Raw genomic sequence first — 57,671 nt, forward strand, 5'->3', positions numbered from 1 at the left:
CGCCAACCGGCATGGGCCGCCGCGACACGGCTGCCGGCGCGGTCACAGAACAGCGCTGGCAGGCAATCGGCGGTCATCACCGTGCAGGCAATACCTGGCGTGGCCGACCAACTGGCGTCGGCGGTCGCGACCAGGCCCGGTTCGGCATGGGCCACGGCAATCCCGTGAACCTGCTGTAACCAGGCCGGCTGGATGGAGAAGTGATCGGTCAGACGCCGGCGATTCTCGGCCACAGCCTGAGGGCTGTCGTCGACATGGTCGCCCAGGTTGAAGCTGTCGAACGGCGCCAGACTGACGCCGCCCGCACGGGTGGTGACACAGGCTTTCACCCCGGCCGGCGCAGGCCAGTCAGGAATCAGCCAGTCGATCATCCGATGAACGCCTCACGATCCTGCTTGAGCAGCGACAGCAACCAGACGAAATCGTCCGGCAGTGGCGATTCCCAGCTCATGCGCTTACCGGTCGTCGGATGATCCAACTCAAGGAAACGCGCGTGCAGAGCCTGCCGCGGGAAGGTTTTCAGCGATTCGACCATGGTCAGGCTGGCTGCCGGCGGGATACGGAAACGACCGCCGTAGGCAGGATCTCCGACCAACGGGTAGTTGATGTGCGCCATGTGCACGCGAATCTGGTGCGTACGACCGGTTTCCAGCTTGACCCGCACATGAGTGTGGGAGCGGAAACGTTCGAGCACGCGGTAATGACTGACCGCCTGCTTGCCGCCTTCCATCACTGCCATGCGCTGACGCTGCTGGCCATGACGACCGATCGGCGCATTGATCTTGCCGCCGGCGGTGACCACACCAATCACGATGCATTCGTAGATCCGGCTGACGCTACGGCTCTGCAGCTGGGTGACCAGCTGGGTCTGCGCCTGAATCGTCTTGGCCACTACCATCAAACCGGTGGTGTCCTTGTCGAGACGGTGCACGATACCGGCGCGCGGCACATTGATGATGTCCGGCACATGGTGCAGCAGGGCGTTGAGCAGGGTGCCGTCGGCATGACCGGCAGCCGGATGCACCACCAGGCCTGCGGGCTTGTTGATGACCAGGATGTCATCGTCTTCGTAGACGATATCCAGCTTGATGTCCTGAGCGATCCATTCTCCCTGAGCTTCCTGCTCGGCGGTCAGCTCAAGAATCGCACCGCCATGAACAATGTCTCGCGGGCGGATAACCGCTCCATCCACAGTCAGGCGGCCGTCTTTGATCCAGGCGGAAAGGCGCGAGCGCGAGTGCTCAGCGAATAATTGTGCGGCGACTTGATCGAGGCGTTGGCCGCCCAATTCGGACGGCACCTCTGCGCGAAGTTCAATTTTATCGGACATGCTCAGACTAGGAGTCGGCACAGCTTTTGGTTTCGGCTGCGCGCTTGTGGTTAAATACGGCGTCTTTTGTCCCGAAGCTTTTTCAACGGGGCGTTCATCATAACAGGACGGCCCCGCCCAAGACAGCGGCCGTCATAGGGACGCAAGCCGCCATGCAAGTGAAACACCTGCTGCTGATCGCCATCCTCGCATTGACCGCTGCTTGCTCATCGAAGGAAGTGGTCGACGAAAACCTCAGCGAGGTCGAGCTGTACCAGCAGGCACAGGCCGACCTGGACAACAACAGCTATACCAGCGCCACTGCCAAGCTGAAGGCTCTGGAATCGCGCTATCCGTTCGGTCGCTACGCCGATCAGGCTCAACTCGAGCTGATCTATGCGAACTACAAGAACGCCGAGCCGGAGGCTGCCAAGTCCGCCGCCGAGCGTTTCATTCGCCTGCACCCGCAGCACCCGAACGTGGATTACGCGTACTACCTCAAGGGCCTGACCTCTTTTGACCAGGATGTCGGTCTGTTGGCGCGCTTCCTGCCCCTGGACATGACCAAGCGTGACCCGGGTGCCGCTCGCGACTCCTACAACGAGTTCGCCCAGCTCACCAGCCGTTACCCGAACAGCCGCTACGCGCCGGACGCCAAGCAGCGCATGATTTACCTGCGCAACCTGCTGGCCGCCTACGAAATCCACGTCGCCGACTACTACCTGACCCGTCAGGCCTATGTAGCCGCTGCCAACCGTGGTCGTTATGTGGTGGAAAACTTCCAGGAAACCCCTTCGGTCGGTGACGGCCTGGCGGTGATGGTCGAGTCCTACCAGCGCCTGCACCTGGACGAGCTGGCCAATACCAGCCTGGAAACCCTGAAGCTCAACTACCCGAACCACCCGACCCTGGTGGACGGTCAGTTCGTACCGCGGGTTGCCGAAGCGGACAACCGTTCATGGCTGAGCAAGGCGACCCTGGGCCTGATCGAGTCCAGTCCGCCGCTGCCGCCGGGCGAAACCCGCGCCAACCAGGACGTGCAGAAGCAGTTCCAGGACGCCAAGGACGCGATTCCGTCCGAGCTCAAGCCTAAAGACGGCGACGGCGATGTCATCGAAGAAGAAGAACCCGAAGCTGAAAGCACCAACGAAGACCGTTCGTGGTTCAGCTACATGACCTTTGGCATGTTCGACTGACGCTGGCATGATGGCAAAAAGGGAGACTTTCGAGTCTCCCTTTTTTATTGCAGCGTTTTATTGCGCTGTGCGCAGGGGATGTCCTTGGATAAACTGCCAGTTCACCCGTCGAAAAGCTGCTCATCATGCTTCGTTTACTGTTCTGGATCGCTCTGATTGCTGCTGCGGTATGGCTCTGGCGCAAGTTCAAGCACTCTGCCTCCGTGACCAACACGCCCGGCGAGCAAATCGCCGCGCCCATGGTCCGCTGCGCCCACTGTGGCGTGCATTTGCCGCGAGATCGAGCGCTGAGTCTGCAACAACAGTGGTATTGCAGCCAGGCTCACCTGGAGCAAGGCCCGGGTTCGCGCGACCGTTGAGACCTTAAGCTCTGGGGGCAAGCCTGCGCCCGGCCATCGACCGGCGCCTGCTCGGCGAAGAAGCTGGGGCTGGATTGATTCGGCGCCAACGCGAGAACCTCATCGTCAGTTAAAAGATCGCAGCCTGCGGCAGCTCCTACGCCGGCCGGGTACACCTGCTGATCTGCAGGTGTACATAAGTCTCGTAGGAGGGGCCGCAGGCTGCGATCTTGAAAGGGGGGCTGAGCCGCTAAATCCGGCCTTGCGGTGCATACGGCGCCGGATCAATGACTGGCTCGCGGTCCAGCATCAAGTCGGCGAGCAACTGACAGGAGGCCGGTGCCAGTACCAGGCCATTGCGGTAATGCCCGCAGTTCAACCACAGCCCTTCAATACCCGGCACCTTGCCAATATAGGGAATGCCCTCTGGTGAACTCGGTCGCAAGCCCGCCCAATGCCCCACCACTTCAGCATCCGCCAGCGCAGGAATCAGCTCGATGGCCGTGGCCTTGAGGCTTTCCAGCGCGGATTGGGTGGGCGTCTTGTCGAAACCCTCATGTTCCAGCGTACTGCCGACCAAAATGTGGCCGTCACGGCGTGGAATCGCATAACGCCTTTTGGCCAGGACTATGCTCGAGAGGAAACCCGGCGCACATTTGTACAGGATCATTTGCCCCTTTACCGGCTCGACCGGCAACTCAAGGCCCAGGCTCTGCAACAACTCGCCACTCCAGGCGCCCGCCGACAATACCACTTGGTCAGCCCGAATCGCGCCCGCTGAGGTCTGAACCCCCACGACCCCCTCGCCTTCGCGAATGAACCCGCTGACTTCGCAGTGCTCATGGATAGTCACGTTAGGCAACGCCGACAATGCGGCCTTGAGCGACTTCACCAGTCGCGGATTGCGCACGTTGGCCACATTCGCCATGTAGATCGCCCGCGAGAAACCGGCGCCCAGCACCGGCACCGCATCGTGGGCCGCCGCGATGTCCACCTTGCTCAGGGGGCGGTTTTCCCGCGCCGCCCAGGCCAGCGCCTCGGCTTCGTCATTCAGATCCAGCCAGTACAGACCAGTGGTGTGCACCTCGGGATCCACGCCGGTAGCGGCAAACAGGCGCTCGCCCAGTTGCGGATAATAATCCTGCGACCAATGGGCCAGCGCGGTGACCGCCGGGCTGTAGCGCCATGGATACAGCGGCGAAACAATCCCGCCACCGGCCCAGGACGCCTCCTGCCCCACATTCGAGCGATCCAGCAGGATCACCTGCTGCATTTCGGAAGCCAGATTAAACGCAGTCAGCAGGCCGATAACCCCCCCGCCGACAATCACCACTTGCTGTTGCTTGGCCATCTTCAGATCCAACAATGGAAAAACCAGAGGTGCAAAATGCGCCCGAAAAAGTTACTCAGCGACCCCAGCAGTCTTTAGGTTCCAGACCACTATCCGCATCGGCAATGGTTCTGAGCCCAGTGTTGGTGATGATGAAATCCCCACACTTGTCGCTCGCCATCATCGATTCGCTTTTACGTGTTGCCGTCAGGGAGAAGGTCTGATCGGTCAGCGTCGGGGTGATGCTGTAGTTGTCGTTGCCCTCGCTGAGGACAGGGGGAGTGGCATTGGTATACACACCGTTTTTCGAATAGAACCGTTCCAGGTTTTGCGCCTGTTCGGAGAGCAACCCGGCAATCTCTGTGCGGTGGGCTTTCTTCACGTATTCGGTAAACGCCGGGTAGCCGATGGTCACCAGAATACCGATGATCGCGATCACAATCATGATTTCGATCAAGGTAAAACCTTGGTTGAATCTGCGCATGGTTTAACTCTCACTTACTGTATTTGTCGCCACATGATCCGTCCGTTTCCAACGCCCGGAGGCGGATCGTCCGGGACGCCCTGCTTTTCAATCATTGAGGTAATAGCACCGCTGGAGTCGTTCGCATACTTGCGGGTCGCATTGTTGACCGCAGCAACCAGCGTTGGAATACCGCCGCTGAAAATGACACCGCTGGACTGCCGGTCCGCCCTGTCGATTTCCCCGTTGTTGTTGGTATCGAGTACCGCATAGCTGAGCATCTTACCGCTGAACGCATCCAGCTCGATCAGTTTGCCGGTACCAAAGCTGGAACAGGGATCAGTGGTATCCACGCTGGCACTGGTAAACACAATGCGCTCCGCCACCAGAGCGGCCTGATTGATGACGCGCTCGCCGGTCAGCACATTGTTGTAGACCAGGGGCAGGTACCAGCCCTTGTGTGCCGGATAGGTCACTTCATTCTGACTCGTGGTAATGAATTGCCCCGTACTCCCGGAGAAGACCCCTGTTACCGTTTGGGCCTGCAAATTGCTGACTGTGAACTGGCCGGCACCACCATCCGCATCCCAAATGGCATAGAATCCTTGTGGATCCCTGGTCAATTTATCCGCGATTTCATTGAATTTCCCTGTCCCGAAAAACACCATCTTGCCATTGGTGGGATGGTCTGCGAGTAATGGTTGCGCGGTGATTGGCTGGGTTGCGCCACCGGGAGTGGTAAACAACAGTTTGCCGGAAAAAACTGGCTTCAAGGTGGTTGAAGGATTGCTCAGATCAAACTTCCATAGCCGGCCCTTCAAGTCACCGCCATAGGCAGCCTGCACCACATTTTGCGCGTCGACCTTGAGTTTCACTGAAGAGAGCCCATTGCTCGTTTCAGCCTGGTCGATGATGATTTCCTGAATCAGCGAACCATCGCGGATATCTACCACGTACAACGCGGCCACCCCGGAGTAGCTGCCATAACCGTTGGCAATGAACGCCGCCCAACGACCATCCTTCCAGCGTGCCACTTCCGGACGGGCGTAGGCATAACCCAGATCATTAAATGGATCATTGATGTTGGCCGTCGCCGGAGCACTGATTTCCCACAAGGCCTTGGTCACATTCGTCTCTGATTCGTCAAACAGCTGTACCGCATAGAAGGTCTTGCCGCCCGCCCCCACTCCGCCGACGGCGAGGGTTTTCCAGGCGCTATCGAGCTGGGCATCAAAGACCCCGACTTGACCGTCATTGAGAAACTTGTGCCCAGTGCCATTGATATAGCCGGGATCGGCGATGTAATGCAGGGACGCCAACACACTGGAAGGCATGTAGGCGTAACGCCGGGCGCCATTGCCCGGATCGATGACACTCAGAAAACCATCGTTGGCATTCACCACCAGACTGGCCGACATGCTTTTGGCTTTGGTGACCAGGTATTTGCTGTAAGTCGTACTGCCCACTTGGTCAGAGGCGGTTTTGTCCGTAGGCCCCACATACAGCAACGGTGAATTGATGATGTCCCCGAGCAGGACGGATCGGACCTTCAAACCGGCTTTGTTGGTGCCTTTGCTCCATTCCACCAGGTCAATACCGGTGATACCGGTCGGCAGGCCCTGACTGAGCGCAGTTTGTTGGGCAGTGGAAAAGTTGTTGTAGGCCAGGGGGATGACCTTTTTAGTGGGGTGCCAGGACTGGTAGATCGGTGCCGGGGCGGTGGGCACGATGGCCGTGTCGGTGGTCCATAGCACTGACGCATTATCGACCAAACCGCGTGAGTCAAAGCCATGGGCCTTGATCGTGCCGCGCCAGTCCTTGGGGTCATAGCTGGTCTGGAAAAAACGCGAGCCGGCGGTCAAGGTGGTCCCGTTGGTCGCGCCACTGCCGCCCGAACCGGCCTTGGAAGTGATTTCGCTCAAGGCGGATGACAGCGCACTGCTGAGGCCGGCACTGTTGCTGGCCTGGTAATACTTGCCTTGCCCGTAGGAGGCCGCATCGGACAGCATCTGATTTGCCGCGGTAAATCCCAGGGTGTAGGTGTTCATGTTCTGCTTGAGAAAATCCGGCAACTCCCAGCTTTTACCCACCAGATCGCTCCCGATCGTACGCATGTCGATGTCGAAGGCGAACTTGGCAATGTCGTCCAGATACAGCGTGTCGCCTTCGCCATCGCCGCTCAAATTGGCGCCGTCGCTCACTCTGGGGTCCCAATTGGGCAGTTTGTTGCCACCCAGAGGGTCGTTGTTGGGGAAGGTCCTGTCGAAGGTCGGCAAACCATCGGTGATTACCACACCGTAGTTCTTCTGACAGCGATACTGGATCGGGCTGGTGTAGGTCGAGGATTTCGAGTTGTAGAACGGCGTCATGCCACGGAAGTAACGGGTAATTTCGTAATAGGTTTCGGCCAGCGGCGTATTCGCCACCGCATCCAGCTCACCGATCGCGTCGGTCAGCGCCTTGAAATTGGCATTGGCTTGAGCCTGACTCACCGTGCTACCGACCACTGACAAATCAGTGATCGGAAGGGCGATATAGCCGCCAGGCCCCGGGTTGTTGTTGGCCGGCGGATTGAACGTCGCCAGGCCGATGCGCAACGAGCGATTGCTGGCCACCAATGCGGAGGACACATTGCGCGCCACTTTCATTCGGTAATCAGTGGGGATGGCGTCAGTGCCCTTAGTGAAATCCTTGTTGGATCCACTGGCCCGCTCAAGCAGGTAGGCCAGGTAATTGGCTGTGTAACGAGTTTTCTCGCCTCCCACCGGATCAGGAAGCTTCAGGCAAACGGGGTCCAATCTTGAGCCGCGATAGAAACCATACCACCTGCCATTTGTGGAGTCTGAGGAACATTCTCCGCGATTCAAACTCGACAAAGAGATATTGGCATCTTTCATAGTAAGGTTCTCGCCCCTATTGCACGAGCTATTGGAACTGCAGATGGCTATTTGAGGAAGAATGATTGCCGGGTTGAAACCTGTGGCCCAGATAATATTATTCATACTCCCCGAATCATCGATCAGCAGCATCACATTCGGTGCCACCGCAGCGGCGCTTAACAGCGGCGAATCCGAGGGTGTGAACGCATATGCCGGCGCTGCCAGGTACAGAGTCGATAAGGCACCGCAAAACAGCTGCAACAACCCATGCTGCCAGCCGGCACGGGCCTGATCACTTCGCATAAATACTCTCCAGCACACTGCGCGAATTCCCCACCAGGCCCACTGCCGTAACGCGGTACAGGGTCACAGTGGTGCCGTTCATGCCGATGGCATTTTTTGTCTCGCCGAGGTTCTGCACCCCGTAAAAGCCGTTACCGGTGGCGATCCAGGTCACTCCCGAGCCCGGCCCGGCCGCAACCACTTTCGAGGAATCCGCAGGGGGCATGCATTGAGCACCCGCGCACACCGGCAGGGAGTAGGCCGGCAGTTGCACCGCGCTTTCACCGACCCGCAGCACCGCCTCGGCCAATTGAAAGGACTGATTGCGCAGTGTCACGCTGCCGGCCATTTTTTCCTGCAAGGTCGCGTTCTGCATCGAGGAAACACCAATCAGCGTCAGCAGCAAAAGAAACACCAGGCTGACCAACAGCGCCATGCCGCGCTCGGCTTTTTTTGTCATTCGAGGAATACTCATCGACACGCCACCTACTGGCGCAGGTTGCGTAAAGCGGCAACCACGTTGTAAGTCTGATTCTGCACGCGGTTGTTCGGATCCGTCAGGGTCAAGGTCAAGCGCACACTGCGTATAAGCAACGGATCGGGCGGGTTGAGACTGTATTTGGAAGCATTGCCACTGGCGGTACTGGCAACTCCGAAGGTGACGTCGAACGCGCTGACGTTATTTACCAACACCTGGCCAGCGTCGGCGGCTGTGCCGGTGTTCATCCATAATTGATTGTTGCGCACGGTGTAGGTCAGTCGACGAATCGGGAACGCCACCTGCCCGGTCACCTGGGCTGCACGAACGCCGCTATAGGCCGTTGCGACGCTTCGACAATCGGAAATAACGGTCCAGGTCGGCTGACCGCCGTTGCTGCCGATGTCGGCGGTCACCAGGGTCAGCTTGTGATTGGCATTGTCCCAAAGGATGGGCTTTTGCGAGTTAAGCGCAAAGTCCGAGGCCGTGCTCGAATCGATGATAGTGCCAAGGCATCCGAACATGCCGACCATGCGGATTTCCTGGATCATTTTGCTCAGGACGAAACGCGCATCTTCCTGCATGCTGGCCGATGCGTTCTGGCTGACGTAAGTATTTTTCGCCGAGATGAATACCTGCGCAACGCCCAGCACCACGATCAGACCCAATGCCAGTGCCACCATCAACTCGATCAGGCCAAAACCTCTGGCATGTCTGTTCATGGCGTCACCGGCGGGTCGACAGCAAGGCGGCTGGTCAGGACAAAGGTCCGCTGACCACCGTCCTGTTCCGGGTTGTCGCTTCCCACAGCCCGCGAATCGTCCCAATTGATGGTGATGGTAAACACCCGCTGGTTCGCCACGATGCTGCCGGTCGCCGTTGGACCGCCAAAGGCGACGATATTGGTGGTGAAGTCATAGAGGTCCTGATCCCGGACGTTATTCAGGTTACCCGAAGCAGGTGGCGTGATGGTGTAGTCGGCGCCGGAACTGTTGCTATAGCTGGCCCGGATCCGGTCCATCATGTCGTAGGCGATAAAACTGGCCTGGGTGGTCTTCAGCGAACTGTCGGTGTACTTCAGGGCATTGAGCTGAACCGCCGCTGCGCCCAGCAGCCCCACGGAGAGGATCAGGAGCGCAACCAATACTTCAATCAGTGTCATGCCGTCCTGTGCACGCTTGTCCAATCCCGTCATCCGCAGTTTCCGCCTAAAACAATTCGTCCATTGAGACACACATTGATCGTCCTTGTTTGCGCACCCAACACATAATTAATGGTTACAGCGGCAGCAGAGGCTGACAATCCGCCCAGATTGTTGAATTCGATGTTGGTGACATCTGAGGTTAGCGTCAACGTGGCGTCGCTGCTCATGGCCGGAACAACCCGCAATACATTCACCGGGTTGTCAGCGTCGGTACTTGGACCGGCATAAATCTTCAGTTCCGTGGTCCAGGCGTTGCCATCCTTCGACTTGATATGCGTGGGAATACCCCGATTGATCGCCTCCAACCGCGTGGAATTGAGCCCACGCAGCAAGTCACCGACCTCTGTATCGGCTTTGGAACTCTCTACCGATCGGGTAAAGCTCGGAATGGCCATCGTCAGCAAAATCACAGAAACCGCCAGCGTGACCATCAACTCGATCAGCGTAAAACCCTTTACGCGGTGTTGCATCCCACACTCCTCAACGGCCATCGTCTATAACTAGCGTTGCAACCTGAACCTTCGACCACTGAATGTACGCTTGATTACCAACGCCTGCGCACGGATTGCGCACTCACAGCATCTCCATGGAGGGAGACGTCATGTATCAGAAAGGTTTCAGCCTGTTTGAACTGCTCACATCCATGGCGATTGCTGCGCTCCTGGTGCATTTGGTCAGCCCGTCATTCAAGGAACTGCTCGAGTCGGTGCGTCGAGAGAATGCCGCGCAGACGCTGGCCAGCGGCCTGCGCAACGCCCGCACCGAAGCCATCCTGCGCAACCAGGCCACCGTCATCCATGCCGTGGATGACGACTGGAGCAAGGGCTGGAGAATCATTCTGGACATCAGCGGCAAGGGGCATGAAGACAGCGACAACCCTATATTGCTGGAGCGCCAGGACAGCGGACGGCTGACGATTGTCGGCAATGGACCGGTGAAGACCCATGTCCGTTTCACCGGTCAGGGCGAAGCACTGCTACCTGGCGGTGGCTTTCGCGCGGGGACCGTGCATGTCTGCGCCACGGACCAGAGCATCAGCCACCATCAAATCGTACTGGCCAAATCCGGGCGCATCAGCCTGCGCAACGATAAAACCGAGCAAAAACTGTGCGTGGGTGGCGAAGACTCAGAGCAGGGAGCGAACGCGTAGTTCTTTGGGCATGGAGAAGGTGATGTTCTCCTCACGACCTGCCAGCTCATCGGCACCGGTGGCGCCCCAGGCCTGCAGCTGCTGAATCACCCCACGCACCAGCACTTCCGGCGCCGAAGCGCCGGCGGTGATGCCGATCCGCTCAACGCCCTCGAACCAGCTGCGCTGCAGGTCCTCGGCACCATCGATCAGATAGGCCGGAGTGGACATGCGCTCGGCCAACTCGCGCAGACGGTTGGAGTTGGAACTGTTCGGGCTGCCAACCACCAACACCACATCGCATTCATCCGCCAACTGCTTGACCGCATCCTGGCGGTTTTGCGTGGCGTAGCAGATGTCGTCCTTGCGCGGACCGCCAATCGCCGGGAAGCGGCTGCGCAGCGCATCGATGACCCGGCTGGTGTCGTCCATGGACAAGGTGGTCTGGGTCACGAATGCCAGTTTTTCCGGGTTGTGCACCTGCAATGCAGCGACATCCTTTTCATCTTCGACCAGGTAGATCGCGCCGCCATTGCTGCCGTCGTACTGGCCCATGGTGCCTTCCACTTCCGGGTGACCGGCGTGGCCGATGAGGATGCATTCACGACCGTCACGGCTATAGCGCGCGACTTCGATATGCACCTTGGTCACCAGCGGACAGGTCGCATCGAAGACCTTCAGGCCGCGGCCCGCCGCTTCGGTACGTACCGCCTGGGAAACACCGTGGGCGCTGAAGATCACGATGACGTCGTCCGGCACCTGGTCCAGCTCTTCGACGAAGATCGCCCCGCGAGCGCGCAGGTCTTCGACGACAAATTTGTTGTGGACCACTTCGTGGCGCACATAGATCGGCGGCCCGAAGACTTCCAGGGCGCGATTGACGATTTCGATCGCCCGGTCTACGCCGGCGCAGAAGCCACGGGGATTGGCGAGTTTAATTTGCATACTGTGCCTCGTGGCTTTTGCGCAAAAAATAGCAGTGACTACCTGTTATTCGAACACAAGGTCCGAAAACAGTGAAGATTCCATGTGGGAGCGAGCTTGCTCGCGATAGCGGTGTAACAGTCGACATCAATGTTGAATGTTATTCAGTCATCGCGAGCAAGCTCGCTCCTACAGTGGGCCGGCTTCGTCAGTTACAGCGCTTTAACTTCGATGATCTCGACATCAAAGGTCAAGGTTTTACCGGCCAGCGGGTGGTTGAAGTCGATGGTCACCTGGGTGTCATCGAAGGCTTTGACCACACCCGGCAGCTCGGTATTCGCGGCATCGTTGAAGATCACCAGCAGGCCTTCGGACAGCTCCATGTCCTGGAACTGCGAACGCGGGATGATCTGCACGTTTTGCGGGTTGGGCTGGCCAAATGCGTGTTCCGGCAGGATCTCCAGCTGGCGCTTGTCGCCGGCCTTGAAACCGAACAGGGCCGCTTCGAAACCCGGCAGCAGGTTGCCATCACCGACCTTGAAGGTCGCCGGGGCCTTGTCGAAGGTGCTGTCGACGGTGTCACCGTTTTCCAGGTGCAATGCGAAATGCAAAGTGACTTCCGTGTTCTGGCCAATGCGTTGCTCAGCCAATAACTGCTCAGTCATGAACGGCTTCTCCGGTTTTTTTACTTTTGAACATATCCAGCGCCAACATCACCGCGCCAACGCTGATTGCGCTGTCGGCAAAGTTGAACGCCGGGAAATACCAGCGGTTCTGCCAATGCACCAGAATGAAATCAATCACATGGCCCAGGGCAATGCGGTCGTACAGGTTACCCAAGGCACCACCGAGCACCAGCGCCAGCGCGACTGCCAGCCAGGTTTCGTTGCGCCCCAGACGCTTGAGCCAGACCACCAGCACGGCACTGACCACGACCGCGATCAGGGCAAACAGCCAGCGCTGCCAGCCGGAGCTGTCGGCCAGGAAGCTGAACGCGGCGCCGGTGTTGTAGGCCAGGGTCCAGCTGAAGTAATCCGGGATCACCACGATTTGCTGGTACATCGCCAGCGAGCCTTCGAAGTAGAACTTGCTGGCTTGGTCAATGACCAGTACCAGCATGCTCAACCAGAGCCAGCTCAGCCGTCCGAAACGGCTAGCAGGGTTAGGCATAGTGACGAACCTCGCCGGCACCGCTGATGTTGTCGACACAACGACCGCAGATTTCCGGGTGCTCGGGGTTCACGCCAACGTCTTCACGGCAGTGCCAGCAGCGGGCGCACTTGGCGAACGCGGACTTGACCACTTTGAGCTTGAGGCCCGCCACTTCGGTTTCCACCGCATCAGCCGGCGCCTGCACAAAGGGTGCAACGCTGGCAGTCGAGGTGATCAGCACGAAACGCAGCTCGTTGCTCAGCTTGGCCAGGTCGGCGCTCAGCGCTTCCTCGGCGAACAGCGTCACTTCGGCTTGCAGGTTGCCACCGACGGCCTTGGCCGCACGCTGGATTTCCATTTCCTTGTTGACCGCGACCTTGACCGCCATGATCCGCTCCCAGTAGGCACGGTCCAGTTCGATGCCTTCCGGCAGCTCGCTGAGGCCTTCGTACCAGGTGTTGAGCATGACCGATTCGTTACGCTCGCCTGGCAGGTACTGCCACAGCTCGTCGGCGGTAAAGGCCAGGATCGGGGCGATCCAGCGCACCAGCGCTTCAGAGATGTGGAACAGCGCGGTCTGGCAGGAGCGCCGGGCCTTGCTGTCGGTGCCAGTGGTGTACTGACGGTCCTTGATGATGTCCAGGTAGAACCCGCCCAGCTCCTGCACGCAGAAGTTGTGGATCTTGGAATAGACGTTCCAGAAGCGGTATTCACCGTAGTGCTCTTGCAACTCGCGTTGCAGCAACAGGGTGCGGTCCACGGCCCAACGGTCCAGCGCGAGCATTTCTTCGGCCGGCAGGATGTCGGTGGCCGGGTTGAAACCGCTCAGGTTGGAAAGCAGGAAGCGCGCGGTATTACGGATCCGCCGGTAGGCGTCCGCACTGCGCTGCAGGATCTGTTCGGAAACCGCGATCTCGCCCGAGTAGTCGGTGGACGCCACCCACAGACGCATGATGTCGGCGCCCAGGGTGTCATTGACCTTCTGCGGCGCGATCACGTTGCCCAGGGACTTGGACATCTTGCGACCGCTCTCGTCGACGGTGAAACCGTGGGTCAGCAACTCGCGGTACGGCGCGTGGTTGTCGATGGCGCAACCGGTCAGCAGCGACGAGTGGAACCAGCCGCGGTGCTGGTCGGAACCTTCCAGGTACAAGTCGGCACGCGGGCCGCTCTCGTGGCCAATGGAATGCGAACCGCGCAGTACGTGCCAGTGAGTGGTACCCGAGTCGAACCAGACGTCGAGGGTATCGCTGATCTTGTCGTAGAGCGGCGCTTCGTCACCGAGCAACTCGGCCGCGTCCATCTTGAACCAGGCTTCGATGCCTTCGACTTCGACGCGCTTGGCAACTGCTTCCATCAGCTCGACGGTACGCGGGTGCAGCTCGCCGCTTTCCTTGTTCAGGAAGAACGGGATCGGCACGCCCCAGTTACGCTGACGGGAGATGCACCAGTCCGGACGGTTGGCGATCATCGAATGCAGACGCGCCTGGCCCCAGGCCGGAATGAATGCGGTGTCTTCGATGGCCCTGATCGCACGCTTGCGCAGGGTCTCGCCGGTCGCAGGTTGTTTGTCCATGCCGACGAACCACTGCGCGGTGGCGCGGTAGATCAGCGGGGTCTTGTGGCGCCAGCAGTGCATGTAGCTGTGACTGATGGTTTCGGTGTGCAGCAGCGCACCGACTTCAGCGAGCTTGTCGACGATGGCCGGGTTGGCCTTCCAGATAAACTGGCCGCCGAAGAACTCCAGCGACGTGGCATACACGCCGTTGCTTTGTACTGGCGTGAGGATGTCATCGTTGACCATGCCGTAACGCTTGCAGGTCACGAAGTCGTCTTCACCGTAGGCCGGGGCGGAGTGGACCACCCCGGTGCCGGCACCCAGTTCGACGTAGTCGGCCAGGTAAACCGGCGACAGACGATCGTAGAACGGATGACGGAAATTGATCAGCTCCAGCGCCGCGCCCGGAACAGTGGAAATGACCGAACCTTCCAGGTTGTAGCGAGCCAGGCAGGATTCGACCAACTCTTCAGCCAGCACCAGCAGTTTGTCGCCGACATCGACCAGGGCGTAGTTGAATTCCGGGTGGACGTTCAGCGCCTGGTTGGCCGGAATGGTCCACGGGGTGGTGGTCCAGATCACGATCGAGGCCGGTTTGCTCAACATAGCCAGGCCGAAAGCGGTCGCCAATTGGTCTTCGTCAGCAATCGGGAAGGCGACGTCGATGGTCGAGGATTTTTTATCCTGGTATTCGACTTCCGCTTCAGCCAACGCCGAGCCGCAGTCAAAACACCAGTTCACAGGTTTGAGGCCCTTGAACACGAAACCGCCCTTGACCATTTCCGCCAGGGCACGGATTTCACCGGCCTCGTTGGCAAAGTCCATGGTCTTGTACGGATTGGCGAAGTCGCCCAGCACGCCAAGGCGAATGAACTCGGACTTCTGCCCTTCGATCTGCTCGGTGGCGTAGGCACGGCACAGCTCGCGGGTTTCGTCAGCCGACAGGCCCTTGCCGTGAGTCACTTCGATTTTGTGTTCGATCGGCAGACCGTGGCAGTCCCAGCCCGGAACATACGGCGCGTCGAAACCCGAAAGGGTTTTCGAGCGGATGATCATGTCCTTGAGAATCTTGTTCAGTGCATGACCGATGTGAATAGTGCCGTTGGCGTACGGAGGACCGTCGTGCAGAACGAACTTCGGACGATCCTTACCAATCTCACGCAACTTCTGGTACAGGCCAATGCTGTCCCAGCGCTGCAGAATCTGCGGTTCGCGCTGAGGCAGGCCGGCCTTCATTGGGAAGGCGGTGTCCGGAAGGTTTAGCGTGGCTTTATAGTCGGTCATTTATGGCTCTTCATTAGCGATTTGCGCTAGGTGCGGCATGGGCACGGGCGGCGGCGACATCCGCATTGATCGCCGTCTTCAGCGCCTCCAGAGAGGCGAAACGCTGCTCTTCGCGCAGCTTGTGGTGGAAAACCACCGTCACACGCCGGTCATACAGATCGCCGGCAAAATCTAGAATATGCACTTCCAGGTGGGCCTTGCCATCACCTTGGACCGTTGGCCGAACGCCGATATTGGCGACGCCTGGCCAGGTCTTGCCGTCGATGTCGACACTCACCAGGTAAACCCCGGTCAGCGGCACACGACGGCGCTTGAGTTGTATGTTGGCCGTCGGCGTGCCCAATTGGCGCGCCAGCTTCTGGCCATGCAACACCCGCCCGACAATGCGGAACGGGCGACCGAGCAAACGCTCGGCTAACGCGAAATCAGCAGCGGCCAGGGCATTGCGGACCTGGGTGCTGCTGACGCGGATGCCATCCAGCTCGACGGTCTGCGCCGCTTCGACGGTGAAACCCTGAACGACTCCAGCCTGTTGCAGGAAATCGAAATCACCGATCCGGTCGCACCCGAAACGGAAGTCGTCACCGACCTCCAGATGCTGCACACCCAGGCCATCGACCAGAATGGCATCAACGAATTCAGCGGCACTGAGCTTGCTCAAGCGCTGGTTGAAGGCCAGGCACAAGACCCGGTCAACACCCTCTTCTGCCAGCAACTGCAACTTGTCACGCAAGCGTGCCAGGCGGGCTGGAGCCGTATCCGGGGCGAAGAATTCACGGGGCTGCGGCTCGAAAATCACCACGCAGCTGGGCACGCCCAACTCGAGCGCACGCTCACGCAGCCGGGCCAGGATCGCCTGGTGGCCACGGTGAACACCGTCAAAGTTGCCAATAGTGGCGACGCAGCCCCGATGCTGGGGGCGCAGATTGTGGAGGCCTCGAACCAGCTGCATAACGCGCTTCTTGCTCATAAAGTGGTCGATTATAACCACACCCGGCGCCTGACGACAGGCAACACCGTAACCAAAGTGATCGAACCGACAAAACCGACGCCTTACCCACGACTATCTTCGATCCGTCGTCAGTTCAGCGTCTTGCGATTGAAATCTTTCAAACGGAAACCCATCAGCGCCAGCATGCCGAAATACGCGACAACGCCAGCTGCGACCAAAGCCCCCAGACGCAGGAATCGCTCAAGCATATGCCCCTGGTCCCAGACGGGCATCAGCTGCATCAACCCCAGCAATACCGCGGACATCACCGCCACCGCGACCAGCAGTTTCAGGCCGAATTTACCCCAGCCCGGCTGCGGCTGATACATCTGCTGCTTGCGCAGCTGATAAAACAGCAGGCCCGCGTTGATGCAGGCGCCAATACTGATGGCCAGGGCCAGACCCGCGTGTTGCAGGGGACCGATCAACGCCAGGTTGAACAGTTGCGTGACGACCAGGGTGAAAATCGCGATTTTTACCGGGGTACGGATGTTCTGCTGCGCATAAAAGCCCGGAGCCAGCACCTTGATCACGATGATCCCGAGCAGACCCACTGAATAAGCGATCAACGCCCGCTGGGTCATCGATGCATCAAACGCGCTGAATTGGCCGTACTGGAACAGCGAAACGGTCAGCGGTTCGGCCAGTATCCCCAGTGCCAGCGAGCATGGCAGCACCAGCATGAAGCACAGGCGCAGGCCCCAATCGAGAATTCGCGAATATTCGTGGCGATCGTTGCTCGCGTAGGTCCGGGCCAACGTTGGCAGCAGTATCGTCCCCAGCGCTACGCCGAGCACACCGGACGGCAACTCCATCAATCGGTCCGCGTAATACATCCAGGACACCGAGCCCGCCACCAGAAACGAGGCGAAGATGGTGTTGATAATCAGCGAAATCTGGCTGACCGATACCCCGAGAATCGCTGGCAGCATCTGTTTCATCACCCGCCAGACTCCGCTATCGCGCAGATTCAGGCGTGGCAGCACCAGCATGCCGATTTTCCTCAGATGCGGCAGCTGGTAGAGCAATTGCGCCAGCCCCCCGACCAACACCGCCCAGCCCAGGGCCATGACTGGCGGATCGAAGTAAGGGGTCAGGAATAACGCAAAGATGATCATGCTGACGTTGAGCAGGGTCGGCACGAAGGCTGGGACGGAGAAGCGATTCCAGGTATTGAGGATCGCCCCCGCCAGTGAAGACAGGGAGATCAGTAATATATAAGGGAAGGTTACCCGCAGCAGATCAGCAGTCAGCGCGAATTTTTCCGGCGTATTGGCAAACCCCGGCGCGGTCGCCCAGATCACCCAAGGCGCGGCAAGGATCCCGGCGATCGTCACCAGCGCCAGGACCAGGGTCAGCAACCCAGAGACATAGGCAATAAAGGTTCGCGTCGCTTCTTCGCCCTGCTGGCTTTTGTATTCCGCCAGAATCGGTACGAAGGCCTGGGAAAAAGCCCCCTCGGCGAAGATCCGCCGCAGCAGATTGGGCAATTTAAACGCAATAAAGAACGCATCCGTGGCCATCCCGGCGCCAAATGTGCGCGCGATAATGGTGTCCCGCACAAACCCCAGAACCCGGGAAAGCATCGTGATAGAGCTGACGGCGGCCAACGACTTGAGCAGATTCATTGAAAGAGTTTTAGCCTGTAGATAAAGAGCAGGCGAACAAAGCGCCCACATATGCGATACTCCGCGCCGCAGCAGCACAGAGCCAAAGTTCGCGAGTTTACAGGTCAAGCGCCGGAAATAAATATCCCGCCACTTCAGATCGACCACTTAGCGGAACGCATCATCCGCCCTTGACAAGACTTCATCTCATCGGCATGATTCGCGGCCTATTTTGTTTGCTATTTCCCAAAAAGTCTTTCGAGGAGCTCGACGGTGGCCAACACACCTTCCGCCAAAAAACGTGCAAAACAGGCTGAGAAGCGTCGCAGCCACAACGCCAGCCTGCGTTCCATGGTTCGTACCTACATCAAGAATGTAGTTAAAGCCATCGACGCAAAAGACGCTGAAAAAGCACAAGCTGCTTACGTTCTGGCCGTGCCAGTTATCGACCGTATGGCCGATAAAGGCATCATCCACAAGAACAAAGCCGCTCGCCATAAAGGCCGTTTGAATGGCCACATCAAGGCTCTGAGCCTTGCTGTAGCAGCCTAAGCGACACGCTTTGTTAAAAAACCGACCCTAGGGTCGGTTTTTTATTGCCTGCAAAAAAATATGTGGGAGCGAGCTTGCTCGCGATAGCGGCATAACAGTCGACATGGTTGTTGAATGTTAGCCAGTCATCGCGAGCAAGCTCGCTCCCACATTTCAATCTTCGCTAAAAATTACTGAGCGTGCGCCCACGGCAGGATCGGGATCGCGGTGACGGCATTCTGCGGGCTACCCTCGATCAGGCGGTCGCTGTAGACCAGATACACCAGGGTATTACGCTTCTTGTCGAGGAAGCGCACCACCTGCATGGTCTTGAACACCAGCGAAGTGCGCTCTTTGAATACCTCGTCACCATCCTTGAGCTCACCCTTGAAGCTGATCGGCCCGACTTGACGACAAGCGAGGGAGGCCTCTGCGCGATCCTCAGCCAATCCCAGACCACCCTTCACACCGCCAGTCTTGGCCCGAGACAGATAGCAGGTTACACCCTCGACCTTCGGATCATCAAACGCCTCGACTACGATGCGGTCATTCGGGCCGACGAATTTGAACACCGTAGACACCTGGCCAATCTCCTCGGCCGAGGCCAGCAGTGGCAGCGCCCACAGCAGACCCAACAATCCTTTTGCTACACGCATTCAAACGCCCTCAAACCAGAATCAGGTTATCGCGGTGAACCAGTTCTGGCTCCGCCATATAACCCAACAGACCGATAATCGCTTCTGACGACTGACCGATGATCTTTTGCGCTTCCAAGGCACTGTAGTTCGCCAGGCCACGGGCGATTTCACGCCCATCCGGGGCCACACAGACCACCATTTCGCCACGACGGAAACTGCCCTGGACCAATTTGACACCCACCGGCAGCAAACTTTTGTTGCCCTGGGACAGCGCGGACACCGCGCCAGCATCCAGCACCAGAGTGCCGCGAGTCTGCAAATGCCCGGCCAGCCACTGCTTGCGTGCCGCCAGCATGCCGCGCTCGGGCGACAACAAGGTACCGATGCGCTCGCCAGCCTTCAGCCGATCCAGCACCCGCTCCAGACGCCCGCCGACGATGATCGTGTGCGCACCGGAACGCGCCGCCAGCCGTGCGGCACGCAGCTTGGTCTGCATGCCGCCACGACCGAGCGCACCACCGGTGCCGCCAGCCACGGCATCCAGCGCCGGATCATCGGCTCGAGCTTCGTAAATCAGGTTGGCATCCGGGTTGTTGCGCGGATCAGCGTCGAACATGCCATCGCGATCAGTGAGGATGACCAGCAAATCGGCCTCGACCAGGTTCGCCACCAATGCCGCCAGCGTGTCGTTATCGCCGAAACGGATTTCGTCGGTCACCACGGTGTCGTTTTCGTTGATCACCGGGATCACCTTGAGCTCGACCAGCGCGCGCAAAGTGCTGCGGGCATTGAGGTAGCGCTTGCGATCGGACAGATCGTCATGGGTCAGGAGGATTTGCGCCGTGTGCCGGCCATGCTCGGCAAAGCTCGACTCCCAGGCTTGCACCAGGCCCATCTGACCAATCGCCGCAGCGGCCTGCAACTCGTGCATGGCACTCGGTCGCGTCGTCCAGCCCAGGCGACTCATGCCCGCCGCGACCGCACCGGAGGAAACCAGCACCAGCTCGACGCCCGCCTCATGCAGGGCTACCATCTGCTCGACCCAGACACCCATTGCCGCGCGATCCAGGCCCTTGCCGTCCGCCGTCAGCAACGCACTGCCAATCTTCACGACCCAGCGCCGCGCACCTGCCACCTTGCTCCGCATTTTATTCAACCTATGCCGGCGGGTGGCGCGACCCAGCGCCACCCATGAGATTATTCGTATTCTTGCGTTTTGCAGATACCAAAACGCCGCTCAATGAGCGGCGCCTTGGAAACTGGCGTGCGGACGATGATAACACCGCGCCCGGCCAGATTGATTGCTTCGCGAAGGAGCTTCAGTACGCATCAGCGATCTTCAACACATCAAAAGATCGCAGCCTGCGGCAGCTCCTACACACACAATGAATCAGTCGCGGACGTAAATGATTTCCGGACCATCTTCATCATCCACATCTTCCTCGTCCCAATCATCGTCACCGATGTCATGGACCGACTTGACGCCGCTGCGACGCAGGGCTCGCTGGTCGTCCAGAGCCTGCAACTGGGCACGAGCCTCGTCTTCGATACGCTGATCGAGATCCGCCAACTCTTCCTTGTAGGCCGGGTCGTTAGCCAGGCGATCGGCACGATCTTCCATGTAACGCATGATGTCGTGACACAGACGCTCGGTGCCTTGCTTGGCGATGGCCGAGATCACGTAGACCGGACCGGTCCACTCCAGACGATCAACGATTTCCTTGACCCGGGCGTCGTGCTCTTCCTCAAGGATCTGGTCGCACTTGTTCAACACCAACCAACGATCACGCTCCGCCAGGGACGGGCTGAACTTGGTCAGCTCGCTGACGATCACTTCGGCAGCGTCCGGGGCACTGGCGTCATCCAGCGGCGCCATGTCGACGAGGTGCAGCAGCAGACGGGTACGGGACAAGTGCTTGAGGAAACGAATCCCCAGGCCGGCACCATCGGAAGCGCCCTCGATCAGCCCCGGAATGTCCGCGACCACGAAGCTTTTCCAGCGATCGACGCTGACCACACCCAGGTTCGGCACCAGGGTGGTGAACGGATAATCGGCAACCTTAGGCTTAGCCGCCGAGACCGAACGGATAAAGGTACTTTTGCCGGCATTCGGCAAGCCCAGCAGACCGACGTCGGCCAACACCTTCATTTCCAGCTTGAGGTCACGCGCCTCACCCGGTTTACCCGGTGTGGTCTGGCGTGGCGCACGGTTGGTACTGGACTTGAAGCGAGTGTTGCCCAGACCGTGCCAGCCGCCATGAGCCACCAGCAGACGCTGGCCAGCCTTGGTCAGGTCGCCAATGATTTCCTGGGTCGCAGAATCAATCACGGTCGTGCCGACCGGAACCCGCAACACCAGCTCTTCACCTTTTTTACCGGTGCAGTCGGTGCTGCCGCCGTTGGCGCCGCGCTCGGCATCGAAGTGCCGTGTGTAGCGATAGTCCACCAGAGTGTTGAGGTTTTCGTCGGCGATCATGTAGACCGAGCCGCCGTCACCACCATCACCACCGTTCGGACCACCGTTCTCGATGAATTTTTCCCGACGGAAACTCATGCAGCCATTGCCGCCGTCACCGGCTTTTACTCGAATCGAAACTTCATCAACAAACTTCATTACAAAACGCCTCTCGCCGCACGGGCGAGCTGAAAAGCACTAAGACATAAGACTCTTGCAAAAATGAGCGCAGCGACCTCAATCAACGACCGCAAAATCCAGCGCTGGCAGCCCATACAAACAGCTTTGCAAGAGACTCACCCCACAAACGAAAAAGCCCCGTCGCAAGACAGGGCTTTTCCAGCATTACGCAATTATGCCGCGACGACTTCAGTCTTCGGGACAATGCTTACGTAACGGCGACCGAAGGCGCCTTTAACCTGGAACTTGATCACGCCTTCGATTTTAGCGAAGAGGGTGTGATCCTTGCCCATGCCAACACCGTAACCGGCGTGGAATTGGGTGCCGCGCTGACGCACGATGATGTTGCCCGGAATGATAACCTGGCCGCCATACATCTTCACGCCAAGGCGTTTAGCTTCTGAGTCGCGACCGTTACGGGTACTACCACCAGCTTTTTTGTGTGCCATGAGTTCAATTCTCCTAGTGAGGAATTAGGCTGAAATTAAGCCTGAATACCGGTGATTTTGATCTCGGTGTACCACTGGCGGTGGCCCATACGCTTCATGTGGTGCTTACGGCGACGGAACTTGATGATGCGGATTTTATCGTGACGACCTTGGGAAATCACTTCAGCAACAACGGTAGCGCCAGGAACAACTGGAGCACCGATATTCACGTCGTCGCCATTGGCAACCAACAGAACGCGATCAAAAGTAACGGATTCGCCGGTAGCGATTTCCAGTTTTTCGATCTTCAGGTATTCACCTGGGGCGACCTTGTATTGCTTGCCACCAGTAACGATTACTGCATAAGACATGGTATTTCTCCGATAATCCTGCTCACCCAGCTCTTTATAAGAAGAGGTATTGGCTGGCATGGCTGCATGGGGCTGGAACGGCCCATATGCAATTGCGTAAGGCAGGTGCTGCCCAGGAAGTTCAGGGTGCGCGATTGTACGCAAGCCGCAGTGACGATGCAAGTGCCTGAGCATAGCGCCTTGACACCTGCGGACGCGAGTCCTAGCATGCCGCGCAACCCTTCTGGAGCACCTGTCACTGATGCAACCCCAAGCTTTCTACCGCGCGGTGGCGGACGATTTCAACGCCGTCGACGGCATCATCAAGAAGCAGCTGACTTCCCGAGTGCCGCTGGTATCGAAAATCGGCGACTACATCACCTCGGCCGGGGGCAAACGCCTGCGTCCATTATTGGTGCTGCTGTGTGGCAAGGCCCTGGGTCGCGAAGGCGATGATATGCGCCTGCTCGCCGCCACCATCGAGTTCCTGCACACCGCCACCCTGCTGCACGACGACGTGGTCGACATGTCCGGCATGCGCCGTGGCCGCTCAACCGCCAATGCTATGTGGGGCAACGCCCCAAGCGTGCTGGTCGGCGACTTCCTGTACTCGCGTTCCTTCGAGATGATGGTCGAACTGGGCTCGATGCCCGTCATGAAGATCCTCTCGCAAGCCACACGAATCATCGCCGAAGGCGAAGTGTTGCAGCTGTCCAAGGTGCGTGATGCCAGCACCACGGAAGAGACCTACATGGAAGTCATCCGCGGCAAGACTGCGATGCTTTTCGAGGCTTCAACCCACAGCGCCGCGACCCTGGCCGGTGCCAGCCCGGAACAGAGTGAAGCCCTGCGCACCTTTGGCGATCACTTGGGCGTAGCTTTCCAGCTGGTCGATGATTTGCTGGATTACCGTGGCGATGCAGAAACCCTGGGCAAGAACGTCGGTGACGATCTGGCCGAAGGCAAGCCGACCCTGCCGTTGATCTATACCATGCGCGAAGGGACCCCGGAGCAAGCGGCACTGGTGCGCAAGGCGATCCAGAAAGGCGGCATCGAAGACCTGGAACGCATCCGCGCCGCCGTGGAAGCCTCGGGGGCTCTGGACTACACCGCACAACTGGCCCGCGATTACGTGGCCCGCGCGATATCTTGCCTCGACACCCTGCCTGCCAGCGAATACCGCGATGCGCTGGTGGAGTTGAGTGAGTTTGCGGTCGCACGCACGCATTAATCGCAAAGCAAGATCAACAGATCGCAGCCTGCGGCAGCTCCTACAGGATTTACGTACACCCGATTGTTCGGTGGTGTACGACCCTGGCGTAGGGGCTGCCGCAGGCTGCGATCTTTTTTTGGCCGGCACCACCCAACCCTCCCTCCGCAAAAACCCTATATAATGTGCGCTTTTAGCCATCCTGAATCCAAGGAGCTTTAGTGAGCACGTTGCCACCCTGCCCAAAATGCAATTCCGAATACACCTATGAAGACGGTGCTCAGCTAATCTGCCCGGAATGCGCCCACGAGTGGTCCGCCAGCGGCGAAGCCGAGGTTGTGGCCGATGATTCCGTGAAAAAAGACTCGGTCGGTAACGTCCTGCAAGATGGCGACACCATCACCGTAATCAAGGACCTCAAGGTCAAGGGCACCTCGCTGGTGGTCAAAGTCGGCACCAAGGTCAAGAACATCCGCCTGTGCGATGGCGACCACGACATCGACTGCAAGATCGACGGTATCGGCCCGATGAAGCTCAAATCCGAGTTCGTCAGAAAGGTCGTCTGAACCTGCTGCCTCCATCCCGCGCCCTGTGCGGGATGGCTCTTGCCCCAGTAATGCCCACGCATCAATAGCAAAAGGCCAGCCCTTTTGCCCGCCAACAATACCCACACAAAAAAACAAGAAATAGCCAATAGACGCTTGCTATTATTTGAATAAGAATTATTCTCATTGGATCCTTCAACGGAGATGAGACCATGACTTATTTGATCGATGCCTGGCTGGACCGCCCACAGCCTTACCTACGGATCCTGCATCGGGAAACCGGAGAAGTCTGTGCGGTACTGGAAGAAGAAGCCTTGAATGAGCTGCAGGACCAGGGCGACCTGGACGTCAGCAGCCTGAGTTCCAGCGAGCCGGTGGTGCTCAAGGAACTGGTGCGCAGCCTGTTTCTGTTCTGCTATGCCCGAGCATTGCGCCCGGTGGGGGATCTGAATACCAAGTTCCAGATATGAAGATCACTGCAAAAACTGTAGGAGCGAGCTTGTGTGGGAGCGAGCTTGCTCGCGATGAGGCCGGTACATTCAACAGTGATGTTGACTGACAAACCGCTATCGCGAGCAAGCTCGCTCCTACATGGCCCGCATTCACATTGGAGCGGGTCTTACAGTACTTCGAGCAGTTCGACGTCGAATACCAGTACGCTGTGCGGCGGGATGCTGCCCACGCCTTGCGCGCCGTAAGCCAGTTCGCTCGGCACGTACAGACGCCATTTGCTACCGGCGTTCATCAGTTGCAGGGCTTCGGTCCAGCCAGCGATCACGCCGCCAACCGGGAATTCTGCAGGCTGCCCACGATCGTAGGAGCTGTCGAACACAGTGCCGTCGATCAGCGTGCCGTGGTAGTGAGTACGCACAGTGTCTTCGCGCGATGGCTTGGCGCCTTCGCCTGCGGTCAACACTTCGAACTGCAGGCCGGAAGCCAGAGTGGTGATACCGTCACGCTTGGCGTTTTCGGCCAGGAATTCCAGACCGGCGCCAGCAGCGGCTTCAGCCTTGGCTGCCGCTTCGGCTTGCATGATTTCACGGATTACCTTGAAGCTGGCGGACATTTCGTCCTGACCAACACGGCTTTCCTTACCGGCGAAGGCGTCGGTCAGACCAGCCAGGATCGCGTCCAGGTTAACGCCAGGTGGCGGGTTGTCGCGCAGTTGGTCGCCCAACTGACGGCCAATGCCGTAGCTGACGCGGGTTTCGTCGGTGGACAGATTTACTTCGGACATAACACTGCTCCGCTGTGCGGACGGCTCGGAAAGTTGCCGTGCGTGCACAGCGCCTTCCGGAGCGCCCGGAACCAAAAGGGCGAGCAGACTAGCACACAAGTCGGGCCTGTGATGAGCACCCCGTGTGACCGATCAGGAAGTACCGGAAGCGATCGGCACCCGCAAGGTTTCTTCGGTGCTGGATGACATCCCGCACATTTCATCATGAACCGAGGTATGAATCAGATTGAATGGCAGCTTCGGAAAGGCATGCAGTATTTCACGGGCATGCTCCACCGAGCGTACATGTATCATCTGGCCATGGGAGTCGCTCAGTGGAAAAGCTGCGCCGTGCATCCGCGCCTCGATCAGGTAGATACCGCCTTCGAGGGAGATCAGGTTGATCTCGTCGACCTTCCCGGCGATAGCATAGGCATTCAACTCTTGCAGATTCATAAGCGCACCTCGCGTAATTCAAGCCCAAGACAGTTACAGGCATATGCCTCACCGTGTAAAAGCACAAGCTGGAAAAGCCGCCGCCCGTCAGTTTCACCATGGCCTTGGTGATGACCGAACCTGTGGTGGGGAGCCTGATGTGGCGAGGGGGCTTGCCCCCGCTGGGCTGCGAAGCGGCCCTAAAACCTGCAATCGCGTTTCCTCAGGTAAAACCCATCAGCCAGTTTACGACTGCTACGCAGCCGAACGGGGGCAAGCCCCCTCGCCACATCAAGCCCACTCACCACAGGGGAGCTGCAATCAGTGCTTGGTCAGCTTGTCCAGGTAACCCATGGCAAAGGCCGAGATCACGAAGGTCATGTGAATGATCACGTACCACTTCAGATGCTCGGGATCGACGTTCTTCGCGTCCATGAATATGCGCAGCAGGTGAATGGACGAAATCGCCACGATCGAGGCGGCCACCTTCATTTTCAATGAAGAGGAGTCCATCGTGCCCAGCCAGTTGAGCTTTTCCTTGTCCTCGTCGATGTCGAGCTGGGAAACGAAGTTCTCGTAACCGGAGATCATCACCATCACCAGCAGACCGCCGACCAGTGCCATGTCGATCAGTGACAGCAGTACCAGAATCAGATCCGACTCGGCCATCGAGAATACGTTGGGGATAACGTGAAAGACTTCCTGGAAAAACTTCAGCGCCAGGGCCAGCAAACCCAGGGACAGACCGAAGTAGATCGGCGCCAGCAGCCAGCGCGACGCGTACATTGCATTCTCGATAAAACGTTCCATTGAATCTCACAGGGGGTGGAAATGGCGGCGAGTATAACAGCCGGGCAAACGCCCATAAACCGCTGGAAAATCCATGACCTGCAGCTCTACCAAAGGGTTTTCTGCTAGTGTCCCAGTCAAGCGAGCCGCTCACCGACGTTGAACAGGAAGACTGAAAAATGGATTTGCGATTGCTTTCAACCAGTGCAGGCCTGTGCATCGCGCTGTTGGTCAGCGGCTGCTCACCCAGCGATGAGAAGCAACTGGTCAGCCTCGAAGAGAAGACCGCGCGGTTCGAAAAGTCGCTGGATGCCATTCAGGATCCGCAGCTCAAGGACGCCGTGGCCGATCTCGGCGGCTCTCTGTTGTTGCTCGAACGGGCTCGGCTCAAACTCCAGAGCAAGCCAATCGAAACCGAGTATGGCGAAGATGCCATGGCCCTGCTCAAACACTATCCAAGTCCGCAAGCCTTGGTCGACACCTACGTCAATGGCTTGTTCGTGCTGCGACGATCATCCAGTTCCGACTACTTGACCGACCTGCAGCCGGTGTTCCCGTTCAACTTCAACATACCGGCCGGGTTCCCGTTCCCTCACGGTCTGCAATGGCAATCCGTGACGTTGAGCGACAAGCAGGTGATCGCGTTTCAATCCGAATGGTCGGAAACCGACCCCGGCATTCAGTTGAGTCCTTCAAGCTCCAGCCTGACCAGCCCCGACGACCTGACGGTGGCTTACCCCTACATCGAGGGGCTGGAAGTCGACAACAAGCACCAGCCGCAACCGGTGATGCTGCAAGGCCAGCTGGAAGTTATCGCGCCGCGCAAAGTGTTCACCTTCGATCTGACCAGGCAGAACGTGGGCAAAAAACAGACGGATGAAAACATCAGCGTCACCCTGCTGGCCCTGGAGAAGAATTGCGCAGAAATCGAAATGAGCAATAGCGCACCCATGGCCGCAGATGTCAGCGCAACGGCACTCAATCCGCTGATGGTTCAGGCCAGGGACACCACCGGGCAATTTCTCTCGCGTTCGGGCTCGATCAACGAGAACGCCGAACAAATCGCCTTCTATGAAAAACAATTGGCCGAGATGCACAAGCAGCAGACCTGGAGCGAGACCTTCGAGAAGCAGCTCAAGGACCAGCAACAAGCCTTCGAACGTCTGCAGACCCGTCATTACACCAAGGTCTATTTCGACGGCACCATCGACACCCTGGAAGTCAGCGTCCTCGACTTCTCGGGCGCCACGCTGACGCGCAAGGACCTGAAACTGCCGGTGCAACAGTTCGATCGCAACACGACCGAGAAGACCATTCAAAGCCTGTCATTGCCGGTAGTGGTGTATGACGACCAGGCGCTGACCTGGCTCAAGGACGCCACGCTCGACGAGGACACCCTGAAAAAGCGCGTCACCATCAGCCAATCGATCGAAGACCCCAGTGCTGTACGCATCGAGTTCGATCACCCGAAAACCTTCAATGATGAACTGCTGGGCTCGTCGCTCAGTGCCAGCGACTCTCCGGTAACCTTTTTCACCCAGGGCGATGACGGTAAACGCGGCGACCCCATCGAACTTCCAGCCGAAGCCTACGAGATCGATCCGCTACGTGCGACTATCACCTACGACCTGAATCTGTTTCCGGAAACACCGGCCTATGCCATAGGTTCGATGCCGTTGTTTCTCGCCCAAATCGAAAAAAAGTCCCTCACAGCCAGCCAACTGCCCAAAGGTCTTGAGCTCAAGGGTAATGCCCTGATGGTCGACCAGACGCTGTTCCCGGCGCAGGACTGGCGTTTTTACGCCAAGGACGACAACGGCAATTATTTGAAGGAGATTCTTGCGGTCAGCCATAGCACGGCCCCGGACAAGCCGGCGTATCTGGATGTGCATTATTTCTATGGCCAGCCGAGCCAGCTGGAAACCTACCAGCGCACCGACCTGGACAGGGTCGAATATGGCTTCGAAGTCAAACTCGACAGGGCACACATAGAAAACCCTGTCGAGTAGCGGTCCCCCGGGATCTAACTAAAAATCGCTGGGGCGAGAACGCCCACCGTTGATTTCACGTAGTTGGGCCTGTAGATGCAGGCACCAGATTTGCGGATCGTCGGCCAGCTCGTAGCCATGCAGGGTCAGGCTTTCAACGATGGTTTCAAGGATTGATTCGGCCACGAAAGGTCCATGAAACGGGCCCTGGGCTTTGATCGCGGAAGGTTGTTCACCCGCCATCCCGGCGGCGAAGAGTAGGGTCCACATCCCGGTATCTCCCGCAAGCGGGCGAATACTGCACTCGATACGGGTGACCAGGCCAAGGCATTGGCGTGTAAGGCAGAGGTTGCGCGGCATGGCGGCGACCCTCGGTAGATCCGGTATTCAGCCTTCACATAAAGGCTGGCTCGATCCAGTGATTACTGTCGATATCCCTGCCCTGAGAATAGAGGAAAAGTCCGGACTGCAACGCCTGCAAAGACCAGCGGCGTCAAATGGTCATTTTGTGAACTTGTGGCGAGGGGGCTTGCCCCCGTTCGGCTCGGTCTGCGCTCGGGCGAAGCAGTCGTAAATCCGGCTGATAGGTTTTACCTGACAAAACACGGTTGCAGGTGTTAGGGCCGCTTCGCAGCCCAGCGGGGGCAAGCCCCCTCGCCACAGGAGCAAGCCCCGCTTTCAGGTTGGTCTCAGAGCGGCTTGGTCTCTGCCAACGCCTCTTGAGCCGCCTCCTTTTCCGCCTCCTTGAGATCGTCCTCGCTGATCATTTCTGCGATCACTCGCAGACGTTCCACCACCCGTGCGTTGACACTGCCCTCAGGGAACTGGCCCTCGGCATCCGGCTCGCCGGCAGGTTCGCCAACCAGCAGGCTCAGCGCTTCATCAGCCTGGCGCACCGCGTAGACGTGGAACTGCCCGGCACGCACTGCCGACAGCACACGCTCATCGAGCATCAAGGTCGCGACGTTGGCCTGGGGGATGATGGCGCCCTGCTCGCCGGTCAAACCGCGGGCTTCGCAGAGACGGAAGAAACCTTCGATCTTCTCGTTGACCCCACCGACCGCTTGCACCTCGCCGAACTGATTGATCGAGCCGGTGATCGCAAAGCACTGCTTGAGCGGGGTTTTCGAGAGTGCCGAGATCAAGGTACAGGCTTCTCCCAGAGAGGCGCTGTCGCCATCGACGTAACCATAGGACTGCTCCAGGGCAATGCTCGCGGAGATCGCCAACGGGAACTCCTGGGCATAACGACTGCCCAGATACCCGGTGAGGATCATCACACCCTTGGAGTGGATCGGCTGCCCGAGGTTGACCTCACGCTCGATGTCGACGATGCCGCTGCCGCCCGGGTAGACCGTGGCGGAGATCCGCGCCGGGACACCGAACGCCGAGTCACCGACTTCCAGTACGGTCAGTCCGTTGCACTTGCCCACCGCCGCACCCGTGGTGTCGATCAGGATGATCCCCGCCAGCATGTCATCGAGAATCCGCGCCGACACCCGGCCGGTGCGGGTCGCCTTGGCTTTGAGCGCTCGTTCGATATGCCCGGCGTCGGTCATCTCATCGTTGGCCAGGTGGCGGATGAAATCCGCTTCGCTGACCAGCTGAAACAGATCACCGATACGTGCCGACAACCGCCCCTGATGCTCGGCCAGCCGCGCGCTATAGGTCGCCAGACGCGCCACCGCATCGGCGGTCAACGGCGCCATGCCCTCTTCCGAGGTCCGGGTTTTCAGCAGTTGAGCGAACTGCTCGAGGCTTTCATCGACCATCGGGATGTCTTCGTCGAAGTCCACCAGCACCCGGAACATTTCCTGGAAGTCCGGATCCAGGTCTTGCAGCGTGTAGTACAACTGCCGGGCGCCAATGATGATGACCTTGACCTGCAACGGGATCACCTGAGGCGACAGGGTTACCGTCGCCAGCCGCCCCAGCTCACCCAGCGGCGACTCCATTTTCAGTTTGCGCGATTGCAATGCGCGCTTCAGCGCATCCCAGACGAAGGGCTCACTGAGCATTTTCTCGGCTTCAAGGATCAGGAAGCCGCCGTTGGCCCGATGCAAGGCCCCTGGACGCAGTTGTCGATAAGTGGTGTAGAGGGCGCCCTGATCGGTGCTGTACTCGATGCGACCGAACAGGTTGTCATAGGTCGGGTGCGGTTCGAACACCACTGGCGCACCACCGCTGGCATGGTGTCCGACTACAAGACTGGGAGCGTACTGCTCTTCCAGCAGCTTGCGGGCCACCGCGTCGGGCTTGCTGTCGTCGACCAATTGTTCGACTACAGTTTTCAGCAGGTAAACCTGCATGGCTTGCAGATAACCGCAAACCCCGGCGTTTTCCGCGTACTTCTCCGACAGCGGGGCCAATAGCGGCTGCAAGGCCAGGGTGATGGTTTCTTCGTTGAGCTGGCGCATCTGGTTGCTGGATTCGCGCTTCCACTGCGGCAGGCTTGCCAGCTCTTCGTTGAGGCGTTCTTCCAGCTCGGCGATATCGACGTGAAAACGCTCGCGATCAGCCTCCGGCAACTGCGAAAACTCGGCTTCGTCCAGCGCCTTGCCTTCGCTCATAGGGGTGAAGGCGATGTTGGTGCTGTCGCGGTAAAGGGCGACTTCCTTTTCCAGCGCCAGGCGCTCGATCACGTCCAGCGCGCGGTCGTAGCGCTGGTTGAAGGCGCGGTCGATGGCGCTTTTTTTCTGCTGGTAGGACGGATGCTCGAACACCGCCGGAAAGGTCGCCAGCAGGTTGTCGATCAGGCCATTGATATCGGTAATGAACGCACCGGCCGCCCCAGAAGGCAACTCCAGCGCCCGCGGTTCGCGCGGCTCATCAAAATTGTTGACGTAGACCCAGTCCGCCGGGGTTTGCAGGCGCTTGCCTTCGGCCTTGAGGTAGCGTTTGACGAAAGAAAACCGGCCGGTGCCGGGTTCACCCATGACAAATACGTTGTAACCGGGGCGCGGCATGGCCACGCCGAACTGCAAGGCTTCGACTGCGCGTTCCTGGCCAAGCACACCGCGAAAGGGTTCCAGATCATTGGTGGTAGAGAAGCTGAACTGTTCAGCGGAAAACGGACGGGTCAGCGCTTCGGGCGCTAGACGCAAGCTGGCAGCAACAGGATCAGGCATCGGGCTTCCTTACATCAGGCGGGGCAGATGTCGGCATTCTGGCGCCGGGTACACCCGGCTGGCAAGGCACGCCGTTAGCCAAAGCATAGACAAGCGATAACCTCCCATGCAGGACGGGGAAAAAGAAGCTGTTTCGAGGAATGTTTTGCAAAAAATAACGGAACCCCTGGATCGTGCCTAAACTCCAAACTGCGCGGCTGGACTAATAACCGGCCCAAAGGCGTCAGCTTGGCGCCAGAACCCTTGTCCATTGGTATGCACCTAAAGAGAACAAAGCTATGAAACGGATTCTTCTCGGTACTCTTTTCACCGCTATATCCATCAATGCAATGGCCCAAGCGCCAGGCGGCCCGGATTGCGGCTGGGGCAACATGCTGTTCGAAGGTCAGCGTGGCACCCCGGCTCATTTCCTGGCATCCACCACTAACGGCACCTCCGGTAACGCCACCTTCGGTATGACTTCCGGCACCAACGGTTGCTCTACCAACGCTGCGCTGACTTACGGCGGCAAGTCCTGGATTGCCATGAATGGCATGATGAACGAGCTCTCCGAAGACATGGCCAAGGGTCAGGGCGAAGCGCTGACGACCTACGCCGTTGTGCTGGGCGTAGCCCCTGAAGACCGCGCGCATTTCGCCGCAGTCACTCATCAACACTTCCAGCAAATCTTCAGCAAAGCCGATGTAACAGCGGATGATGTGCACACCAACACCCTGGCCGTGCTCAAAGGCGACGCGCGTCTGGCCAAATACGCTACCCCAGCTTAAGCTCGACCCGCCCGCTCCTTGCCAGGGGCGGGATTTGTTTTTTGGACCTGTCCCGCTTTGGGTCTTTTTTCTCGAACTCTAAGTTGCCCTCCATGCTCAAACGCCTTGCCTTTCTGGCGCTCTGTGTCTGCGCCTCGCTGAACGCCGCGCCTCACATCGACAATCAACGTTTGCAGCAACTGGCCAATGATCCCTTCTGGATTTCCCTGGGTCACTATGAATCCGCCAAGCTCGGCGGCTGGCGCAGCTATGTCAGCGACCCGCAATTTTTCCTCGCGGCCGATGGGGCGCAGCGGCCGGAGCATGAGCTGGAGGCAACGGTGCAGGCGCTGTACGCCCCGGCCAGCGCCGGCGAGAAGCACGCGCAATGCGTCTACCCGGCCCGCACCCGCTGGTTGAAAGCACAGTTGAACCTGACTGACTTGCCCGCTATGGACTGCACTGAATTCAAGCAGTGGTTCAAGGACGTCGCGCCCCACAGCGCGGTGATGATCTTCCCGGCGGCTTATCTGAACAGTCCGTCGTCGATGTTCGGCCACACCTTGCTAAGGATCGACCAGGCCGATGTGCAAAGCAACAATACCGCCCTGCTCAGCTATGCGATCAACTTCGGCGCCTATATCGAAGGCTCGGACAACAGCATTCTCTATGCCTGGAAAGGTTTGATGGGCGGCTATCCCGGGCTCTTCGCCCTGGTGCCCTATCAGGAGAAGCTTTCGGAGTACCGCAGCCTGGAAAACCGTGATCTCTGGGAATACCGGCTGAACCTGACCCAGGCCGAGACCGAGCGCATGGTCGAGCACGTCTGGGAGCTCAAGCAGATCCAGTTCGACTACTTTTTCTTCGATGAAAACTGCTCCTACCGTCTGCTTGAATTGCTGCAAGTGGCGCGGCCGGGCCTGAAGCTGACCGAGCAATTCCCGTTGACCGCCATCCCCACCGACACCGTCAAAGCCGTGAAGAAAGCCGGGCTGGTGGAGAAGATCGACTATCGGCCGTCCCGCGAACGCGAATTGCTGAGCCGTGCCGAGCCATTGACAGACGAGGAACAGGATTGGGTGCTGAAAATCAGTGCCGACCAGAAGCAATTGCAAGATCCGGCCTTCAAAGTCCAGCCAAGGGGCCGTCAGGCACTGATCATCGACGCGGCCTACCGTCTCGAACGCTACCGCGCCAACGGCCAGGAGCGCGATCCACAGCGCGCACAACGCAGCTTCGAGTTGTTGCGGGCGATCAACCAGAACCCGCCACCGGAGCTGTCGATCGAGCGCCCGGGCCTGCCCGAGAACGGTCACGAATCACGTACCTGGCAAGCCGGCATCGGCACCCGGGGCGATCAGGCCTTTGGCGAATATGGCCTGCGCATGGCGTATCACGACCTCAACGACAACGCCGAAAGCTTTCCCCTAGGGGCGCAGATCGAAATCCTGCAGATGAAGCTGCGTCAGTACGAAGGCAATCACTGGCAATTACAGCAACTGGACCTGGCGACCATTCGCTCGCTGACTCCGCGCAACGAGCTGCTGCAACCCCTTTCATGGCAAGTCACCGGCGGCCTGGAGCGAGTGCCGGGCAAACATGACGATGAAACCCTGGTCAGCCACGTCAATGGCGGTGCCGGCGGCACCTGGCAGCTCAGCGAGCAGATGCTCGGCTTTGCCCTGGGCACCGCGCGCGTCGAGCACAATCCCGACTTCGCCGGGTTCATTGCCCCGGCGGCCGGCTTCAACACCGGCCTGCTATGGCATAACCCGCTGGGCAATCTCAGCCTGGAAGCCAAAGGCGATTATTTCACCAACGGCGAAGTGCGCCGCAGCTTGAGTCTCAATCAGCAGTGGGAGTTGTCGCGCAATCTCGGTTTGCGTTTGAGTGCGCAGCGCGAGTTCAGCCAGATGGCCTCGCCGGAGAATGAAGTGATGCTTGAGGTGAAGTGGTATCACTATTGAGCCATACATCTGTAGGAGCCGAGCTTGCTCGCGATGGGCGTCAACGATAACGCGCACTACCTGAATCAACTCGGTGTTCTTGAGTTCATCGCGAGCAAGCTCGGCTCCTACAGATTTGCAGTGTTGCCGGAAAGATCGCAGCCTTCGGCAGCTCCTACGGGATTGCGTACACCCTCGGCACCGCTGAATAAACACCGTCGGCGTAGGAGCTGCCGCAGGCTGCGATCTTTTGATCTTGAAGTTCTCGACCCACAGATTAATCACAACCCTTTCACAACCGCCCGACAAATCCACTCCTAAACTTACCTCATAGGCCGTTCAACGGCGTGGGAGTCTGAGATGTGGCGGTGTTGGGCTGCTGTGGTGTTGCTGGGGTTGCTTGCGGGATGCGAGTCGACCCATGAGCATTTGCTCAACGAAGGTTATCCACCGGCGTTCGCCGATGGTTTCGATGACGGTTGCAGCAGCGGTCGTCAGGCCGCTGGAGTGATCAGCGGTCAATTCAGGAAAAACGTCCCGCGCTATCTCAAGGATGCGCAATACGCCGAAGGGTGGAGCGATGGTTTCCGGCAATGTAAGGCCATGCGTGAAAATCAGGAGCGCAACAATTACCGGGATCGACATTGGGACGACCGCGAACGCGCCTGGCAGCAACAGAAGGATCAGGACAAGGCGCGAGCTTATCGCTCGCAATAAGTCGCTTTCGGACATTCGTCGAAACTAAATGGCTGCGACCATGGCCCAAACTCCATCACGGGAGAAATGCCATGAGCCGCGCCTTCGTCAATGAAGATCAAGCCGCTGCGCAAGCCGACCAACCGGTAGAACGCCAGGTCAGTGCGCAGCCCAACTATGTCACCCCCAGTGGGCTGGCCTTGCTGCAGGCCAAAGTCGCTGAACTGCAGGCGCAACACAGTGCGCAATCGGCGCTGGGGGAACGCGCGGACAAGCAGCGCCTGGCCGATCTCGAGCGCGACCTGCGTTACTTCACTCAGCGCCTGCAAAGCGCGCAAGTGGTCACTCAGGCGTCGTCGACCGAGAAAGTGCAGATCGGCAGTTGGGTCACTTTTGCCGATGAACACAACGTTGAGCAACGCGTGCAGCTGGTCGGAGAAGACCAGGCCGATGCTGCCCATGGCCTGGTCAATTGGGGCTCACCGCTGGGGCGTGCGCTGCTAGGCGCGCACCCTGGCGATGAAGTGCTGTGGAAGCGACCCGCCGGCGATCAGCTGATCGAAGTCCTGCGCATCGAACCGGCTTACACCACGCCTTGAGCCAGCATGGCATCGGCGACTTTGACGAAGCCGGCGATGTTCGCCCCTTTGACATAGTTGATCCGGCCGTTCTCTTCGCCGTAATGCACGCACGCGTGGTGGATCGACTGCATGATGGTGTGCAGCTTGCTGTCGACCTCACCCGCAGTCCACAGCAGACGCATGGCGTTCTGTGACATTTCCAGGCCGCTGACCGCCACACCACCGGCGTTCGACGCTTTGCCCGGTGCAAACAGGATCCCCGCCTCGATAAAGATATCCACCGCTGCCAGGGTCGTTGGCATGTTCGCGCCCTCGGCCACGCAGATACAGCCATTGCGCAGCAAGGTCCGCGCCGCGTCAGCGTCCAGTTCGTTCTGGGTCGCGCACGGCAGCGCGATGTCGCAAGCCAGATTCCAGGGGCATTGACCGGCGAGGAACTCCAGACCGAAACGAGCGGCCAACTCACTGATCCGCCCGCGTTTGACGTTTTTCAGCTCCAGCACCGCCAGCCATTGTTCCTCGCTCAAACCGGCTTCGCAGTACAGTGTGCCTTCGGAGTCGGACAGGGAGATCACCTTGCCGCCCAGGTCCATGACTTTACGTGCAGCGTATTGCGCGACGTTGCCCGAGCCGGAGATCGCCACCCGCTTGCCTTCGACCGTCTCACCGCTGCGCTTGAGCATTTCTTCGGCGAAGTACACGCAACCGAAACCGGTCGCTTCCGGGCGGATCAGACTGCCGCCGTAGCTCATGCCTTTGCCGGTCAGGACGCTGGTGAACTGGTTGCTCAGGCGCTTGTACTGGCCGAACAGGAAGCCGATCTCGCGAGCCCCCACACCGATGTCACCGGCCGGCACGTCCAGATCCGCACCAATATGCCGGTACAGCTCACTCATGAACGCCTGGCAGAAGCGCATGACCTCGGCGTCGCTTTTGCCTTTCGGGTCGAAGTCCGAACCGCCCTTGCCACCGCCCATGGGCAGGGACGTCAGGGAGTTTTTGAAGGTCTGTTCAAAGGCGAGGAATTTCAGCACGCCCATGTTCACCGAGGAATGGAAGCGCAGGCCGCCCTTGTAGGGACCTATTGCGCTGTTCATTTGAATCCGGAAACCGCGGTTGACCTGGACTTTGCCATGATCGTCGACCCAGGAAACCCGGAACACGATGGCCCGCTCCGGCTCGCAGATCCGCTCGAGAATGCCTGAAGTCAGATAGTGCGGATTGGCCTCGAGAAACGGCCACAAGCTCCGCAGGACCTCTTCCACCGCCTGATGGAATTCAGGCTGGTCAGGGTCGCGTTTTTTCAGGCGGGCAAGGAAGTCTTCGACGGATTCGATCATGAAAAGTCTCGGCAAATTTATGTCGTAAGGAAAATTTGCCCGGGACTTTATCAACTCACACCGCACCGCGACAGAGCGATATGTCGCATTTATGAATTTAAATGGTGCGCTTGATATAAATCTTGCGGTATTCACCCGCTCTTTCGCACCGAAAAGGATATCCGCCTGCGGTCGACGCACCAGGTAAGCGCACCCGAAAAGATCGCAGCCTACGGCAGCTCCTACGGTTTTGCGTTCACATCGCATCGGTGTAGGAGCTGCCGCAGGCTGCGATCTTTTAATACCGACGCCACGGTGCAGCTGAAAAAACACGCAAAAAAAAACGGAGCCCCCGAAGGGCTCCGTTTTTCATGCAACCAGCCCGATCAGGCCAGTTTCTTGTGTCGTACCCGGTGCGGCTGGGCAGCGGCTTCGCCGAGACGCTTCTTGCGATCGGCTTCGTACTCGCTGTAGTTGCCTTCGAAGAATACTGCTTGCGAGTCGTCTTCGTACGCCAGTATGTGAGTCGCGACGCGGTCAAGGAACCACCGATCGTGAGAGATCACAATGGCGGCGCCCGGGAAGTCGAGCAAGGCTTCTTCCAGCGAACGCAGGGTTTCGACGTCGAGGTCGTTGGACGGTTCATCGAGCAGCAGGACGTTGCCGCCCTCTTTCAGGGTCAGGGCCAGGTGCAAGCGACCACGCTCACCACCGGACAGGTCCTTGACGAACTTCTGCTGATCGCCGCCCTTGAAGTTGAAGCGACCGACATAGGTCCGCGACGGGATTTCATAGTTACCGATGCGGATCTGGTCGGAACCATCGGAGATCTGCTGGAACACGGTCTTGCTGCCGTCCAGGTCTTCGCGGCTCTGATCCACGCAGGCCAGTTGCACGGTTTCACCGACTTCAATGGTGCCGGAATCCGGCGTTTCCTTGCCCATCAACATGCGGAACAGCGTCGACTTACCGGCGCCGTTACCACCGATGACGCCGACGATCGCGCCTTTAGGCATGGAGAACGACAGGTTGTCGATCAGCACGCGATCGCCGTAACCCTTGGAAACGTTCTTGAATTCGATGACCTTGTCACCCAGGCGCGGACCGGCCGGGATGTAGATCTCGTTGGTTTCGCTGCGCTTCTGGAATTCCTGCGATTGCATTTCTTCGAAGCGTTGCAGACGGGCCTTGGATTTCGACTGACGAGCCTTGGCGCCTTTGCGCACCCATTCCAGTTCGTCTTTCATGGCCTTTTCGTGGGCCGACTGCTGCTTGGATTCCTGGGCCAGACGATCGGACTTGGCTTCCAGCCAACCCGAATAGTTGCCCTCGTAAGGAATACCGGCGCCGCGGTCGAGTTCGAGGATCCAGCCAGCGACGTTGTCCAGGAAGTACCGGTCGTGCGTAATCGCAACCACGGTGCCCGGGAAGTCGTGGAGGAAATGCTCCAGCCAGGCCACGGAGTCGGCGTCCAGGTGGTTGGTCGGTTCGTCGAGCAGCAGCATGTCCGGCGCGGACAGCAGCAGACGGCACAGGGCCACACGACGTTTTTCACCACCGGACAGGAATTCGATCTTCGCGTCCCAGGCCGGCAGACGTAGCGCATCGGCGGCGACTTCCAGTTGACGATCAAGGTTATGACCGTCGCCTGCTTGCAGGATGGCTTCAAGCTTGGCTTGTTCGGCTGCCAGCTTATCGAAGTCGGCATCCGGGTCGGCGTATTCGGCGTAGACCTGATCCAGGCGCGCCTGGGCGTCCTTGATCACGCTGACCGCTTCCTCGACCACTTCACGCACGGTCTTGGTCGGGTCCAGCAGGGGTTCTTGCGGCAGATAGCCGATGTTCAGCTCGGGCATTGGCCGGGCTTCGCCGTCGAACTCGTTGTCGACGCCCGCCATGATTTTCAACAGGGTGGACTTACCCGAACCGTTGAGGCCGAGCACGCCGATCTTGGCGCCGGGGAAGAATGACAGAGAAATGTTTTTCAGGATTTCCCGCTTCGGCGGAACAACTTTGCTCAGCCGATGCATGGTGAAGACGTATTGAGCCATGGAGAACCTAGCGTCAGTGACTGATGAATTAAAGCGCGAGCGAAGCTCGGGCCAGGCCATGCGCGGTGCCGGCGATTGATTGCAATCGATACCTGCGCGCGGAAAAAGCCTGAGTTCAGGAGCTGGAACGCCCCCGCGTAACCGGCAAAGCTACCCTAATGTAAGAAACCAGTCCAGCCAGCCATGGATGGCACTTTGCCATAACTCAAGGCATGCTAGCCGCCCTCCGGGCGTCCGGCTTATAGTGCACGTCGCGTCAATCCAGCCAAACCGCAGGATCTCAGCTTGTCTAATGTCACTACGCCATCTTCCGCGAGCGCGTCGAACCCTGCGCCTGGCTCGCCCCTTCGTGGCACGCTCAAAGGCGGGTTGGCGACGCTGGTCCTGCTGCTGATTGCCCTGCTGTTCTGGCAGTTGCTGGATCAACTGCGAGAAACCCAGCAAAACCAGCGCCAATACACCATCGACTACAGCGCCGACCTGGCCGCGCAGGTCAGCCTGAATATGGCGCTGAACGCGCAAATCGCCCTGAATCTGCTACCGATCGTCGAACAACCGCAAAGTGATGACCAGCAGCAGGCATTGCTGCGCAAGCTCCAACAGTCCTTGCCCGATCTGCGCAGCATCGCGTTGTTGAGCCCCTCCGGAACCCTCCTCAGTGATAGCGCCAACGACAGCCAGGACGCCGACTACCTGAGCGAGCTGGTCCGGCGCAGTCACATCCAGACCTATTATTTCAGCAACGCCGATGATGGCTCAGGGGTGTATTTGTTGCTGCGTCAGACCAGTGGCAGCAGCCGCGGTTACTGGGCATTGCGCCTGGCTCCGAGGTTTTTCGCCTCGTTGACCAAACAGGGCGAAGCCGGCATCCGCCCGCTGTGGGTGGTGGAAAACCGCCTCATTCACCAGATCATCAGCCGTGACGATGCCCTGCCATTGCCCACACCCGAGATGCTGACGGGCGAAGACGAAGCCAATAGCGTGCTGGTGGTGCCCCTCAGTAACAGCGACTGGCAGCTGCGCGGACTGTTCGATCGGCAACGGGTGATTGAACAGCTGCTACCGGCGTTTATCGCTAAATGCCTGCTGGGCCTGGCATTCTCATTGGTGCCGGGGATTGCCCTGCTGAACATGCGCCGGCGCCAGCGCCAGTTGCACGAAGGCCGCCGCCGTTACCAGGATATTTTCGAGGGCACTGGCGTGGCCTTGTGCGTGCTCGACCTGTCAGGGTTGCAAGCGCTCTTCGACAAAGCGCAACTGCATGACAGCCAACAGCTGCGGCACTGGCTGGAGAACCGCGAGCAGCGCCAGCAATTGCTGCAGGCGCTGCGCATCACCGAGGTCAATCAGGTCGCTTTGCATCTGCTCAATGTTGAATCCTGCGAGCAGGCCTGGCGGCGGCTGATTGAAGGCCGACCACTGGACAACAGTGCCATCGGCGACCCATTGCTCGATGCCGTGCTCAATCAACAGAAGCAGCTTGAGCTGGAAATCAGGCTCAAGGACGCTCAAGACAACGATCAGCACCTGTGGCTGATCCTGCGCCTGCCGGAAGATCCGCACGACTATCAGGCGGTCATCCTCAGCATCAGCGACATCACCAGTCGCAAACTCATCGAATTGTCCCTGCTGGAGCGCGAAGGTTTTTGGTCGGATGTGGTGCGCACCGTACCCGATCATCTGTATGTGCAGGATGTAATCAGCCAGCGGATGATCTACAGCAACCACCACCTGGGCCAGACACTCGGTTACAACAAGACCGAGCTGCAGCAGATGGGCGAGTACTTCTGGGAGATCCTGCTGCACCCGGAAGACTCCGATCACTATCACCGTTTGCGTCAGGAGCAGCGCCAGTCCGGCTACGCGCAATTAATGCAATGCCAGCTGCGCTTCCGGCATCGCAACAATCAATGGCGGCGCTTCGATATCCGCGAACAGGCGCTGGCTCGCGACAAGCATGATCAGGTCACGCGCATCATCGGCGTGGCCAAGGACATTACCGACCAGATCGAAGCCAGCGAGTCCCTGCGCGACAGCGAGCAGCGCTACCGCATGCTCGCCGAAAGCATCAGCGACGTGATTTTCTCCACCGACAGCCAGCTGGCGCTCAATTACGTCAGCCCCTCGGTGCAAGCGGTACTCGGTTATGACGCCGAGTGGTTTTTTTCCAACGGCTGGCAGTCGATCATCGCCAACCCGCAACAGCTGACCGGCATCTACACCCTGATGGAGCGCGTCAGCAAAGCCCTGGACCAACCCGAACAGCTGGCCCAATTGCGCAGCCAGGTGCAGACCCAACTGTTCCTGTTCGACTGCCTGCGGGCCGACGGACGCAAGATTCCGATCGAACTGCGCCTGGTGCTGGTATGGGGCGAACACGGCGGCTTCGAAGGCGTACTCGGGGTCGGGCGCGACATCAGCCAGCAACGCCGCGCGGAAAAAGACTTGCGCATGGCGGCCACGGTATTCGAGCACTCGACCTCGGCGATTCTGATCACCGACCCAGCCGGTTACATCGTCCAGGCCAACGAGGCGTTCAGCCGCGTCAGCGGTTATGCGGTGGCGCAGGTGCTCGATCAGCTACCAAACATGCTCACCGTCGATGAACAGCAAGAAGCCCATCTGCGTTACGTGCTCAAACAGCTGCACCAGAACAGCACCTGGGAAGGCGAAGTCTGGCTCAAGCGGCGCAATGGCGAACATTATCCGGCCTGGGTCGGTATCACCGCGGTGCTCGACGACGAAGGCGACCTGGCCAGCTACGTCTGCTTCTTTAGCGACATCAGCGAGCGCAAGGCCAGTGAACAACGCATTCACCGCCTGGCCTATTACGACGCCCTGACCCATCTGCCCAACCGCACGCTGTTCCAGGACCGTCTGCACACCGCGCTGCAATCAGCCGAACGGCAGAAGTCCTGGGTGGTGCTGATGTTCCTCGACCTCGACCGCTTCAAACCGATCAACGACTCCCTCGGCCATGCCGCCGGCGACCGCATGCTCAAGGAAATGGCCACCCGCCTGCTCGGCTGCGTCGACGATGACGACACCGTGGCACGCATGGGCGGCGATGAGTTCACCTTGCTCCTGCAACCGCGGGTCAGCCGCGAACTGGCACTGAATCGGGCGATTCACGTCGCCGAACAGATCCTCGCCAGCCTGGTCAAGCCGTTCGTCCTCGAAGGCCGGGAATTCTTTGTCACCGCCAGTATCGGCATTGCCTTGAGTCCGCAGGACGGCAATGAACTGAGCCAACTGATGAAGAACGCCGACACTGCGATGTACCACGCCAAGGAGCGTGGCAAGAATAACTTCCAGTTCTACCAGGCCGACATGAATGCCAGCGCCCTGGAGCGCCTGGAGCTGGAAAGCGATCTGCGCCATGCCCTTGAGCAAGATGAATTCGTTCTCTACTACCAGCCGCAATTCAGTGGCGACGGTAAACGCCTGACCGGCGCCGAAGCCCTGCTGCGCTGGCGTCATCCGCGGCGCGGGCTGGTGCCACCAGGAGACTTCATTCCGGTGCTCGAAGAGCTCGGGCTGGTGGTGGATGTCGGCGACTGGGTAATCAGCGAAGCCTGTCGTCAACTCAAGATCTGGCACCAGGCCAAGGTCCGGGTGCCGAAAGTCTCGGTGAACATCTCGGCCCGACAGTTCTCCGATGGCCAACTCGGTACGCGGATCGCCACCATCCTCAAGGAAACCGGCTTGCCACCGGCCTGTCTGGAGCTGGAGCTGACCGAAAGCATTCTGATGCGCGAAGTCAATGAGGCCCTGCAGATCCTCGCCAGCCTGAAAAACCTCGGCCTGAGTATCGCGGTCGACGACTTCGGCACCGGCTATTCATCGCTGAACTACCTCAAGCAGTTTCCGATCGATGTGCTGAAAATCGACCGGACCTTCGTTGACGGCTTGCCATCCGGTGAACAGGACGCACAGATCGCCCGGGCCATTATCGCCATGGCCCACAGCCTGAACCTGGCAGTGATCGCCGAGGGCGTGGAAACCCATGAGCAGCTCGACTTCCTGCGCGAACATGGCTGCGATGAGGTTCAGGGCTACCTGTTCGGCCGCCCGATGCCGGCCAACCGCTTCGAAGCGCAGTTCAGCAATGATGCGTTGTTCATGTTTGATTGAAGAACCGAGATTTGTGGTGTCCCGAAAAAGATCGCAGCCTGCGGCAGCTCCTACGGATTGCGTTCACACATTGATAGCGGATGTACCCGGTCTGTGTAGGAGCTGCCGCAGGCTGCGATCTTTTCGGCCATCTCCCAATCGCGCCCCTCATGAACACCACTTGTCTGCGACATGACGTCCTTTCATATGCCATCTAAAACCCATTGGGTTAGAATGCCCTCCTTTTCTGCCCCCGATCCTTGAGGACCGCCATGTTCAGCCGTGATTTGACTATTGCCAAGTACGACGCCGATCTCTTTGCCGCCATGGAGCAAGAAGCTCAGCGCCAGGAAGAGCACATTGAGCTGATCGCTTCGGAAAACTACACCAGCCCTGCGGTGATGGAAGCTCAAGGCTCGGTATTGACCAACAAGTACGCCGAAGGTTACCCAGGCAAGCGCTACTACGGTGGTTGCGAGTTCGTCGACGTGGTCGAGCAGCTGGCAATCGATCGCGCCAAAGAGCTGTTCGGCGCCGATTACGCCAACGTTCAACCACACGCCGGCTCCCAGGCCAACAGCGCGGTTTACCTGGCACTGCTACAAGCCGGTGACACCATCCTGGGCATGAGCCTGGCCCACGGCGGTCACCTGACCCACGGTGCCAGCGTTTCCTCCTCCGGCAAGCTGTATCACGCTGTGCAGTACGGCATCGACGGCAACGGCCTGATCGACTACGACGAAGTCGAGCGTCTGGCGGTTGAGCACAAACCGAAAATGATCATCGCCGGCTTCTCGGCTTATTCGCAGATCCTGGATTTCCCGCGCTTTCGCGAGATCGCTGACAAGGTCGGTGCTTACCTGTTCGTCGACATGGCTCACGTTGCGGGTCTGGTCGCCGCTGGCGTCTACCCGAACCCGGTACCTTTCGCTGACGTCGTGACCACCACCACGCACAAGACCCTGCGCGGTCCACGTGGCGGCCTGATCCTGGCCCGTGCCAACGCCGACATCGAGAAGAAGCTGAACTCCGCGGTATTCCCGGGCGCCCAGGGTGGTCCGCTGGAACACGTGATCGCCGCCAAAGCGATCTGCTTCAAGGAAGCGCTGCAGCCTGAGTTCAAGACCTACCAGCAACAAGTGGTCAAGAACGCCAAGGCCATGGCCGGCGTATTCATCGAGCGCGGTTTCGACGTAGTCTCCGGTGGTACCGAGAACCACCTGTTCCTGCTGTCGCTGATCAAGCAGGACATCTCCGGTAAAGATGCCGACGCCGCTCTGGGCAAGGCATTCATCACCGTGAACAAGAACTCGGTACCGAACGATCCACGTTCCCCGTTCGTCACCTCCGGCCTGCGCTTCGGTACTCCGGCTGTGACCACTCGTGGCTTCAAAGAGGCTGAGTGCAAGGAACTGGCCGGCTGGATCTGTGACATCCTGGCTGACCTGAACAACGACGCCGTCATCGACGCCGTTCGCGAGAAGGTCAAGGCCATCTGCGCCAAGCTGCCGGTATACGGCGCTTAATCAGCCCGTAAACCGCAGCAGAGAAAACCCGGCCAGTAATGGTCGGGTTTTTTTGTGCCTGAAATTTACGGACGAGCACATGAAGACACTGGGTTATTTACACTGTGAAACACCGCCACACAGGCGTAACCATTAACGCCTTACCTTAAAATATTTACCCGCCTGCTCACCGATATACAGCTGAACCCGCAACAACTTGAAGAACATAGTTTGATCATAAACTACTCATGCGCGCCAAAGCCCTCCTATTCTAATACAACAACTAACACTTCCAGCCTGAAGAACCCTCACCCTCAAGCGACGAACTTCAACCAAACGAATATTGAGATGACATCATGAGTACCGATCGACAAAAATCTTTTATTGCGACCATTGGCACTGAAAGCATTTCCTGGGCCTGCACCCCGAAGTCCCAGTGGACGCCAAACCCCGCCTGACACTTTACTTCAGGTATGCCGGCAGTGATTTATTGACAATGTCGACCGGCCAACAACAAGGTCCGAGCTACGACTCAAGCCTTATCAAGGAAGATTAAAATATGAGTACCAATCGCCAAAAATCCTTTATCGCAGAATTAGCTACAAGTAGTGGCCACTTACACTTCCCTCGACTCACCCATGGTAAAAACGTCACCACTCCTGTCATGGGCTTGTTCGACTTTTCCCCCACCCAGATAGACGTGTCGAATTTTCTATGTATAGACGATAACAAACCTCGCGCCACCTTACGGTTCTACTTCAGGTGCACGGGCGACTACTACCACCTCTACATTCGCACTCCCGGTGCGTACTATGGAAAAATCCTCGGGAGGAACGACGATGACATTCTCACCGCGGTACATGACGAAGAGGCCACCGCATTTAACCTTATCGATAAAAACGGCAAAATCATTACACTCGATAATCTCACATCAAATAAATCTTCCCTGATAATTCAGACAATTCACGGAAGCGCACTCACACGTAGAAAACAATCAGACGAAGGTTATTTTGTCTACGGAGGCGGTGGCGGAGCTCGGTTAAACTTTTACCTGAACATCATTGAGCGCAACGCCTCTTACGTCAGCCACCCCGACGAAATTTAACCTTTCAGGCCTGCGTCTTTATAAGGCGTTACACGAACCGTAGCAGCTGCCGAAGGCTGCGTTCGGCTCGCGTAGCAGCTGTCGAGCTTGCGAGGCTGCGTTCGGCTCGCGTAGCAGCTGTCGAGCTTGCGAGGCTGCGTTCGGCTGCGCAGCAGTCGTAAAATCAGGCACTGCGGTATTCCAGACAAACCGTGGAAGCAGGACTTGCGACTGCTGCGCAGCCGAACGCAACCTCGCAGGCTCGGCAGCTGCTACGAGGGGAATGCCGGTTTTTTTGCTCAGCCAAACCGCTCAAGCTCAGGCCTTACCACCCAACTGGTAAGACCGGTAAAGCTAATTTGTCATATTCTACTTGCGAACACCCAAAAACAGCGCCTAAACTGCGCCTGCACTGGACATACCGGTAAGACCACAATAATTAAGTCCTGAGTTCGATGCGCGCAGCGCACGGCAACCGGGACACTCACCAGGATTCCTCCCATGCTCAGATGGTGCTCACGTTCGATCTTCCTTCAAGTTGTCCTTGGACTGGTGCTCGGCATCGTCTGTGGACTGACCCTTCCCGAATACTCCGCCCAGTTGAAACCCCTCGGCGACGGCTTCATCAAATTGATCAAAATGCTCATAGGCCTGATCGTGTTCTGCGTCGTGGTCAGTGGCATCTCTGGCGCAGGTGACCTGAAGAAAGTCGGCCGCATCGGTCTCAAATCAGTGATCTACTTCGAGATCCTGACCACCATCGCTCTGGTGATTGGTCTGGTGTTCGCTTTCAGTACCGGCATTGGCAGCGGTGCCAATATTCATCTGGACCAGCTCTCCACTGCGGATATGGGCGATATTGCCCAGCGCGGCCAGCACATGCACACCACCACTCAGTTCCTGCTGGACCTGATCCCGACCTCGGTGATTGGTGCCTTTGCTGACAACAACATCCTGCAAGTCCTGCTGTTCTCGGTGTTATTCGGTAGCGCGCTGAACCTGGTGGGTGAAGCGGCCTCGGGGATTTCCCGGCTGATCAACGAACTCAGCCATGTGATCTTCCGCATCATGGGCATGATCGTGCGTCTGGCACCGATTGGTGTATTTGGCGCGATTGCCTTCACCACCAGCAAATATGGCCTGGAATCGCTGCAACACCTGGGTGGCCTGGTAGCCTTGTTCTACCTGACCTGTACCGCATTCGTCGCACTGATCCTCGGCCTGGTGATGCGTCTTTCCGGCCTGCGGATGTTGCCGTTTCTCAAGTACCTGCGCGAAGAGCTGCTGATTGTCATGGGCACCGCCTCCTCCGACGCCGTATTGCCGCAAATCATGCGCAAGCTGGAGCATCTGGGCATCGGCAGCTCGACGGTTGGCCTGGTCATTCCTACCGGTTACTCGTTCAACCTCGATGGCTTTTCGATCTACCTGACCCTGGCCATCGTGTTCATCGCCAATGCCACCGGCACACCGCTGGCCATGTCCGACCTGCTGACCATCCTGCTGGTTTCACTGATCACCTCCAAAGGTGCCCATGGCATTCCAGGCTCGGCACTGGTAATTCTGGCGGCGACCTTGACCGCGATCCCGGCGATTCCGGTGGTTGGACTGGTACTGGTGCTGGCGGTTGACTGGTTCATGGGCATCGGCCGGGCGCTGACCAACCTGATCGGCAACTGTGTCGCCACTGTGGCCATCGCCCGCTGGGAAAAAGACATCGATATTCAACGGGCGAACAAAGTGCTGTCCGGCCAGGAGGGGTATACCTTCCAGCCACGCAAATCAGCAACGCCGGCTCATCAGCAAGAGTTTTGACCGAACCTTGTGCCTGTCACTGGCAGGCACAAAAAATCAGCGTTTTACCGACTCTCATGGAGCGAACAGTGATCACCTCGTCGACAGTTGTAAATTCAGTGGTTGAAAAGCTACGTGCCGCACTGGCTCGTGGGCAGTGGCGCTCCGGCGAAATGCTTCCGGGGCAACGCGAACTGGCTGAACAACTGGGTATCAGCCGGCCAAGCCTGCGTGAAGCGGTGATCGTGCTGGAAACCCTTGGCCTGGTGCGCTCCATGCCCGGCAAAGGCGTGGTGGTGCTGGAAGCCAACCTCAACGATGCGCCAACCACCGACAGCGGCGTGGCCGGCGCCAGCCTTGAGGATGTACTGCAACTGCGTTACACCCTTGAGCCGTTTATTGTCGGGCTGGTCGCCCAGTCCATCAGCAGCAAGGAAATCGGCCAACTGCGCCTGACGCTGATGGACATGCGCGAAGCCCTGGAAGCCAACGATAGCGAAGCCGGGATGAATGCTTACATCGCCTTCCACGAAGAGCTGTTCACCCTGACCTCGAACCCGATCTTCCAGAACGTCGTGCAGCAAACCAGCAACGCCCTCAAGCAGAGCGCCGAAGGGCTGCGCAACTCACCGGAACATTTGGCCGAACGCCTGGCAGAAAACGAAGCCGTGGTACGCGCGATTCGCAACAAGAATAGTGCCGTGGCCAGCGCCGAAATGCGTAGACACATCCTTCAGGAAGGCCAACGCATGGGCATTGAGCTCAACATCCCGGACGACAATCTGGGTAATTAATTGCTGTAGAAAAAAACCTATCGGCAACCGGACTGGAGACAGGCCATGAACTCCTACGCCTTGAAGAATCCCGTTTTCTCGATTTCTGCCGTCCAGCCCTTACGCCACCAGAGCGATAAGAAACGCTGCGCCGATGATATCTACCCGCAGATTTTCGACGCCATTCTCGAACAACGCATTGCCCCGGCCAGCCGCTTCACCGAAGAAAGCCTGGGCCAGGTGTTCGGCGTCAGCCGCAGTATCATCCGCCAGGTGCTCGCGCGGTTGTCCCATCAGCAAGTGATTATTCTGCGGCCTAATCATCGTCCGCAGGTCGCGGCACCCGACGCCGAACAAACCCGCCAGATACTCCACGCTCGCCGCCTGACTGAAACCACTCTGGTGCGACTGGCTTGCCAACAACCCACTTCCCGGCACCTGCCGCAGTTAAGCGAGTTGATCGACCGTGAACGCCTCTGCGTCGAACAAAACCAGCGAGGCGCGGCCATTCGCCTGTCTGGCGAGTTCCATCTGCAGTTGGCACAAGCGGCGGGTAACGCACCGCTGGCTCAATTTCTCGGCAGCCTGGTGCCACTGACTTCGCTGGCCATCGCCCGCTACGAAGAACAGGCCGTCAGTCATTGTGCATGGCAGGAGCATGCCGCGATTGTCGAGGCGGTGGAGCGAGGGGATACCCAGGCTGCCGAGGGTTTGATGACCCGGCATCTGGATCACCTGGAGGACAAATTGCTGAGCTCAAAAGCGCAATCGGCCCATGATCGCGTCGCCGGTTAGCGCTACAGCACCCTCAATCTGCGGCAACCCGCGCAAATCCATCGCGGATTTTTTCTTCGGGCAATTCATCGGCAATGAACACGATCACGCTTTCACGCGCCTCGTCCTCAGCCCACTCGGTGTCCCAGTCGAAGCCGTACAACTTCAGCACGCCTTGAAACACCATGCGCCGTGGCTCGCCGACGATGTTCAGCACGCCTTTGTAACGCAGCAATTGCTTGCCGTGTTCTTCCAGCAATTCGTTCATGAACTCGCTGAGCTTGTCGATATCCAGCGGTTTGTCAGTGCGCAGCACCAGGCTGGAGATACGGTCGATGCTCGGCACCTTGCTCACCGGCCGCAGGCTCAGGCCGCCGCCCAGATCGGCATTGAGGTTGAAACCGCGGACATCCAGCAGTTCGGCCAGATCGATCTTGCCGTGTTCCACCACGCGAATCGGCGCCCGCCGGTTGATCCGGGTCAGGCGTTCACTGAGGGCGACAAAGCTCGGCTCGTCCACCAGGTCCCGCTTGCTCACCAGCAAACGGTCGGCGAAACCGATCTGCGCCTGGGCGATGGTCTGGGTCAGGTGGTGCTCGGCATGGGCCGCGTCGACTAGGGTGATGATGCCATCGAGGATATAACGCTCGCGCAGCTCCTCATCGAGGAAAAAGGTTTGCGCCACTGGCGCAGGATCAGCCAGCCCGGTGCATTCGATCACCAGCCGGTCGAAGGCGATTTCGCCGCTGTCCAGACGCTCCAGCAGCAGGTACAGCGCCTTGGTCAGGTCGGTGTGGATGGTGCAGCAGACGCAGCCGTTGGACAGCGTCATGACTTGCACCGGCTCGTCGCCCAAGAGCTGGGAGTCGATACCGGCATCGCTGAATTCGTTTTCGATCACGGCAATTTTCAAGCCGTGCTCGGCTTTGAGCAGGTGGCGCAACAGCGTGGTTTTACCGGCGCCGAGAAAGCCGCTGAGGATCGTGACGGGGATGGGAGAGGACAAACTCGATTCTCCTGGATGACAGAAATAAAAAATGGGAGCGGGCTCGCTCGCGATGGTATCACCTCGGTTTAACAGTTAAACCGAGTTGGTCGTATCGCAACGCAAACCCGCTCCCACACACATCACATCAGATGACCGCGATTAGTGGTTCAACAGCACTTCGGACCACCCTTGCTGCCGTAACGTGCTTCCTGGCGTTCGCGAAAGAACGCCTCGTAGGACATCAGCGGCTTGTCCGGGTGTTTGCTTTGCATATGCTCGACGTAGTTGTCGTAGTCGGGCATGCCGACCATCAGGCGCGCGGCCTGACCGAGGTACTTACCAAGGCGACTCAGGTCATTGAACATGTCTGCAATCCTCGATCAAGCATCCGGTACAGCCTGGTACGGCGCTTCTTTATCCGTACGTTCCTTGGTGCCCCAGGCGGCGATACCGACCTTGAGCGCAAAGAACAGGATGCTGAACACCACGAGCAGGAACAGCGCCGTCAGGGTCGCGTTGGTGTAGGCGTTGTAGATCACGTGCTGCATCTGCTCGATGCTCTTGGCCGGTGCCAGCACCTGACCGTTGGCCAACGCATCGCTGTACTTCCTGGCCAGGGCCAGGAAACCGATCGCCGGGTTGGCGTCGAACAGCTTGATGAAGCCGGCGGTGGTGGTGCAGATCAGCAACCACACGGCAGGCAACATGGTGACCCAGACGTAGCGTTGGCGTTTCATTTTGATCAGCACCACCGTCGCCAGCATCAGCGCGATACCCGCAAGCATCTGGTTGGAGATGCCGAACAGTGGCCACAAGGTATTGATGCCACCCAACGGGTCGATCACGCCTTGATACAGCAGGTAACCCCACATCGCCACGCAACCTGCGGTCGCGATCAGGTTGGCGGTCCAGGATTCCGTACGCTTGAGCGCCGGAACGAAGGAACCGAGCAAGTCTTGGAGCATGAAGCGCCCGGCACGGGTGCCGGCATCGACCGCGGTCAGGATGAACAGCGCCTCGAACAGAATCGCAAAGTGGTACCAGAACGCCATGGTGTTTTCACCAGGCAGCAGCGTGTGCAGGATCTGCGCGATACCGACCGCCAGGGTCGGTGCACCGCCGGCACGGGCCAGGATGGTGGTTTCACCGATGTCCTTGGCCACTGCTTGCAGAGCTTCCGGAGTAATCGCGAAGCCCCAGCTGCTGACCGTCTGAGCAACCGACACAACATCAGCGCCGACGAGGGCCGCCGGGCTGTTCATCGCGAAGTAGACACCCGGTTCGATCACCGAAGCGGCCACCATGGCCATGATGGCCACGAAGGATTCCATCAGCATGCCGCCGTAACCGATGTAACGGGCATGCCCTTCGCTGGCCAGCAGCTTGGGCGTTGTCCCGGAAGCGATCAGCGCGTGGAAACCGGACACCGCACCGCAGGCAATGGTGATGAACAGGAACGGGAACAACCCGCCCTTCCAGACCGGTCCGGTACCGTCGGTGAACTGGGTCAGTGCCGGCATTTTCAGCTCGGGCATGGTGATCAGGATGCCGATCGCCAGGGCGAGGATGGTGCCGATCTTGAGGAAGGTCGACAGGTAATCGCGCGGCGCCAGAATCAGCCACACCGGCAGGACCGCGGCCACGAAGCCGTAGCCGATCAGCATCCAGGTGATCTGCAGTCCGGTGAAGGTAAAGGCTTTGGCCCAGACCGGATCAGCGGCAATTTGCCCGCCCAGCCAGATCGAACCCAACAGCAACAGCACCCCGACAACGGAGATTTCACCGATGCGACCGGGGCGGATGTAGCGCATGTAAATGCCCATGAACATCGCGATCGGGATGGTCGCCATCACCGTGAAAATGCCCCATGGACTCTCGGCCAGGGCCTTGACCACGATCAGCGCCAGCACTGCGAGGATGATGATCATGATCAGGAAGCAGCCAAACAGCGCGATGGTCCCGGGGATACGGCCCATTTCTTCACGGACCATGTCACCCAGGGAACGACCGTTGCGCCGGGTCGACATGAACAGGACCATGAAGTCCTGCACGGCGCCGGCGAACACCACGCCGGCAATCAGCCAGAGCGTGCCGGGCAGGTAGCCCATTTGCGCCGCCAGCACCGGGCCGACCAATGGCCCCGCGCCCGCAATGGCTGCGAAATGGTGACCGAAAAGCACATGTTTGTTGGTCGGCACATAGTCCAGACCATCATTGTTGAGCACTGCGGGGGTGGCCCGAAGCGGATCGATCTGCATCACATGCTTAGCGATGAACAGACTGTAATAGCGGTAGGCAACAAGGTAGATAGCGACTGCGGCAACTACGATCCAAAGGGCATTGATCGCTTCACCGCGGCGCAAGGCCACGACACTCAACGCGACCGCTCCAATGACAGCAAGCGCAAACCAGGCGAGGTGTTTCACCAGACGGGACATGCGTCTCTCCTGCCGACAGCCGGTGGACTGCGGCGGTAATTATTATAAGAGTGCCGCGATATGCGCAGCCCGCTTAATATCCGCGCATGTCGTCAATAACGAAATCCGCAGTACTACGTAAGATCTTTCTACGTAGTACTACCGAGACGGACCCTGACAACGTCGATACGCTTGCGGGAATGCAGCCTTTTGGGCATATCATGCCCCATCCCTGACACCCCGCCGACAGCCCTGCCGCACCGCCGCCCGGTCTGGACAGGAGTCACCATGCAGCTCAAATACAAAATCGTAGCCCTGGGTATTTTGCCGCTGATACTGGCCGTTGCAGTTATTTGCGCGCTGGTGATTTTCCAGAATCGCCAACTGGGCGATCAGCAGGCACAACTTATTGAAGACAGCATCCTCGCCAGCAAGCGAGCGGAACTGAAAAACTACGTTGAAATGGCCAAAAGTCTGATCGACCCCTTGTATGCCGGTGGTCAGGGCGATGAACTGGCGCAACAGCGAGTACTCGAAGAGTTACGCAAACTCAGCTTTGGTATCGATGGCTACTTCTTTGTCTATGACCGCCAGGGCCGCAGTCTGATGCACGCCAGGCAATCGGAACTGGTTGGCAAATATCTGTGGGAGATGACCGACCCACACGGTTTGCCAGTCATCCAGGCATTATTGAAAAGCGCTGAATCCGGAGAAGGTTTCCAGCGTTACGCGTGGAAGAAGCCATCGTCAGGCCAGGTCACGGATAAACTGGCCTATGTCGTCATGCTTGAACGTTGGGGCTGGATGCTCGGCACCGGCATCTACCTCGAAGACGTCGAACTGGCCACTCAGCAAGCTCGCGACGAAGTCGCGCAAGGTATTCATGCAACCATGCTGGCGATCGCGGCCGTTGCGCTGATCGCTGTGCTGCTGGTCTTCGCCAGTGGCATGACCTTGAACGTCAGTGAACACCGCCTGGCCGACAAAAAGCTTCAGAGACTCAATCAACGAATTGTCAGCCTGCAGGAAGAAGAGCGGTCGCGGGTGTCCCGAGAGCTGCATGACGGTATCAGTCAATTGCTGGTCTCGATAAAGTTTCAATTCGAGCTGGCAAGCCATGTCCTGGAAACGGGTCGCGGTAATGGCCTGAGTATTTTGCGCGAGGCAACCGAGCGTTTGGGTAGCGCCATAGGGGAGGTCCGCACTATCTCCCACGACCTGCGCTCATCGTTACTCGACACCCTGGGGCTACCCGCAGCCATCGGGCAGTTGGCGGCCGAATTTGAAAAGCGCAGCGGCCTGCTCGTGAACTATGAAAGCAATCTGGTCGATTGCCAGCTGGTCGACGGTGCCGCAGTCGCCTTGTTCCGTATTGCGCAAGAAGCACTGACCAATATTGAGCGGCATGCTCGGGCCAGCAATGTAACCATCACTCTGCACGGTTCTGCAGATGCTTTACGCTTGATCGTCCTCGACGACGGTATTGGTTTTAATGTCACTCGAGTCGAGCGCCTGCATGGCGGTATAGGACTGCGCAACATACGTGAAAGGGTCGAGCATTTCGGCGGCCGATTCGATCTTCATTCAGTGCCTGGAAGGAGTGAACTGGACATCCTGCTGCCCATGGTCATAACCAACGCCTGAAGTTGATCCTTGTACGATAACAACAAGAGTGAATGCCCCTATGAGTCTGCCCTACCCGATCCGCATCGCCTTGGTCGACGATCATTCACTGGTCCGCGAAGGCATCCGCGCCCTGCTGGCGGTGATGGAGCCGTTAGAAGTCGTGGGCGAAGCCGAGAGCGGCGCGCAGGCGTTGGAAATGGTCGGGCGGACGCTCCCCGATCTGCTGCTGGTCGACATCGGCCTGAAAGACATGAATGGGCTGGAGCTGACCCGGGCGTTGCGACAGCAATACCCGTCGATCAAGATTCTCATATTGAGCATGTACGACAACCAAGAGTACGTGAGCGAATCCGTACGTTCAGGAGCCAGTGGCTATGTGCTGAAAAATGCACCTTCGCGCGAAATCATCGCAGCAATCGAAGCGATTGCCAGCGGCGGTACCTTCTACAGTGCCGAAATTGCGCAAAAACTGGCCGCCGAGAAACACCCCCATAACGAACTGACCCCACGGGAAAATCAGGTCCTGTCGAGGATGGTTCAGGGGCTGAACAACAAGGAAATGGCTCGGGAACTCGACATTAGCGTGCGCACCGTCGAAACCCACCGTCTGAGCATTCGCCGCAAACTGAATATCGACAAGCCCGCCGCGTTGCTCAATTACGCGATGGAGCATGGGTTGATTGTTCGCTGAAAACGCCCGCCCTGCCTGATGATTCCGGAAATGAAAAATGGTGTGGGAGCGGCGGTGCGGCGATCCGACTTGCTCGCGATGGTATCACCTCGGCTTAAACGTTCAACCGAGTCGCCAGCATCGCGAGCAAGCTCGCTCCTACAAGGGCGTCAGCAACACTTCGGCCCCCCTTTGCCACCGTAACGTGCCTCCTGGCGCTCCCGAAAGAACGCCTCGTAGGTCATCATCGGCTTGTCCGGGTGTTTGCTTTGCATATGCTCGACGTAGTTGTCGTAGTCAGGCATGCCGACCATCAGGCGCGCGGCCTGACCGAGGTATTTACCGAGGCGACTCAGGTCATTGAACATGGCTGCAATCCTCGATCACGCATCCGGCTGGGCCTGGAATGGCGTTTCTTTATCCGTGCGTTCCTTGGTGCCCCAGGCGGCAATACCGACCTTGAGCGCAAAGAACAGGATGCTGAACACCACGAACAGGAACAGGGCCGTCAGGGTCGCGTTGGTGTAGGCGTTATAGATCACATGCTGCATCTGGGTGATGTCCTTGGCCGGTGCCAGGATCTGACCGTTGGCCAAGGCATCACTGTACTTTTTGGCCAGGGACAAGAAGCCGATCGCCGGGTTGGCATCGAACAGCTTGATGAAGCCGGCGGTGGTGGTGCAAATCAGCAGCCACACGGCGGGCAACAGGGTGACCCAGACGTAGCGCTGGCGTTTCATTTTGATCAGCACCACCGTCGCCAGCATCAGCGCGATACCGGCCAGCATCTGGTTGGAGATACCGAACAGTGGCCACAAGGTGTTGATGCCGCCCAATGGGTCGATCACGCCTTGATACAGCAGGTACCCCCACATCGCCACGCAACCTGCGGTCGCGATCAGGTTGGCGGTCCAGGATTCAGTACGCCGCAGGGCCGGAACGAAGGAGCCGAGCAAGTCCTGGAGCATGAAACGCCCGGCACGGGTACCGGCATCGACCGCAGTCAGGATGAACAGCGCCTCGAACAGAATCGCGAAGTGGTACCAGAATGCCATGGTGTTTTCACCCGGCAGCACCGTGTGCAAAATCTGCGCGATCCCGACCGCCAGGGTCGGTGCACCGCCGGCACGGGCCAGAACAGTGGTTTCACCGATGTCCTTGGCCACCGCTTGCAGGGCTTCCGGAGTAATGGCGAAGCCCCAGCTGCTGACCGTCTGGGCCACCGCAACCACATCACCACCGACGATCGCCGCAGGGCTGTTCATCGCGAAGTAGACGCCCGGTTCGATCACCGAGGCGGCCACCATGGCCATGATGGCCACGAAGGATTCCATCAGCATGCCGCCGTAACCGATGTAACGGGCATGCCCTTCGTTAGCCAGCAGCTTGGGGGTAGTCCCGGAGGCGATCAGCGCGTGGAAACCAGACACCGCACCGCAGGCAATGGTGATGAACAGGAACGGGAACAGCCCGCCTTTCCAGACCGGGCCGGTACCGTCGGTGAACTGGGTCAGTGCCGGCATTTTCAGATCGGGCATAGTGACCAGGATGCCGATCGCCAGGGCGAGGATGGTACCGATCTTGAGGAAGGTCGACAGGTAGTCGCGCGGCGCCAGAATCAGCCATACCGGCAGGACCGCGGCCACGAAGCCGTAGCCGATCAGCATCCAGGTGATCTGGATCCCGGTAAAGGTGAAGGCTTTGGCCCAGACGGGATCGGCGGCAATCTGCCCGCCCAGCCAGATCGAACCCAGCAGCAAGAGCACCCCGACAACGGAGATTTCACCGATGCGGCCCGGACGGATGTAGCGCATGTAAATGCCCATGAACATCGCGATCGGGATGGTCGCCATCACCGTGAAAATACCCCACGGGCTCTCCGCCAGGGCCTTGACCACGATCAGCGCCAGCACCGCGAGGATGATGACCATGATCAGGAAACAGCCAAACAGCGCGATAGTGCCGGGGATACGGCCCATTTCTTCGCGGACCATGTCGCCCAGGGAGCGACCGTTGCGTCGGGTCGACATGAACAGGACCATGAAGTCCTGCACCGCACCCGCCAGCACCACCCCGGCAATCAGCCAGAGCGTACCGGGCAGGTAGCCCATTTGCGCCGCCAGCACCGGGCCGACCAGTGGCCCAGCGCCCGCAATGGCCGCGAAGTGGTGACCGAAAAGGATGTGTTTGTTGGTCGGCACATAGTCCAGACCATCATTGTTGAGCACTGCGGGGGTGGCCCGAAGTGGATCGAGCTGCATCACATGGTTAGCGATAAACAGACTGTAGTAACGATACGCAACCAGATAAATGGCCACTGCCGCGACCACAATCCACAAGGCGTTGATTGCCTCACCGCGGCGCAAGGCCACTACGCTCAGGGCGCACGCTCCCAGGATTGCCAGCAGCAGCCAGGGTAAGTGGCGAAGCAGGCTATTATTATTTTTCATCTTTTTTATTCCAGCCAGGGTGGACTTGAGATAAAGCCATCCCGAGTTTAGCCCCGATTGCACCAAAGGCCATACCCTAGTGGCCTGTGTGGCTAGTTCTGTTAGTCAATTTCGGCGCCGC

The 57,671-nt window shown here is 58.7% G+C and carries 51 protein-coding genes and 1 pseudogene; 20 read left to right on the forward strand and 32 right to left on the reverse strand.

From position 1 onward, the window contains the following. Positions 1 to 371: polyphenol oxidase family protein (locus F8N21_RS05135; RefSeq protein WP_191624197.1), on the reverse strand; the 371-nt coding region annotated here is incomplete at its 3' end. Beyond that, entirely contained in the window at positions 368 to 1,330 is a 963-nt protein-coding gene (gene rluD / locus F8N21_RS05140) for a 23S rRNA pseudouridine(1911/1915/1917) synthase RluD (RefSeq protein WP_150641101.1), read from the reverse strand. The genes rluD and F8N21_RS05135, both read right to left, overlap by 4 nt. 152 nt (positions 1,331 to 1,482) lie before the next feature. On the opposite strand from rluD, the gene F8N21_RS05145 reads away from it, so the two are divergent. Next, on the forward strand, positions 1,483 to 2,505 hold the full coding sequence (locus F8N21_RS05145) for an outer membrane protein assembly factor BamD (protein ID WP_150641102.1): 1,023 nt from the start codon (positions 1,483 to 1,485) through the stop codon (positions 2,503 to 2,505). Positions 2,506 to 2,630: 125 nt separating this feature from the next. Beyond that, on the forward strand, positions 2,631 to 2,864 hold the full coding sequence (locus F8N21_RS05150; RefSeq protein ID WP_150641103.1) for a PP0621 family protein: 234 nt from the start codon (positions 2,631 to 2,633) through the stop codon (positions 2,862 to 2,864). A gap of 229 nt (positions 2,865 to 3,093) precedes the next feature. On the opposite strand, the gene thiO is transcribed toward F8N21_RS05150, so the two are convergent. Genes thiO through F8N21_RS05185 form a run of 7 tightly spaced genes read right to left on the reverse strand, consistent with a single transcriptional unit; the run spans position 3,094 to position 9,949 of the window. Continuing rightward, on the reverse strand, positions 3,094 to 4,194 hold the full coding sequence (thiO, locus tag F8N21_RS05155; protein ID WP_150641104.1) for a glycine oxidase ThiO: 1,101 nt from the start codon (positions 4,192 to 4,194) through the stop codon (positions 3,094 to 3,096). Positions 4,195 to 4,249: 55 nt separating this feature from the next. After that, a complete protein-coding gene (locus F8N21_RS05160; protein ID WP_150641105.1) occupies positions 4,250 to 4,657 on the reverse strand; it encodes a type IV pilin protein in 408 nt (135 codons plus the stop codon). 14 nt (positions 4,658 to 4,671) lie between these two features. Further along, complete coding sequence (locus F8N21_RS05165; RefSeq protein ID WP_150641106.1) at positions 4,672 to 7,818, reverse strand: pilus assembly protein; 3,147 nt, start codon at positions 7,816 to 7,818, stop codon at positions 4,672 to 4,674. Next, positions 7,808 to 8,272 carry a PilX N-terminal domain-containing pilus assembly protein gene (locus tag F8N21_RS05170; RefSeq protein ID WP_150641107.1) on the reverse strand — a complete coding sequence of 155 codons (465 nt, stop codon included), beginning with the start codon at positions 8,270 to 8,272 and terminating at the stop codon, positions 7,808 to 7,810. The genes F8N21_RS05165 and F8N21_RS05170 overlap by 11 nt, the downstream gene beginning before the upstream one ends. An 11-nt stretch (positions 8,273 to 8,283) precedes the next feature. Beyond that, entirely contained in the window at positions 8,284 to 8,997 is a 714-nt protein-coding gene (locus F8N21_RS05175) for a PilW family protein (RefSeq protein WP_150641108.1), read from the reverse strand. Beyond that, the gene (gene pilV / locus F8N21_RS05180; RefSeq protein WP_150641109.1) at positions 8,994 to 9,470 is read right to left on the reverse strand and encodes a type IV pilus modification protein PilV; all 477 of its coding nucleotides are present in this window, start codon (positions 9,468 to 9,470) and stop codon (positions 8,994 to 8,996) included. Before pilV ends, F8N21_RS05175 begins: the two co-directional genes overlap by 4 nt. After that, positions 9,467 to 9,949, reverse strand: coding sequence for a GspH/FimT family pseudopilin (locus tag F8N21_RS05185; RefSeq protein WP_150641110.1), 483 nt, complete (start codon positions 9,947 to 9,949; stop codon positions 9,467 to 9,469). The genes pilV and F8N21_RS05185 overlap by 4 nt, the downstream gene beginning before the upstream one ends. Before the next feature lie 131 nt (positions 9,950 to 10,080). Here F8N21_RS05185 and F8N21_RS05190 point away from each other — a divergent pair. After that, positions 10,081 to 10,652, forward strand: a pseudogene (locus tag F8N21_RS05190) (GspH/FimT family pseudopilin). Here F8N21_RS05190 and ispH read toward each other — a convergent pair. From ispH to murJ, 6 genes are all read right to left on the reverse strand, one after another. Continuing rightward, positions 10,606 to 11,553: a 4-hydroxy-3-methylbut-2-enyl diphosphate reductase gene (gene ispH, locus F8N21_RS05195; RefSeq protein WP_150641112.1), complete on the reverse strand. Its 948-nt coding sequence runs from the start codon at positions 11,551 to 11,553 to the stop codon at positions 10,606 to 10,608. The pseudogene F8N21_RS05190 and the gene ispH overlap by 47 nt on opposite strands. Positions 11,554 to 11,744: 191 nt before the next feature. Then, positions 11,745 to 12,182, reverse strand: coding sequence for an FKBP-type peptidyl-prolyl cis-trans isomerase (gene fkpB, locus F8N21_RS05200; RefSeq protein ID WP_191624210.1), 438 nt, complete (start codon positions 12,180 to 12,182; stop codon positions 11,745 to 11,747). A gap of 7 nt (positions 12,183 to 12,189) precedes the next feature. After that, complete coding sequence (gene lspA / locus F8N21_RS05205) at positions 12,190 to 12,702, reverse strand: signal peptidase II (RefSeq protein ID WP_150641114.1); 513 nt, start codon at positions 12,700 to 12,702, stop codon at positions 12,190 to 12,192. Beyond that, positions 12,695 to 15,526 carry an isoleucine--tRNA ligase gene (gene ileS, locus F8N21_RS05210; protein ID WP_150641115.1) on the reverse strand — a complete coding sequence of 944 codons (2,832 nt, stop codon included), beginning with the start codon at positions 15,524 to 15,526 and terminating at the stop codon, positions 12,695 to 12,697. The genes lspA and ileS overlap by 8 nt, the downstream gene beginning before the upstream one ends. Positions 15,527 to 15,539: 13 nt before the next feature. Further along, the gene (gene ribF, locus F8N21_RS05215) at positions 15,540 to 16,478 is read right to left on the reverse strand and encodes a bifunctional riboflavin kinase/FAD synthetase (RefSeq protein WP_191624199.1); all 939 of its coding nucleotides are present in this window, start codon (positions 16,476 to 16,478) and stop codon (positions 15,540 to 15,542) included. Positions 16,479 to 16,606: 128 nt separating this feature from the next. After that, positions 16,607 to 18,145, reverse strand: a complete 1,539-nt coding sequence (gene murJ / locus F8N21_RS05220; protein WP_150641117.1) for a murein biosynthesis integral membrane protein MurJ — start codon at positions 18,143 to 18,145, stop codon at positions 16,607 to 16,609. Positions 18,146 to 18,397: 252 nt separating this feature from the next. Between murJ and rpsT the strand changes: the two genes are divergently transcribed. Beyond that, positions 18,398 to 18,676 (forward strand): 30S ribosomal protein S20, encoded by a 279-nt coding sequence (gene rpsT / locus F8N21_RS05230; protein WP_150641118.1) that lies wholly within the window; start codon positions 18,398 to 18,400, stop codon positions 18,674 to 18,676. 170 nt (positions 18,677 to 18,846) lie between these two features. On the opposite strand, the gene F8N21_RS05240 is transcribed toward rpsT, so the two are convergent. The 5 genes from F8N21_RS05240 to rplU all read right to left on the reverse strand — a co-directional run bounded on the left by F8N21_RS05240 (position 18,847) and on the right by rplU (position 22,727). Next, entirely contained in the window at positions 18,847 to 19,311 is a 465-nt protein-coding gene (locus F8N21_RS05240) for a CreA family protein (RefSeq protein WP_150641119.1), read from the reverse strand. Positions 19,312 to 19,321: 10 nt separating this feature from the next. Then, positions 19,322 to 20,440, reverse strand: a complete 1,119-nt coding sequence (gene proB, locus F8N21_RS05245) for a glutamate 5-kinase (protein WP_150641120.1) — start codon at positions 20,438 to 20,440, stop codon at positions 19,322 to 19,324. Between the two features lie 243 nt (positions 20,441 to 20,683). Beyond that, entirely contained in the window at positions 20,684 to 21,907 is a 1,224-nt protein-coding gene (gene cgtA, locus F8N21_RS05250) for an Obg family GTPase CgtA (protein ID WP_150641121.1), read from the reverse strand. Positions 21,908 to 22,101: 194 nt separating this feature from the next. Next, positions 22,102 to 22,377 carry a 50S ribosomal protein L27 gene (gene rpmA, locus F8N21_RS05255; RefSeq protein WP_150641122.1) on the reverse strand — a complete coding sequence of 92 codons (276 nt, stop codon included), beginning with the start codon at positions 22,375 to 22,377 and terminating at the stop codon, positions 22,102 to 22,104. Between the two features lie 35 nt (positions 22,378 to 22,412). Beyond that, a complete protein-coding gene (rplU, locus tag F8N21_RS05260; protein ID WP_003443915.1) occupies positions 22,413 to 22,727 on the reverse strand; it encodes a 50S ribosomal protein L21 in 315 nt (104 codons plus the stop codon). A gap of 241 nt (positions 22,728 to 22,968) precedes the next feature. Between rplU and F8N21_RS05265 the strand changes: the two genes are divergently transcribed. The 3 genes from F8N21_RS05265 to F8N21_RS05275 all read left to right on the forward strand — a co-directional run bounded on the left by F8N21_RS05265 (position 22,969) and on the right by F8N21_RS05275 (position 24,931). After that, positions 22,969 to 23,937: a polyprenyl synthetase family protein gene (locus F8N21_RS05265; RefSeq protein ID WP_150641123.1), complete on the forward strand. Its 969-nt coding sequence runs from the start codon at positions 22,969 to 22,971 to the stop codon at positions 23,935 to 23,937. A 200-nt stretch (positions 23,938 to 24,137) separates the two neighbouring features. Further along, positions 24,138 to 24,482, forward strand: a complete 345-nt coding sequence (locus F8N21_RS05270) for a zinc ribbon domain-containing protein YjdM (RefSeq protein ID WP_150641124.1) — start codon at positions 24,138 to 24,140, stop codon at positions 24,480 to 24,482. 191 nt (positions 24,483 to 24,673) lie between these two features. Then, positions 24,674 to 24,931 carry a hypothetical protein gene (locus F8N21_RS05275; RefSeq protein WP_150641125.1) on the forward strand — a complete coding sequence of 86 codons (258 nt, stop codon included), beginning with the start codon at positions 24,674 to 24,676 and terminating at the stop codon, positions 24,929 to 24,931. 149 nt (positions 24,932 to 25,080) lie between these two features. Here F8N21_RS05275 and F8N21_RS05285 read toward each other — a convergent pair whose 3' ends face one another. The 3 genes from F8N21_RS05285 to F8N21_RS05300 all read right to left on the reverse strand — a co-directional run bounded on the left by F8N21_RS05285 (position 25,081) and on the right by F8N21_RS05300 (position 26,922). After that, positions 25,081 to 25,698: an FKBP-type peptidyl-prolyl cis-trans isomerase gene (locus tag F8N21_RS05285; RefSeq protein WP_150641126.1), complete on the reverse strand. Its 618-nt coding sequence runs from the start codon at positions 25,696 to 25,698 to the stop codon at positions 25,081 to 25,083. A gap of 132 nt (positions 25,699 to 25,830) precedes the next feature. Further along, a complete protein-coding gene (locus F8N21_RS05290) occupies positions 25,831 to 26,133 on the reverse strand; it encodes a DUF6482 family protein (RefSeq protein WP_150641127.1) in 303 nt (100 codons plus the stop codon). A gap of 300 nt (positions 26,134 to 26,433) precedes the next feature. Next, complete coding sequence (locus F8N21_RS05300; RefSeq protein ID WP_008154262.1) at positions 26,434 to 26,922, reverse strand: TIGR00645 family protein; 489 nt, start codon at positions 26,920 to 26,922, stop codon at positions 26,434 to 26,436. A gap of 158 nt (positions 26,923 to 27,080) precedes the next feature. On the opposite strand from F8N21_RS05300, the gene F8N21_RS05305 reads away from it, so the two are divergent. Further along, positions 27,081 to 28,910: a hypothetical protein gene (locus F8N21_RS05305; RefSeq protein WP_150641128.1), complete on the forward strand. Its 1,830-nt coding sequence runs from the start codon at positions 27,081 to 27,083 to the stop codon at positions 28,908 to 28,910. A gap of 18 nt (positions 28,911 to 28,928) precedes the next feature. On the opposite strand, the gene F8N21_RS05310 is transcribed toward F8N21_RS05305, so the two are convergent. Continuing rightward, positions 28,929 to 29,249 (reverse strand): hypothetical protein, encoded by a 321-nt coding sequence (locus F8N21_RS05310; RefSeq protein ID WP_150641129.1) that lies wholly within the window; start codon positions 29,247 to 29,249, stop codon positions 28,929 to 28,931. 329 nt (positions 29,250 to 29,578) lie between these two features. Continuing rightward, on the reverse strand, positions 29,579 to 32,017 hold the full coding sequence (locus tag F8N21_RS05315; protein ID WP_150641130.1) for a Lon protease family protein: 2,439 nt from the start codon (positions 32,015 to 32,017) through the stop codon (positions 29,579 to 29,581). A gap of 278 nt (positions 32,018 to 32,295) precedes the next feature. Between F8N21_RS05315 and F8N21_RS05325 the strand changes: the two genes are divergently transcribed. The 4 genes from F8N21_RS05325 to F8N21_RS05340 all read left to right on the forward strand — a co-directional run bounded on the left by F8N21_RS05325 (position 32,296) and on the right by F8N21_RS05340 (position 36,004). Next, entirely contained in the window at positions 32,296 to 32,784 is a 489-nt protein-coding gene (locus F8N21_RS05325; RefSeq protein WP_150641131.1) for a DUF3015 domain-containing protein, read from the forward strand. 92 nt (positions 32,785 to 32,876) lie between these two features. Then, positions 32,877 to 34,730, forward strand: coding sequence for a DUF4105 domain-containing protein (locus tag F8N21_RS05330; RefSeq protein ID WP_150641132.1), 1,854 nt, complete (start codon positions 32,877 to 32,879; stop codon positions 34,728 to 34,730). 339 nt (positions 34,731 to 35,069) lie between these two features. Further along, entirely contained in the window at positions 35,070 to 35,426 is a 357-nt protein-coding gene (locus tag F8N21_RS05335; protein WP_150641133.1) for a hypothetical protein, read from the forward strand. A gap of 71 nt (positions 35,427 to 35,497) precedes the next feature. Beyond that, on the forward strand, positions 35,498 to 36,004 hold the full coding sequence (locus tag F8N21_RS05340; protein ID WP_150641134.1) for a GreA/GreB family elongation factor: 507 nt from the start codon (positions 35,498 to 35,500) through the stop codon (positions 36,002 to 36,004). Here F8N21_RS05340 and gdhA read toward each other — a convergent pair. Continuing rightward, positions 35,989 to 37,326: an NADP-specific glutamate dehydrogenase gene (gdhA, locus tag F8N21_RS05345; RefSeq protein ID WP_150641135.1), complete on the reverse strand. Its 1,338-nt coding sequence runs from the start codon at positions 37,324 to 37,326 to the stop codon at positions 35,989 to 35,991. The two genes, F8N21_RS05340 and gdhA, sit on opposite strands and share 16 nt — an antisense overlap. Before the next feature lie 365 nt (positions 37,327 to 37,691). Further along, positions 37,692 to 39,356 (reverse strand): energy-dependent translational throttle protein EttA, encoded by a 1,665-nt coding sequence (ettA, locus tag F8N21_RS05350; protein ID WP_150641136.1) that lies wholly within the window; start codon positions 39,354 to 39,356, stop codon positions 37,692 to 37,694. A gap of 285 nt (positions 39,357 to 39,641) precedes the next feature. Here ettA and F8N21_RS05355 point away from each other — a divergent pair, with 285 nt between their 5' ends. The 6 genes from F8N21_RS05355 (at position 39,642) to F8N21_RS05385 (ending at position 49,420) form a co-directional block, all read left to right on the forward strand. Next, positions 39,642 to 43,490, forward strand: a complete 3,849-nt coding sequence (locus F8N21_RS05355) for a bifunctional diguanylate cyclase/phosphodiesterase (protein ID WP_150641137.1) — start codon at positions 39,642 to 39,644, stop codon at positions 43,488 to 43,490. A gap of 251 nt (positions 43,491 to 43,741) precedes the next feature. Continuing rightward, entirely contained in the window at positions 43,742 to 44,995 is a 1,254-nt protein-coding gene (gene glyA / locus F8N21_RS05360) for a serine hydroxymethyltransferase (RefSeq protein ID WP_150641138.1), read from the forward strand. A 538-nt stretch (positions 44,996 to 45,533) separates the two neighbouring features. Further along, positions 45,534 to 46,079 carry a hypothetical protein gene (locus F8N21_RS05365; RefSeq protein ID WP_150641139.1) on the forward strand — a complete coding sequence of 182 codons (546 nt, stop codon included), beginning with the start codon at positions 45,534 to 45,536 and terminating at the stop codon, positions 46,077 to 46,079. 480 nt (positions 46,080 to 46,559) lie between these two features. After that, positions 46,560 to 47,873 (forward strand): C4-dicarboxylate transporter DctA, encoded by a 1,314-nt coding sequence (locus F8N21_RS05375; protein ID WP_150641140.1) that lies wholly within the window; start codon positions 46,560 to 46,562, stop codon positions 47,871 to 47,873. A 68-nt stretch (positions 47,874 to 47,941) separates the two neighbouring features. Then, entirely contained in the window at positions 47,942 to 48,646 is a 705-nt protein-coding gene (locus F8N21_RS05380; RefSeq protein WP_150641141.1) for a FadR/GntR family transcriptional regulator, read from the forward strand. 45 nt (positions 48,647 to 48,691) lie between these two features. Next, positions 48,692 to 49,420: a GntR family transcriptional regulator gene (locus tag F8N21_RS05385; RefSeq protein ID WP_150641142.1), complete on the forward strand. Its 729-nt coding sequence runs from the start codon at positions 48,692 to 48,694 to the stop codon at positions 49,418 to 49,420. 13 nt (positions 49,421 to 49,433) lie between these two features. Here F8N21_RS05385 and yjiA read toward each other — a convergent pair whose 3' ends face one another. The 3 genes from yjiA to F8N21_RS05400 all read right to left on the reverse strand — a co-directional run bounded on the left by yjiA (position 49,434) and on the right by F8N21_RS05400 (position 52,825). Beyond that, positions 49,434 to 50,405 carry a GTPase gene (gene yjiA, locus F8N21_RS05390; protein WP_150641143.1) on the reverse strand — a complete coding sequence of 324 codons (972 nt, stop codon included), beginning with the start codon at positions 50,403 to 50,405 and terminating at the stop codon, positions 49,434 to 49,436. 149 nt (positions 50,406 to 50,554) lie between these two features. After that, positions 50,555 to 50,752, reverse strand: a complete 198-nt coding sequence (locus F8N21_RS05395; RefSeq protein ID WP_150641144.1) for a YbdD/YjiX family protein — start codon at positions 50,750 to 50,752, stop codon at positions 50,555 to 50,557. Between the two features lie 15 nt (positions 50,753 to 50,767). Continuing rightward, positions 50,768 to 52,825 carry a carbon starvation CstA family protein gene (locus F8N21_RS05400; protein ID WP_150641145.1) on the reverse strand — a complete coding sequence of 686 codons (2,058 nt, stop codon included), beginning with the start codon at positions 52,823 to 52,825 and terminating at the stop codon, positions 50,768 to 50,770. A gap of 267 nt (positions 52,826 to 53,092) precedes the next feature. Between F8N21_RS05400 and F8N21_RS05405 the strand changes: the two genes are divergently transcribed. After that, entirely contained in the window at positions 53,093 to 54,448 is a 1,356-nt protein-coding gene (locus F8N21_RS05405) for a cache domain-containing protein (protein WP_150641146.1), read from the forward strand. A gap of 40 nt (positions 54,449 to 54,488) precedes the next feature. Beyond that, on the forward strand, positions 54,489 to 55,121 hold the full coding sequence (locus F8N21_RS05410; RefSeq protein WP_150641147.1) for a response regulator: 633 nt from the start codon (positions 54,489 to 54,491) through the stop codon (positions 55,119 to 55,121). A gap of 149 nt (positions 55,122 to 55,270) precedes the next feature. Here the strand turns inward: F8N21_RS05410 and F8N21_RS05415 are convergent, their stop codons facing one another. Together F8N21_RS05415 and F8N21_RS05420 are read right to left on the reverse strand one after the other, a co-directional pair. Continuing rightward, on the reverse strand, positions 55,271 to 55,468 hold the full coding sequence (locus tag F8N21_RS05415; protein WP_150641148.1) for a YbdD/YjiX family protein: 198 nt from the start codon (positions 55,466 to 55,468) through the stop codon (positions 55,271 to 55,273). Between the two features lie 15 nt (positions 55,469 to 55,483). Next, positions 55,484 to 57,550, reverse strand: a complete 2,067-nt coding sequence (locus F8N21_RS05420; protein ID WP_150641149.1) for a carbon starvation CstA family protein — start codon at positions 57,548 to 57,550, stop codon at positions 55,484 to 55,486. Between the last annotated feature and the right edge of the window lie 121 nt (positions 57,551 to 57,671).

The sequence above is a fragment of the Pseudomonas fluorescens genome (assembly GCF_902497895.1).
GTDB lineage: Bacteria > Pseudomonadota > Gammaproteobacteria > Pseudomonadales > Pseudomonadaceae > Aquipseudomonas > Aquipseudomonas fluorescens_BP.

What these genes read in the sequence shown, in the direction of transcription:
- rluD (WP_150641101.1), bottom strand. Translation starts at nt 1,330, where the DNA reads ATGTCCGATAAAATTGAACTTCGCGCAGAGGTGCCGTCCGAATTGGGC.
- F8N21_RS05145 (WP_150641102.1), top strand. Translation starts at nt 1,483, where the DNA reads ATGCAAGTGAAACACCTGCTGCTGATCGCCATCCTCGCATTGACCGCT.
- F8N21_RS05150 (WP_150641103.1), top strand. Translation starts at nt 2,631, where the DNA reads ATGCTTCGTTTACTGTTCTGGATCGCTCTGATTGCTGCTGCGGTATGG.
- thiO (WP_150641104.1), bottom strand. Translation starts at nt 4,194, where the DNA reads ATGGCCAAGCAACAGCAAGTGGTGATTGTCGGCGGGGGGGTTATCGGC.
- F8N21_RS05160 (WP_150641105.1), bottom strand. Translation starts at nt 4,657, where the DNA reads ATGCGCAGATTCAACCAAGGTTTTACCTTGATCGAAATCATGATTGTG.
- F8N21_RS05165 (WP_150641106.1), bottom strand. Translation starts at nt 7,818, where the DNA reads ATGCGAAGTGATCAGGCCCGTGCCGGCTGGCAGCATGGGTTGTTGCAG.
- F8N21_RS05170 (WP_150641107.1), bottom strand. Translation starts at nt 8,272, where the DNA reads ATGAGTATTCCTCGAATGACAAAAAAAGCCGAGCGCGGCATGGCGCTG.
- F8N21_RS05175 (WP_150641108.1), bottom strand. Translation starts at nt 8,997, where the DNA reads ATGAACAGACATGCCAGAGGTTTTGGCCTGATCGAGTTGATGGTGGCA.
- pilV (WP_150641109.1), bottom strand. Translation starts at nt 9,470, where the DNA reads ATGACGGGATTGGACAAGCGTGCACAGGACGGCATGACACTGATTGAA.
- F8N21_RS05185 (WP_150641110.1), bottom strand. Translation starts at nt 9,949, where the DNA reads ATGCAACACCGCGTAAAGGGTTTTACGCTGATCGAGTTGATGGTCACG.
- ispH (WP_150641112.1), bottom strand. Translation starts at nt 11,553, where the DNA reads ATGCAAATTAAACTCGCCAATCCCCGTGGCTTCTGCGCCGGCGTAGAC.
- lspA (WP_150641114.1), bottom strand. Translation starts at nt 12,702, where the DNA reads ATGCCTAACCCTGCTAGCCGTTTCGGACGGCTGAGCTGGCTCTGGTTG.
- ileS (WP_150641115.1), bottom strand. Translation starts at nt 15,526, where the DNA reads ATGACCGACTATAAAGCCACGCTAAACCTTCCGGACACCGCCTTCCCA.
- ribF (WP_191624199.1), bottom strand. Translation starts at nt 16,478, where the DNA reads ATGCAGCTGGTTCGAGGCCTCCACAATCTGCGCCCCCAGCATCGGGGC.
- murJ (WP_150641117.1), bottom strand. Translation starts at nt 18,145, where the DNA reads ATGAATCTGCTCAAGTCGTTGGCCGCCGTCAGCTCTATCACGATGCTT.
- F8N21_RS05240 (WP_150641119.1), bottom strand. Translation starts at nt 19,311, where the DNA reads ATGCGTGTAGCAAAAGGATTGTTGGGTCTGCTGTGGGCGCTGCCACTG.
- proB (WP_150641120.1), bottom strand. Translation starts at nt 20,440, where the DNA reads ATGCGGAGCAAGGTGGCAGGTGCGCGGCGCTGGGTCGTGAAGATTGGC.
- cgtA (WP_150641121.1), bottom strand. Translation starts at nt 21,907, where the DNA reads ATGAAGTTTGTTGATGAAGTTTCGATTCGAGTAAAAGCCGGTGACGGC.
- rpmA (WP_150641122.1), bottom strand. Translation starts at nt 22,377, where the DNA reads ATGGCACACAAAAAAGCTGGTGGTAGTACCCGTAACGGTCGCGACTCA.
- rplU (WP_003443915.1), bottom strand. Translation starts at nt 22,727, where the DNA reads ATGTCTTATGCAGTAATCGTTACTGGTGGCAAGCAATACAAGGTCGCC.
- F8N21_RS05265 (WP_150641123.1), top strand. Translation starts at nt 22,969, where the DNA reads ATGCAACCCCAAGCTTTCTACCGCGCGGTGGCGGACGATTTCAACGCC.
- F8N21_RS05275 (WP_150641125.1), top strand. Translation starts at nt 24,674, where the DNA reads ATGACTTATTTGATCGATGCCTGGCTGGACCGCCCACAGCCTTACCTA.
- F8N21_RS05285 (WP_150641126.1), bottom strand. Translation starts at nt 25,698, where the DNA reads ATGTCCGAAGTAAATCTGTCCACCGACGAAACCCGCGTCAGCTACGGC.
- F8N21_RS05290 (WP_150641127.1), bottom strand. Translation starts at nt 26,133, where the DNA reads ATGAATCTGCAAGAGTTGAATGCCTATGCTATCGCCGGGAAGGTCGAC.
- F8N21_RS05300 (WP_008154262.1), bottom strand. Translation starts at nt 26,922, where the DNA reads ATGGAACGTTTTATCGAGAATGCAATGTACGCGTCGCGCTGGCTGCTG.
- F8N21_RS05305 (WP_150641128.1), top strand. Translation starts at nt 27,081, where the DNA reads ATGGATTTGCGATTGCTTTCAACCAGTGCAGGCCTGTGCATCGCGCTG.
- F8N21_RS05310 (WP_150641129.1), bottom strand. Translation starts at nt 29,249, where the DNA reads ATGCCGCGCAACCTCTGCCTTACACGCCAATGCCTTGGCCTGGTCACC.
- F8N21_RS05315 (WP_150641130.1), bottom strand. Translation starts at nt 32,017, where the DNA reads ATGCCTGATCCTGTTGCTGCCAGCTTGCGTCTAGCGCCCGAAGCGCTG.
- F8N21_RS05325 (WP_150641131.1), top strand. Translation starts at nt 32,296, where the DNA reads ATGAAACGGATTCTTCTCGGTACTCTTTTCACCGCTATATCCATCAAT.
- F8N21_RS05330 (WP_150641132.1), top strand. Translation starts at nt 32,877, where the DNA reads ATGCTCAAACGCCTTGCCTTTCTGGCGCTCTGTGTCTGCGCCTCGCTG.
- F8N21_RS05335 (WP_150641133.1), top strand. Translation starts at nt 35,070, where the DNA reads ATGTGGCGGTGTTGGGCTGCTGTGGTGTTGCTGGGGTTGCTTGCGGGA.
- F8N21_RS05340 (WP_150641134.1), top strand. Translation starts at nt 35,498, where the DNA reads ATGAGCCGCGCCTTCGTCAATGAAGATCAAGCCGCTGCGCAAGCCGAC.
- gdhA (WP_150641135.1), bottom strand. Translation starts at nt 37,326, where the DNA reads ATGATCGAATCCGTCGAAGACTTCCTTGCCCGCCTGAAAAAACGCGAC.
- ettA (WP_150641136.1), bottom strand. Translation starts at nt 39,356, where the DNA reads ATGGCTCAATACGTCTTCACCATGCATCGGCTGAGCAAAGTTGTTCCG.
- glyA (WP_150641138.1), top strand. Translation starts at nt 43,742, where the DNA reads ATGTTCAGCCGTGATTTGACTATTGCCAAGTACGACGCCGATCTCTTT.
- F8N21_RS05365 (WP_150641139.1), top strand. Translation starts at nt 45,534, where the DNA reads ATGAGTACCAATCGCCAAAAATCCTTTATCGCAGAATTAGCTACAAGT.
- F8N21_RS05375 (WP_150641140.1), top strand. Translation starts at nt 46,560, where the DNA reads ATGCTCAGATGGTGCTCACGTTCGATCTTCCTTCAAGTTGTCCTTGGA.
- F8N21_RS05385 (WP_150641142.1), top strand. Translation starts at nt 48,692, where the DNA reads ATGAACTCCTACGCCTTGAAGAATCCCGTTTTCTCGATTTCTGCCGTC.
- F8N21_RS05395 (WP_150641144.1), bottom strand. Translation starts at nt 50,752, where the DNA reads ATGTTCAATGACCTGAGTCGCCTTGGTAAGTACCTCGGTCAGGCCGCG.
- F8N21_RS05400 (WP_150641145.1), bottom strand. Translation starts at nt 52,825, where the DNA reads ATGTCCCGTCTGGTGAAACACCTCGCCTGGTTTGCGCTTGCTGTCATT.
- F8N21_RS05405 (WP_150641146.1), top strand. Translation starts at nt 53,093, where the DNA reads ATGCAGCTCAAATACAAAATCGTAGCCCTGGGTATTTTGCCGCTGATA.
- F8N21_RS05410 (WP_150641147.1), top strand. Translation starts at nt 54,489, where the DNA reads ATGAGTCTGCCCTACCCGATCCGCATCGCCTTGGTCGACGATCATTCA.
- F8N21_RS05415 (WP_150641148.1), bottom strand. Translation starts at nt 55,468, where the DNA reads ATGTTCAATGACCTGAGTCGCCTCGGTAAATACCTCGGTCAGGCCGCG.
- F8N21_RS05420 (WP_150641149.1), bottom strand. Translation starts at nt 57,550, where the DNA reads ATGAAAAATAATAATAGCCTGCTTCGCCACTTACCCTGGCTGCTGCTG.